The organism is Roseomonas sp. AR75 (genome assembly GCF_005222815.1).
Taxonomy (GTDB): domain Bacteria; phylum Pseudomonadota; class Alphaproteobacteria; order Acetobacterales; family Acetobacteraceae; genus Falsiroseomonas.
Map to the genome: position 1 here is coordinate 1,395,825 of NZ_STGB01000001.1, position 55,722 is coordinate 1,451,546.

General features: G+C 71.6%; 50 protein-coding genes (2 of these 50 running past the window's edge). 35 read left to right on the forward strand and 15 right to left on the reverse strand.

Annotated features, from left to right (window positions below):
- Positions 1-66, reverse strand: partial view of a DUF6772 family protein gene (locus E4T13_RS06615; RefSeq protein WP_137177400.1) — the start only. It extends 771 nt beyond the left edge of the window; 66 of the gene's 837 nt are visible here — the first part of the coding sequence; it begins with the start codon at positions 64-66; its stop codon lies beyond the left edge, outside the window.
- Positions 63-1,205 carry a mandelate racemase/muconate lactonizing enzyme family protein gene (locus tag E4T13_RS06620; protein WP_137177401.1) on the reverse strand — a complete coding sequence of 381 codons (1,143 nt, stop codon included), beginning with the start codon at positions 1,203-1,205 and terminating at the stop codon, positions 63-65. Before E4T13_RS06620 ends, E4T13_RS06615 begins: the two co-directional genes overlap by 4 nt.
- A gap of 84 nt (positions 1,206-1,289) precedes the next feature.
- Here E4T13_RS06620 and E4T13_RS06625 point away from each other — a divergent pair, with 84 nt between their 5' ends.
- Genes E4T13_RS06625 through E4T13_RS06635 form a run of 3 tightly spaced genes read left to right on the forward strand, consistent with a single transcriptional unit; the run spans position 1,290 to position 4,017 of the window.
- Positions 1,290-2,030: a FadR/GntR family transcriptional regulator gene (locus E4T13_RS06625; RefSeq protein ID WP_170984837.1), complete on the forward strand. Its 741-nt coding sequence runs from the start codon at positions 1,290-1,292 to the stop codon at positions 2,028-2,030.
- 17 nt (positions 2,031-2,047) lie between these two features.
- Positions 2,048-3,334, forward strand: coding sequence for an ABC transporter substrate-binding protein (locus E4T13_RS06630; RefSeq protein WP_137177403.1), 1,287 nt, complete (start codon positions 2,048-2,050; stop codon positions 3,332-3,334).
- On the forward strand, positions 3,331-4,017 hold the full coding sequence (locus tag E4T13_RS06635) for a ribonuclease activity regulator RraA (RefSeq protein WP_170984838.1): 687 nt from the start codon (positions 3,331-3,333) through the stop codon (positions 4,015-4,017). The genes E4T13_RS06630 and E4T13_RS06635 overlap by 4 nt, the downstream gene beginning before the upstream one ends.
- Before the next feature lie 61 nt (positions 4,018-4,078).
- Here E4T13_RS06635 and E4T13_RS06640 read toward each other — a convergent pair whose 3' ends face one another.
- Positions 4,079-5,572: a M81 family metallopeptidase gene (locus E4T13_RS06640; protein WP_137177405.1), complete on the reverse strand. Its 1,494-nt coding sequence runs from the start codon at positions 5,570-5,572 to the stop codon at positions 4,079-4,081.
- Positions 5,573-5,678: 106 nt separating this feature from the next.
- Between E4T13_RS06640 and E4T13_RS06645 the strand changes: the two genes are divergently transcribed.
- Both E4T13_RS06645 and E4T13_RS06650 read left to right on the forward strand, forming a co-directional pair.
- Positions 5,679-7,715 (forward strand): hydantoinase/oxoprolinase family protein, encoded by a 2,037-nt coding sequence (locus tag E4T13_RS06645; RefSeq protein ID WP_137177406.1) that lies wholly within the window; start codon positions 5,679-5,681, stop codon positions 7,713-7,715.
- Positions 7,712-9,340, forward strand: a complete 1,629-nt coding sequence (locus tag E4T13_RS06650) for a hydantoinase B/oxoprolinase family protein (protein ID WP_240791007.1) — start codon at positions 7,712-7,714, stop codon at positions 9,338-9,340. The genes E4T13_RS06645 and E4T13_RS06650 overlap by 4 nt, the downstream gene beginning before the upstream one ends.
- Positions 9,341-9,355: 15 nt before the next feature.
- On the opposite strand, the gene E4T13_RS06655 is transcribed toward E4T13_RS06650, so the two are convergent.
- Both E4T13_RS06655 and E4T13_RS06660 read right to left on the reverse strand, forming a co-directional pair.
- Positions 9,356-10,294: a TAXI family TRAP transporter solute-binding subunit gene (locus tag E4T13_RS06655; protein WP_137177407.1), complete on the reverse strand. Its 939-nt coding sequence runs from the start codon at positions 10,292-10,294 to the stop codon at positions 9,356-9,358.
- Positions 10,291-11,100: a DUF4239 domain-containing protein gene (locus tag E4T13_RS06660; protein WP_137177408.1), complete on the reverse strand. Its 810-nt coding sequence runs from the start codon at positions 11,098-11,100 to the stop codon at positions 10,291-10,293. Before E4T13_RS06660 ends, E4T13_RS06655 begins: the two co-directional genes overlap by 4 nt.
- A 114-nt stretch (positions 11,101-11,214) precedes the next feature.
- On the opposite strand from E4T13_RS06660, the gene E4T13_RS06665 reads away from it, so the two are divergent.
- Positions 11,215-11,943: an AIM24 family protein gene (locus tag E4T13_RS06665; RefSeq protein WP_170984839.1), complete on the forward strand. Its 729-nt coding sequence runs from the start codon at positions 11,215-11,217 to the stop codon at positions 11,941-11,943.
- A gap of 21 nt (positions 11,944-11,964) precedes the next feature.
- Here E4T13_RS06665 and E4T13_RS06670 read toward each other — a convergent pair whose 3' ends face one another.
- Positions 11,965-12,654, reverse strand: a complete 690-nt coding sequence (locus E4T13_RS06670; RefSeq protein WP_137177410.1) for a glutathione S-transferase N-terminal domain-containing protein — start codon at positions 12,652-12,654, stop codon at positions 11,965-11,967.
- Positions 12,655-12,789: 135 nt separating this feature from the next.
- On the opposite strand from E4T13_RS06670, the gene E4T13_RS06675 reads away from it, so the two are divergent.
- Both E4T13_RS06675 and mscL read left to right on the forward strand, forming a co-directional pair.
- Positions 12,790-14,106, forward strand: coding sequence for a M20 family metallopeptidase (locus E4T13_RS06675; RefSeq protein ID WP_137177411.1), 1,317 nt, complete (start codon positions 12,790-12,792; stop codon positions 14,104-14,106).
- 42 nt (positions 14,107-14,148) lie between these two features.
- Complete coding sequence (mscL, locus tag E4T13_RS06680) at positions 14,149-14,613, forward strand: large conductance mechanosensitive channel protein MscL (RefSeq protein ID WP_137177412.1); 465 nt, start codon at positions 14,149-14,151, stop codon at positions 14,611-14,613.
- Positions 14,614-14,625: 12 nt separating this feature from the next.
- On the opposite strand, the gene E4T13_RS06685 is transcribed toward mscL, so the two are convergent.
- Together E4T13_RS06685 and E4T13_RS06690 are read right to left on the reverse strand one after the other, a co-directional pair.
- Positions 14,626-15,528 (reverse strand): BMP family ABC transporter substrate-binding protein, encoded by a 903-nt coding sequence (locus tag E4T13_RS06685; protein WP_137177413.1) that lies wholly within the window; start codon positions 15,526-15,528, stop codon positions 14,626-14,628.
- A complete protein-coding gene (locus E4T13_RS06690; RefSeq protein ID WP_137177414.1) occupies positions 15,525-16,508 on the reverse strand; it encodes a tripartite tricarboxylate transporter substrate binding protein in 984 nt (327 codons plus the stop codon). Before E4T13_RS06690 ends, E4T13_RS06685 begins: the two co-directional genes overlap by 4 nt.
- Positions 16,509-16,604: 96 nt before the next feature.
- Here E4T13_RS06690 and E4T13_RS06695 point away from each other — a divergent pair, with 96 nt between their 5' ends.
- From E4T13_RS06695 to E4T13_RS06710, 4 genes are read left to right on the forward strand one after another with little or no spacing between them, the layout of a single operon-like run.
- Positions 16,605-16,964, forward strand: coding sequence for a hydroxyisourate hydrolase (locus tag E4T13_RS06695; RefSeq protein ID WP_137177415.1), 360 nt, complete (start codon positions 16,605-16,607; stop codon positions 16,962-16,964).
- A complete protein-coding gene (locus tag E4T13_RS06700) occupies positions 16,964-17,890 on the forward strand; it encodes a polysaccharide deacetylase family protein (RefSeq protein ID WP_206030085.1) in 927 nt (308 codons plus the stop codon). Before E4T13_RS06695 ends, E4T13_RS06700 begins: the two co-directional genes overlap by 1 nt.
- Positions 17,891-18,619, forward strand: coding sequence for an aspartate/glutamate racemase family protein (locus tag E4T13_RS06705; protein ID WP_137177416.1), 729 nt, complete (start codon positions 17,891-17,893; stop codon positions 18,617-18,619).
- 48 nt (positions 18,620-18,667) lie between these two features.
- Positions 18,668-19,642 (forward strand): tripartite tricarboxylate transporter substrate binding protein, encoded by a 975-nt coding sequence (locus E4T13_RS06710; RefSeq protein ID WP_137177417.1) that lies wholly within the window; start codon positions 18,668-18,670, stop codon positions 19,640-19,642.
- Here E4T13_RS06710 and E4T13_RS06715 read toward each other — a convergent pair whose 3' ends face one another.
- Positions 19,643-20,926, reverse strand: a complete 1,284-nt coding sequence (locus tag E4T13_RS06715; protein ID WP_137177418.1) for an ArgE/DapE family deacylase — start codon at positions 20,924-20,926, stop codon at positions 19,643-19,645. It lies immediately after the preceding gene.
- 159 nt (positions 20,927-21,085) lie between these two features.
- Between E4T13_RS06715 and E4T13_RS06720 the strand changes: the two genes are divergently transcribed.
- From E4T13_RS06720 to E4T13_RS06740, 5 genes are all read left to right on the forward strand, one after another.
- Positions 21,086-25,471 carry a cadherin-like domain-containing protein gene (locus tag E4T13_RS06720; protein WP_137177419.1) on the forward strand — a complete coding sequence of 1,462 codons (4,386 nt, stop codon included), beginning with the start codon at positions 21,086-21,088 and terminating at the stop codon, positions 25,469-25,471.
- Between the two features lie 61 nt (positions 25,472-25,532).
- On the forward strand, positions 25,533-26,825 hold the full coding sequence (locus tag E4T13_RS06725; RefSeq protein ID WP_137177420.1) for an MATE family efflux transporter: 1,293 nt from the start codon (positions 25,533-25,535) through the stop codon (positions 26,823-26,825).
- Positions 26,826-26,869: 44 nt separating this feature from the next.
- The gene (locus E4T13_RS06730) at positions 26,870-28,003 is read left to right on the forward strand and encodes an acyl-CoA dehydrogenase family protein (protein ID WP_137177421.1); all 1,134 of its coding nucleotides are present in this window, start codon (positions 26,870-26,872) and stop codon (positions 28,001-28,003) included.
- A gap of 139 nt (positions 28,004-28,142) precedes the next feature.
- The gene (locus E4T13_RS06735) at positions 28,143-28,907 is read left to right on the forward strand and encodes a 3-ketoacyl-ACP reductase (RefSeq protein WP_137177422.1); all 765 of its coding nucleotides are present in this window, start codon (positions 28,143-28,145) and stop codon (positions 28,905-28,907) included.
- The gene (locus E4T13_RS06740) at positions 28,907-29,371 is read left to right on the forward strand and encodes a MaoC/PaaZ C-terminal domain-containing protein (protein ID WP_137177423.1); all 465 of its coding nucleotides are present in this window, start codon (positions 28,907-28,909) and stop codon (positions 29,369-29,371) included. The genes E4T13_RS06735 and E4T13_RS06740 overlap by 1 nt, the downstream gene beginning before the upstream one ends.
- A 69-nt stretch (positions 29,372-29,440) precedes the next feature.
- On the opposite strand, the gene E4T13_RS06745 is transcribed toward E4T13_RS06740, so the two are convergent.
- Positions 29,441-30,502: a Gfo/Idh/MocA family protein gene (locus E4T13_RS06745; RefSeq protein ID WP_137177424.1), complete on the reverse strand. Its 1,062-nt coding sequence runs from the start codon at positions 30,500-30,502 to the stop codon at positions 29,441-29,443.
- Positions 30,499-31,224: an enoyl-CoA hydratase/isomerase family protein gene (locus E4T13_RS06750; protein WP_137177425.1), complete on the reverse strand. Its 726-nt coding sequence runs from the start codon at positions 31,222-31,224 to the stop codon at positions 30,499-30,501. Before E4T13_RS06750 ends, E4T13_RS06745 begins: the two co-directional genes overlap by 4 nt.
- 64 nt (positions 31,225-31,288) lie before the next feature.
- Here E4T13_RS06750 and E4T13_RS06755 point away from each other — a divergent pair, with 64 nt between their 5' ends.
- The 13 genes from E4T13_RS06755 (at position 31,289) to E4T13_RS06815 (ending at position 46,234) form a co-directional block, all read left to right on the forward strand.
- A complete protein-coding gene (locus tag E4T13_RS06755; RefSeq protein WP_137177426.1) occupies positions 31,289-32,830 on the forward strand; it encodes an acyl CoA:acetate/3-ketoacid CoA transferase in 1,542 nt (513 codons plus the stop codon).
- A complete protein-coding gene (locus E4T13_RS06760; RefSeq protein WP_137177427.1) occupies positions 32,827-33,264 on the forward strand; it encodes a MaoC/PaaZ C-terminal domain-containing protein in 438 nt (145 codons plus the stop codon). The genes E4T13_RS06755 and E4T13_RS06760 overlap by 4 nt, the downstream gene beginning before the upstream one ends.
- An 88-nt stretch (positions 33,265-33,352) precedes the next feature.
- Positions 33,353-34,351, forward strand: coding sequence for a TRAP transporter substrate-binding protein (locus E4T13_RS06765; protein WP_137177428.1), 999 nt, complete (start codon positions 33,353-33,355; stop codon positions 34,349-34,351).
- A gap of 70 nt (positions 34,352-34,421) precedes the next feature.
- A complete protein-coding gene (locus E4T13_RS06770; RefSeq protein ID WP_137177429.1) occupies positions 34,422-34,934 on the forward strand; it encodes a TRAP transporter small permease in 513 nt (170 codons plus the stop codon).
- Complete coding sequence (locus E4T13_RS06775) at positions 34,934-36,253, forward strand: TRAP transporter large permease (protein ID WP_137177430.1); 1,320 nt, start codon at positions 34,934-34,936, stop codon at positions 36,251-36,253. The genes E4T13_RS06770 and E4T13_RS06775 overlap by 1 nt, the downstream gene beginning before the upstream one ends.
- A 39-nt stretch (positions 36,254-36,292) precedes the next feature.
- Positions 36,293-38,062 (forward strand): ABC transporter transmembrane domain-containing protein, encoded by a 1,770-nt coding sequence (locus E4T13_RS06780; protein ID WP_240791008.1) that lies wholly within the window; start codon positions 36,293-36,295, stop codon positions 38,060-38,062.
- The gene (locus E4T13_RS06785) at positions 38,059-39,771 is read left to right on the forward strand and encodes a methyltransferase domain-containing protein (RefSeq protein ID WP_137177431.1); all 1,713 of its coding nucleotides are present in this window, start codon (positions 38,059-38,061) and stop codon (positions 39,769-39,771) included. Before E4T13_RS06780 ends, E4T13_RS06785 begins: the two co-directional genes overlap by 4 nt.
- Before the next feature lie 169 nt (positions 39,772-39,940).
- Positions 39,941-42,169: a DUF3141 domain-containing protein gene (locus E4T13_RS06790; RefSeq protein ID WP_170984840.1), complete on the forward strand. Its 2,229-nt coding sequence runs from the start codon at positions 39,941-39,943 to the stop codon at positions 42,167-42,169.
- 79 nt (positions 42,170-42,248) lie between these two features.
- On the forward strand, positions 42,249-42,458 hold the full coding sequence (locus tag E4T13_RS06795; RefSeq protein WP_137177433.1) for a hypothetical protein: 210 nt from the start codon (positions 42,249-42,251) through the stop codon (positions 42,456-42,458).
- 98 nt (positions 42,459-42,556) lie between these two features.
- Positions 42,557-43,486: a glycine betaine ABC transporter substrate-binding protein gene (locus E4T13_RS06800; protein ID WP_137177434.1), complete on the forward strand. Its 930-nt coding sequence runs from the start codon at positions 42,557-42,559 to the stop codon at positions 43,484-43,486.
- Complete coding sequence (locus E4T13_RS06805) at positions 43,483-44,604, forward strand: ABC transporter permease subunit (RefSeq protein ID WP_137177435.1); 1,122 nt, start codon at positions 43,483-43,485, stop codon at positions 44,602-44,604. Before E4T13_RS06800 ends, E4T13_RS06805 begins: the two co-directional genes overlap by 4 nt.
- On the forward strand, positions 44,601-45,521 hold the full coding sequence (locus tag E4T13_RS06810; RefSeq protein WP_137177436.1) for an ABC transporter ATP-binding protein: 921 nt from the start codon (positions 44,601-44,603) through the stop codon (positions 45,519-45,521). Before E4T13_RS06805 ends, E4T13_RS06810 begins: the two co-directional genes overlap by 4 nt.
- Complete coding sequence (locus E4T13_RS06815) at positions 45,518-46,234, forward strand: ABC transporter permease (protein WP_137177437.1); 717 nt, start codon at positions 45,518-45,520, stop codon at positions 46,232-46,234. Before E4T13_RS06810 ends, E4T13_RS06815 begins: the two co-directional genes overlap by 4 nt.
- A gap of 7 nt (positions 46,235-46,241) precedes the next feature.
- Here the strand turns inward: E4T13_RS06815 and E4T13_RS06820 are convergent, their stop codons facing one another.
- Positions 46,242-47,153 (reverse strand): BMP family ABC transporter substrate-binding protein, encoded by a 912-nt coding sequence (locus tag E4T13_RS06820; protein WP_137177438.1) that lies wholly within the window; start codon positions 47,151-47,153, stop codon positions 46,242-46,244.
- Positions 47,154-47,227: 74 nt separating this feature from the next.
- Between E4T13_RS06820 and E4T13_RS06825 the strand changes: the two genes are divergently transcribed.
- The 5 genes from E4T13_RS06825 to E4T13_RS06845 are packed head-to-tail and all read left to right on the forward strand — an operon-like array spanning position 47,228 to position 53,041.
- Complete coding sequence (locus E4T13_RS06825) at positions 47,228-48,196, forward strand: tripartite tricarboxylate transporter substrate binding protein (protein ID WP_170984841.1); 969 nt, start codon at positions 47,228-47,230, stop codon at positions 48,194-48,196.
- Positions 48,193-49,077: a BMP family protein gene (locus E4T13_RS06830; protein WP_137177440.1), complete on the forward strand. Its 885-nt coding sequence runs from the start codon at positions 48,193-48,195 to the stop codon at positions 49,075-49,077. Before E4T13_RS06825 ends, E4T13_RS06830 begins: the two co-directional genes overlap by 4 nt.
- Positions 49,078-49,081: 4 nt before the next feature.
- Entirely contained in the window at positions 49,082-50,434 is a 1,353-nt protein-coding gene (locus E4T13_RS06835) for an 8-oxoguanine deaminase (protein WP_137177441.1), read from the forward strand.
- 47 nt (positions 50,435-50,481) lie between these two features.
- Positions 50,482-51,417 carry a 3-keto-5-aminohexanoate cleavage protein gene (locus E4T13_RS06840; RefSeq protein ID WP_137177442.1) on the forward strand — a complete coding sequence of 312 codons (936 nt, stop codon included), beginning with the start codon at positions 50,482-50,484 and terminating at the stop codon, positions 51,415-51,417.
- 13 nt (positions 51,418-51,430) lie between these two features.
- Positions 51,431-53,041, forward strand: a complete 1,611-nt coding sequence (locus tag E4T13_RS06845) for an FAD-dependent oxidoreductase (protein ID WP_137177443.1) — start codon at positions 51,431-51,433, stop codon at positions 53,039-53,041.
- Between the two features lies 1 nt (position 53,042).
- Here E4T13_RS06845 and E4T13_RS06850 read toward each other — a convergent pair whose 3' ends face one another.
- The 3 genes in view from E4T13_RS06850 to E4T13_RS06860 are tightly spaced (each overlapping or abutting the next) and all read right to left on the reverse strand, a layout consistent with a single transcriptional unit that may run on beyond the window.
- On the reverse strand, positions 53,043-54,026 hold the full coding sequence (locus E4T13_RS06850) for an ABC transporter ATP-binding protein (RefSeq protein WP_137177444.1): 984 nt from the start codon (positions 54,024-54,026) through the stop codon (positions 53,043-53,045).
- On the reverse strand, positions 54,023-54,994 hold the full coding sequence (locus E4T13_RS06855) for an ABC transporter ATP-binding protein (RefSeq protein WP_137177445.1): 972 nt from the start codon (positions 54,992-54,994) through the stop codon (positions 54,023-54,025). The genes E4T13_RS06850 and E4T13_RS06855 overlap by 4 nt, the downstream gene beginning before the upstream one ends.
- Positions 54,991-55,722, reverse strand: the 3' portion of a protein-coding gene (locus E4T13_RS06860; RefSeq protein ID WP_137177446.1) for an ABC transporter permease. Its footprint extends 141 nt past the window's final position; only the last 732 of its 873 coding nucleotides appear in the window; the start codon falls outside the window, past its right edge; it ends in the stop codon at positions 54,991-54,993. The genes E4T13_RS06855 and E4T13_RS06860 overlap by 4 nt, the downstream gene beginning before the upstream one ends.

The following is a 55,722-nucleotide window of genomic DNA, read 5'->3' on the forward strand; positions in this document are numbered from 1 at the left end:
GCGGTCGAAATCGTCGAAGGCGAGAATGCGCTTCAGCGGCTCGAAGCGCGACAGTTCCGGCGTCATGCGGTGATCCTGAAACGGTCCAGCGCATCCGGCGCGAGCGCGACGCCGAGCCCCGGCGCGTCCGGCACGGCGAGCGTGCCCTCGGCCGAGAGCCCCGCGACATCGCCCTGCACCGGCACGGTCAGCGCCTGCCGCAGCGGGTTGTCGAAGACCATGCATTCGAAGGTGAGGAAGCTCTCCGCGGCCGCTGCCAGGTGCAGCGACGCGGCGGAACAGATGCCGCCGGACCAGCCGACATGCGGCGCGTAGTTCACGCCATTCAGCGCGGCATGCTCCGCGATGCGCCAGGTCTCGGTGATGCCGCCGGAGCGCGCCACATCAGGCTGGATCAGCCCGAGCACATGGTCGCGCACGAGTTCCGCAGAGTCAGCAGCCGTGAAATCGGACTCGCCGGCCGCCAGGCGGATCGGCAGGTGCTGCGCCAGGCGGCGATAGCCGGCATGGTCGTCGGGCGGCAGCGGCTCCTCGAAGAACCAATAGCCCTGGTCGCACATCGCCTTGCCCAGCAGCAACGCATCGTCGGCGTCATAGGCCCAGTTGGTGTCCACGCCGAGCAGCACCTCGTCACCCACCAGCCGCCGCACCTGCTTCACCCGCGCAATGGCGCGCGGCAGCGGGCGGCCGATCTTCACCTTGATCTGGCGAAAACCCTTGGCGCGGGCGGAGGCGACCTCGGCTTCCACGCGGGCGTCGTCGGCCCAGTTGATCGAGCTCGCATAGGCATCCACCGCGCGCCGCCCGACGCCGCCGAGCAGCCGCCAGATCGGCTGCCCCGCCGCCTGCCCCGCCAAATCCCACAACGCGATGTCCACGCCGGCGATGCATTCCACCAACATCCCGCCGAGCCGCCCCGTCAGCGTGTTGCGCATCGCGGACCACAGCGCGCGCCGATCATGCGCGCTGCGGCCGATCAGCTTCGGCACCAGCGCATCCTGCAGGAATGCTGCGTAGCCAAGCGCGCCGCGACGACCCAGCACCTCGCCGATACCGGTCAGGCCGCTTTCCGTGCGGATCTCGACAGCGACGATCTCGAGCGCGGGCCAGTCGCCCTGGCTGGTCACCTGCACGGTCGGCAGGCGCGCACGCAGTGGATGCGCCAGGACCTCGCGGATGATCAGCGGATCGCCCGAAACCGCCATGCACGCCCCCTACCCTCTGTTGGCAACCTATCGGATAGGTGGATGAGTTGCAAGGCGGAGGGGTGGACGCGTAGCATCGCCCGGATGAGCGGCGCCGCGCTTCCTGCCGATCCTTTCGGGCCGCTGGCCGCGGTGCGGCTGGCCGATGGCGTGCTGGCGGCACTCAGCCAGGCGATTCTGGACGGGCGCTTGAAGCCGGGGGAATCGCTGCCCTCGGAAGCGACGCTCGCGGCGCGCTTCGGCGTCTCAAAGCAGGTGGTGCGGGAAGCGGTGCGGCAGCTCGCGGCGCTCGGCGCCGTGCAGATCGGCCAGGGGCGCGCGACGCGCATCGTGGAGATGACGGATGCGCAGCCGCTGGCGCGCTTCTGGCGCTTCGCCGTCGGCAACACGCGCGAAGGTCTGGCGGAGGCGGTGGAGCTGCGCCGCATGCTGGAACCGCAGGTCGCGCGGCTCGCCGCGCAGCGCGCGACGGAGGACGGCATCGCGCGGCTGACCGAGACGCTCGCCCGCATGGAAGCGGCGCTCGGCGACGTGCGCGCCTGGATCCCCGCCGATCTCGACTACCACGACCAGCTTGCGCTGATGAGCGGCAACCGGCTTGTGCGGTTGCAGATGCAGGGCCTGCGCCCGGTGCTGGAGGAAGTGCTGCGCCACTTCAACGCCGGCCAGCGCGACCGCGCGGACTGGCGCCGCACCTATGACCGCCATCGTCGCGTCGCGGAGGCGGTGGCCCGGCGCGACCCCGATGCCGCCTTCGCCGCGATGCTGGATCACTTCACGGCGGCCGATGACCGCCTGGCGCAGCTTTTCGGGCGCCCGACATGACACAGGGAGGAACCACCATGACAACCCGCCGCGGCATCCTCGCCGCTTCGCTCGCATCGCCCTTCATCGTCAGCTCCGCCGCGCGCGCGCAATCCAACGCGCCGCTGCAGGTGCTGTCGCATCGCGTGCACCAGACGGTGGCGACGGGCCGCCAGGGCGGCGACATCACCCAGCCCTTCACGCAAGCGACCGGCGCACCGGTGCAGTGGACCACCTTCGACACCGGCCCTCTTTGGGAACGCGTGCAGCGCGAGGCGACCCTGCCGCAGACCGGCGTGGACGTGGTGTTCCTGCTCAACACGCAGGTCTCGCCGCGCGCAGCCTCCCTGTTCGAACCGCTGGACGCCCGCATGTCCAGCAAGCCGATCGAGGACCCCGCCGATGTCTTCCCGGGCCTCATCGAGGGCTACAAGGTCGGCGGTGCGCTGACCGCCATTCCCTTCCGCCACGCCTCCTCGGGCCTGCACTACAATGCCGAGCTGTTCGGCGAGCGCGGCATGTCCGGCCCGCCGAAGACGATCGAGGAGATGGCGGAGTTCGCCAAGCGCGCCACGCACCGCCGCGGCGACGGCACGCCGGTGACCGGGCTGGTGATGCCCGGCGTCACCTATCCCAACGTCATCGACCTCGCGCGCGCCTGGAACGGCGACTTCATCACGCCGGATTTCCGCTGCACCGCGGACCAGCCGCCGATGCTGAACGCGGTGAAGCTGCTGCGGGAGCTGTTCCAGGCCGGTGCCTTCCCGCGCAACTTCGCCACGATCTCCACCGAGGACGTGAACACCTGGATGCAGCAGGGCCGCGGCGCGATGGCGCTGAACTCGATGGGTCGCAACCGCATCTACAACGACCCGCAGCGCAGCAAATTCCCGGGCAAGGTCCACACCATCGCCGTGCCGATCTCCGAGACGCTGCGCAGCCAGTTCGAGGTGGCGCCGGCCAAGGTGGAGTTCTGGGGCATGGCGATCCCGCGCAACGCCCAGCGCAAGGACCTCTCCTGGCAGTTCATCCAGACAATGGTGACGAAGCCAGCGACGCTCGCCGCGGCACTCAACGGCAACGGGCCGGTGCGCAACTCCACCTACGAGGATAATCGCTTCCGGGAGTTGATCCCCTATGCCGATGAGGAGCGCCGCGTGCTGCGCGTGGCGCGCGTGCCGCTGCCCGCTTTCGACGAAGCGCCGCGCGCCGGCGACATCTTCAAGGAGGAGACGGAAGCCGCGGTGCTCGGCATGAAGACGCCGGAAGCGGCCATGGCATCGGTGGTGCAGCGCGTCACGCCACTGCTGCCGCGCAACTCGTGACGCCCGCCAGCGCCTCGCTCGCCTCGGTGCTGCTGAAGCGCTGGGGCCTGCGGGCGCTGTCGCCGACCGGGATCGCGCCGCTCGATCCCGCGCGCTGCCGCTTCGCCGGGCGCGCGGCGACCATCCGCTACCTGCCGCTGCGCGAGGATCTTGCGCCGCGCTTCCACCCCGTCGATCCCGCCGCGCCGAGCCATGACGCGATCGAGGCGGTGCAGGCCGGTGAGGTCCTGGTGATCGAGGCCGAGGCGCGGGCGGAGGCCGGCATCCTCGGCGAATTGATGGCGCTGCGGCTTCAGATGCAGGGCGCGGCAGCGGTGGTGTGCGATGCGGGCATGCGCGATGTGGCCGCGCTTCGCGCGATGGACCTGCCCGTGTGGTGCCGCGGCCCTGCCCCGGCGTCGTCCTCTGCCACGCTGATGCTGGTGGAGCATGGACGGCCGGTGGCGCTGGGCGGCGTGACGATCATGCAAGGCGACTGGATGGTGGGGGATGAGGACGGCGTCGTGGTATGTCCCGCCGCGCTGTGGGAGGAGGCGCTGCGCGAGGTGGAGGCGCGGGAAGCGCTGGAAGAGTACGTGAAGACGCGGCTTGCACGCGGGGAACCGTTGCGCGGGCTGTATCCGCCGGATGCCGCGGTGCAGGCCGCGTTCGAGACGTGGCGCGCGGAGCGGCAATACCGCTGAGGCAGGATGCATCGCCCCCACCCCTGCCCTCCCCCGCACTGCTTGGGAGGGAGCCGTGGCGTCAGCTGACGACCGGCGCCGGCGGGTCGCCATACGGGTAGAAATCCTCCAGCCGCAGATGCTCGAACGGAAGCGCCTCCAGCCGCGCGGTGCCGAGGAAGGGCTCGTCCGGCTCGACCAGCAGGATGGTCGGCGCGAAGCCGCTGTCGTCGAAGCCGCGGCGGAAATGCGCGCGCGACTTGATGGCGATCACGTCGAAATCCTCGGGCTTCAGCCCAAGGTTCCACAACTCATGCGGCTCGGTGATCTGCACCAGGAAGGGACTGAGGATCAGCACGTTACCCTCCCCGAAGCCGACCTTCACCCAATGGTCGCCGCCACCCATCGCGCGCGGCGTGGTCGGCGTGCCGATGCCGAGCACGGTGCCTACGATGCGCACGGGATCGCCGTCGCTCTCCGCAAGCCGGCCGCCGATCTCCATGTCCACCGGATCGCCCGGCTTCGCGCCTTCCAGCGCCTTCACCGCCGCGGCGTCCGCGATGGTCGCGACCAGCGTGCGCGTCAGTCCGCCATCGATGATCGCCCGCAGCAGCCAGGTCGCGGCGCCGGAGCGGTCGCTGTAGTCGGCCAGCACCACGGGCACGCGCTTCTCCGCCGCCGCCTGCTTCGCCAGCGCCACCCCTTCTTCCATGCGGTGCAGCTTCGTACCGCGGATCAGGTCGGCGCGGCGCCGCCAGGTCCAGTCCGCCATGTCCTGCGCGACCTTGCGCGCCAGCGCGGGATTGCCGTTCGTCGTGACCTGGATGCACATGCCGGCATCGGGCACGTCGCACCAGGGGAAGCCGAAGAAGACGTTCACATAGGTGTCGGGCTCACGCGCCTCCCACACCAGGGCGCGCTGCACCAGGTCCGACCAGGGCGAGGCGCCGGTCCACATCACCACGGTCGGCGCGAGGATCGGCACCTTCACGGTCACCGTCTCCGGCCGGTAGTCGCCACGGATCGCGCGCACCAGCATGCGGGCGGCACGCTCGCCCTGCAGATGCATGTCGTAGTGCGGGAAATACTTCACGCAGAAGGCCATGTCGGCATGGCGCAGGAACTCCGCATCCTCGTTGCCATGAGGGTCGAAGGTCGCGGCAATCGGCGCCTTCGGGCCGAGCACCGCGCGCACGCGCTTCGCCACCTCGGCTTCCGGCCTTGCCACGCCGCGGACGCCGGCTGCGCCGTGCAGCGCGAGGAAGGCGCCGTCGAACGGGCCGAGGCGCTGCAGCTCTGCGATCTGCCGGCCGACGAAGGTCTCGAAGGCGTCGTTGGTGATCCAGCCCGAACCCGTGCCGGTCTTGGGCCAGAGCGGGGATTCGATGCCCACCAGTTCCACGTCCTGCCATTCGCGCGCCACCTGCACGAAGCCGCCCATGTAGCCCTTCGGGTCCGTCGCCAGCAGCGCCTCGCCTGCGGCGGGCGAGCCGGGGTAGCGGAAATCGCCCTCCGTCGTGTCGTTGGGCAGGAAGGTCACCGTCTCGTGGGTGAACTGCAGGACCGCGATGCGCATGGCTTTCCTCTGGCGTGACGCCGCAGCCTAGCCCAGGCGGCGCCCCCCTGGCCAAGCCGGGCCGATGCTGGCAAGTGCGAGGAACGGCACCTGTCAGGATGGTTGTATGAGCGAGGCGCGCCCGGTGCGCATCGCCGTGGATATCGGCGGCACCTTCACGGACCTGCAGATCCTGGATGCGCGGCAGGGCCGCGTCTTCGCGTGGAAGACGCCGACGACGCCGGCCGATCCGTCGGAAGGGCTGCTGACGGGCGTGCGAGAAGCGGCGGAGCGCTTCGGCTTCGCGCTGGCCGATGTCGGCCTGCTGCTGCATGGCACGACCATCGCGACAAACGCCGTGCTCGAGCGCAAGCTGGCGCGTGGTGCGCTGCTGACCACGGCGGGCTTCGAGGACGTGCTGGAGATCACGCGCCACGCGCGGCGCGAGATCTATGCGCTCGCCCCCGATCCCTTCCCCTGCCTGATCCCGCGCGAGCTCCGCTTCGGCGTGCCGGAACGGCTGCGTGCCGATGGCAGCGTGGAACAGGCGCTGGGCGACCTCGCGCCGGTGCTGGACCGCCTACGCGCGGCACAGCCGGAGGCCGTCGCGATCGGCCTGCTGCACGCCTATGCAAACCCGTCGCATGAGCGCGCGCTGCGGGATGCAGTCGCACGCGCCCTGCCCGGCGTGCCCGTCTCCCTCTCCTCCGAGGTCAGCCCGGAAATCCGCGAATACGAACGCCTCTCCACCAGCGTGCTCAACGCGCTGCTGATGCCGGTGGTGAAGCGCTACCTGGACCGGCTGGAAGCGCGCCTCGGCGAGGGCGGCTTCGCGCCACGCATCTTCCTCGTGCAGTCGAATGGCGGCATGTGCAGCCTGCGCCGCGCGGCGGAACAGCCGGCGCGGCTGCTGCTCTCCGGCCCCTCCGGCGGCGCACTGGCGGCCGAGCGCATCGCGCGGCGGCTGGAGCGGCCGAACCTGGTCGCCGTGGACATGGGCGGCACCAGCTTCGACGTCTCCGTGGTGCAGGAGAACCGCATCGGACTGGTGACACAGGGCGAGGTGGACCGGCTGCCGGTGCGCCTGCCGATGGTGGAGATGCGCACCATCGGCGCCGGCGGTGGCTCCATCGCGAGCGTGGATGCCTCCGGCCGGCTGACGGCCGGCCCGCGCAGCGCCGGCGCGCGGCCGGGCCCGGTCTGCTACCGCCGCGGCGGCACGGAGCCGACGGTGACCGATGCGCATGTCGCGCTCGGCCGCATCGACCCGGACTTTTTTCTCGGTGGCGCGATGCAGCTCGATGCCGAGGGAGCACGCACCGCCATCGGCGAGCGCATCGGCGCCCCGCTCGGCCTGACGCAGCCGGACGCCGCCGATGGCATCCTGCGCGTCACCAATGCGCAGCTTGCCGCCGCCGTGCGGCTTTCGCTGTTCGAGAAAGGCCTCGATCCCCGCGACTTCGCGCTGCTGTCCTTCGGCGGGGCGGGCGGGCTGCATGCCGTGGAGGTCGCGGAGGAACTCGGCATGACTGAAGTCGTCTTCCCGCGCGAGCCCGGCACGCTCTCCGCCTATGGCATCCTGTTCTCCGACCTCGCGCAGGACCTCGCGCGGTCGCGTCTGTATCTGGCCAATGACGAGGCGCTGCCGGACATCACGGCCGCGCTCGACGGCCTGCGTGCCGAGGCGCTGCAACGCCTCCAGGAAGATGGCGTGCCGGAAGCGCAGCGCGTGGTGGAGATCGCCGCCGACCTCCGATACCGCGGCCAGGCCTTCGAGCTGCTGGTGCCCTGGCCGGAAGCGCCCGACCTCCCTGCCCTGCTCGCGCGATTCCACGCGCAGCATCGCGCGCGTTTTTCCTACGCTGCGGAAGGCGAGCCCGTGGAGATCGTGACGCTGCGCGCCACCGCGATCGGCCGGCTCGACAAGCCGGAGGAAGCGCCGCCGCCCTGGCCCGACGCCACCGCGCCCACCGGCACGCGGCAGGTATGGAGCGCCGGCGCCGTCGCGGGCTGGCCCGTGTGGCGACGCGAGGCGATGCGCCCCGGCGCGCCGGTGTCGGGCCCCGCCATCATCGAGGAAGCCTTCGCCACCCATGTGCTTCCCGCGGGATGGCAGGCCGAGGCGCATCCCGAAGGCGCCCTGATCGCGCGGAGGACCGCATGATGCTCGGCCCTATCGAGATCGAGGTCATCCGCAACGCGCTGACGGCCGCGGCCGCCGAGATGGACGTCACCATCTGGCGCACCAGCCGCAGCACCATCGTGCGCGAATTGCTGGACTATTCCACCGCCGTCTTCGATGCGGATGGCGACAACCTGGCGCAATCCGCGCGCATCCCGAGCCACCTGAACTCCATGACGCATGCGCTGCGCACGCTGCTGGCGGAGTATGTGAAGCCGGATGCGTGGGAGGAAGGCGACGTCGTCATCTTCAACGACCCCTATTGCGGCGGCCAGCACCTGCCGGACATCCTGGCCTTCCGCCCCGTCTTCCACGAAGGCCGGCGCATCGCCTTCGTCGGCACGCTCTGCCACCACATCGATGTCGGCGGCCTCGCCGCGGGCAGCTATGCCGCGAAGGCGCTGGAGATCTTCCAGGAAGGGCTGCGCATCCCGCCGGTGAAGCTGATCGCGCGCGGCGTGCGCAACGAGGCGGTCTTCGCGATGATCCGGCAGAACGTACGCAAGCCCGACCTGCTGCTCGGCGACCTCGCCTCCCAGCTCGCCAGCCTGGAAGTCGGCGCGGCAGCGATCTCACGGCTGGCACGCCGCTTCGGCGCTGCGGCAGTTGTGGAAGCCGGGCAACGCATCCTGGCGATGAGCGAGGCCGGCATGCGCGCCGCCATCGCCCGCATGCCCGACGGCACCTACGAATTCGAGGATTTCCTCGACGATGACGGCATCGATATGGGCAAGCCGATCCGGCTGCATGTGAGGCTGACCATCGCGGGCGAGGAAGCCGTGGTGGATGTCTCCGGCTGCTCGCCGCAGGTGGCGGGGCCGGTCAACGCGACGCTGGCCAGCACCAACGCCGCCGTGATGTTCGCGCTGATGTGCTGCGCCGATCCTTCGCTGCACATGTCCGCCGGCTGCTACCGCCCGATCCGCGTGATCGCGCCGGAAGGGCTGGTGGTGAATGCCCGCCATCCCGCCCCCGTCGCGCACCGCATCGCGGCGACGCACCGGCTGCTGAACGCGATGATGGGCGCGCTGCACCAGGCGGTGCCGCACATGATCCCGGCCGCCTATTACGGCAACAGCTACGTCACCACCTTCCAGACCGTGGCGGAGAGCGGCGCCCGCGAGGTGCTTGTGGAGATCGAGATCGGCGGCTCCGGCGCGCATCCGTCGAAGGATGGCGTCAACGCCTTCGCCTCCGGCATGCACAACAACGCCAACATCCCCGTCGAGATGATCGAGGCGCAACTGCCGCTGACCGTCCTGCGCTACGCGCTGCGCGAGGGCAGCGGCGGCGCGGGCGCGTACCGCGGCGGGCTCGGCCTGGTGCGCGAATGGCGCGTCGACAGCCCGCGCTGCTTCTTCACCGCCAACATGGACCGCTTCGACCACGCGCCCTATGGGCTCGCCGGCGGCGGGCCCGCGGCGAAGGGCGTGCTGGTCCTGGCGCGCGAGGGCGTGGAGACGCCGATCCCGCCGAAGACCGACAACCTGCCCCTGCGCCAGGGCGACGTGGTGCGGCTGGAGACTTCGGGCGGCGGCGGCTTCGGCGATCCGGCGCGGCGCGGCGGGGATGCGGCCCGGCAGGATCGGCTGCGCCGCTACGTCTGACGACGCGCCGAGAGATCAGCGCGCGCCTTGCTGGGCTGCCGGGTGCAGCGGCGCGATCATGTCGGTGCCCGCGCCCGGGTTCCAGGCCGCGAAGGCGGGCATGATCTCTCGAAGTTCGGCCCGGTTGCTCAGGACCGCGCGAAGAAACGCCGCGACGATCCGTGGGTCCGTCGCGGTGCTCGTCACGAAGTCGGTGCGCATGCCGATGGTCGGCACCGCGGCCGCGGTTCCATAGGCCGCGGCTGCGATGTCGGTGGCGCGGAAATAGGGATGGCGCTCGACGACGCGATCCCGCAACGCGCCGGCGATCGGCACGAGTTGCGTCGAGCAGCCGTCCAGCTGGCGCCGAACCGCGCTCACCGGATGGAACCCGACCGTCAGGGCCGCGTCCAGCCGTCCGCCGCAGAGCGCCGCCGCGATGTCACCCGCCTCGACCAAGCGCACGCGCTCATCGCCCTGCCAGCTGGCGACGCCGGCGATCGCGTCCCAGGTGGCGCGGGTGCCGGAGCCGGCGACCCCCGCATACAACCGCCGCCCGCGCAGATCGGCGACGCCGCCGATGCCGCTGCCAGGCGCCGCGACCAGCGCGACGCGCTCCTCATAAACGGGGAAGACCGAACGCAGCGTGACGAATGGCCGCTGCGCCCATTCGCCAACGCCGTTCAGCGCCTGATGCTGCACATCCGCCTGCACCAGCGCGAAGTCCAGGTCGCCGGTCTGCATCATCTGCAGGTTGTACACCGAGCCATAGGTCGGCTCGGCGGAACAGCGGATGTTCTCGCCGCGCAGTTCGCGGTTCACCACGCGGCAGATCGCCCGCGCGGTCGGATAGTAGCTGCCGCGCATCGGCCCCGTGCCGATGGTCACGACATGCTGTCGCTGCCGCTCCACCGCCTGGGCGGGCAGCGCCCCGAGCGCCAGCACGGACAGGGCGATCGCGAAAAGCCGCCTCATGGCCGCTCGTCCCACCGCATCACGCGCTCATAGGCCAGCGCGAAGGGCACCGAGGATGCGGCCACCTCGCTGCGCAAGGGTCGGTCCTGCACGTAGATCATGAAGATCATCAGTCCGAGGAAGGTGCAGATCAGGCCGGAGATGAACAGGTGCAGCCCGAAGCGCACCTCCAGCAGCAGCAGGAAGATCACGGTGATCCCCGCGCCGATCCACACCGTGACCCACATCACCTCCGGGATCGAGGGATCCACGCCCGCCAGCCGCTGCTGCCGCAGGCTGACCATGGCATTGAAGGTCTCGAGGATGGAGCGGTGCGCGATCTCCTGCGTGACGGTGGCGGGTTCGAAGCCGAGCAGCGTCTCGCGGATTGCCAGCAGGCGGTTCTCGCCGCCCACCGGCACGCGGCCGTCGCGGTAGGCCGGCCATTCACGGTCCACCACGAACAGCGTGTAGTCGCGCACGAGGTGGCGAACCTCGTCGCGCGTCTCCTCCGGATAGGCGAGGGCGGAGCGATAGATCGAGACCAGTTCCGCAGCCTCCCGGCCCGCGAAGCCGCTGATGTCGCGCGCATTGGTGTAGGCCGCGACCGACAGCAGGCCCAGCAGCAGGCCGTAGAACAGCGAGAATCCCGCGCTGGCATAGTTCACGATCTCGTTCAGCCGCGGCTGGTTGCGCAGCCAGAAGCGGAAGAAGGGGCGGATGAAAATCACGCCTACCCAGGCGACGGCCACGAAGAACAGCGAGAATGCGAAGGCCTGCGTCTCGACCGGCATCGTGTCGAGGATCTGGATCAGCCACGGTGGCACGCGGGGAGGCCTCGTTGTGGACGCGCCTCGACCATTCGGCGCGAAGGCGGCATTATTGCGCAGGGCGCCATGCAGCGGTCAATCGGCCGTCTTGGGGGCGTCGCGCGGGGTGCCATGGCCGAATTCCGGATCGTCGAGCGCGAGGGCGTGCATTTCGTCGCGATCAAGCTCGTGGACGATACCGTCCGGGTCGAATCCGGCGCGCTCGCCTTCTATCGCGGCAACATCCGCATGGATGCGCGCCTCCCCACCGTCCGGACCATGGTCAGCGCGACGCTGTCGGAGGAACGGGCGGTGCGGCCCACGCTGACCGGCACCGGGGAGGTCGTGCTCGAAAGCTCCGTCGGCGGCTTCCACATCGTGGAGATGCAAGGCGAGGAATGGATCATCGAGCGCGGCGGCTACTGGGCCTCCGACGACGAGGTGGAGGTGGGTGTCTACCGGGAGCGGGTCATGAACGCCTTCTGGACCGGCGACGGCTTCATCGACTTCCACACGCGGGTGCGCGGCTACGGCAAGCTTGTGCTCACCGCCCGGGGCCCGGCGCATGAGATCCGGCTGGCGGATGGCGAGGTCTATGCGGCGGAGGCGCGCGGCGTGGTCATCGCGCGGACGTCGGAGGTGACCTATCGCGTGCGGCGCCCGGCGCGCGGCATCGTGGGGTCCTGGCTCTCGGGCGAGAGGATGCTCCGGCAATTCACCGGACCTGGGCGCATCGTCGTCGCACCGACGCCCTATTGGGGCGCCTTCATCCTGGAGAAGCTCGGCGCCCGCCCGGAAGCTGCCAATGCGGGCCGTCCTGCCGTGCCTCCGCCGGAAGCCGCTCGCGCAGGCAACGGCTGAGCCGGCAACGTCTGAGCCGGTTCAGGGCCAGGCGGCGCAGGCCTCCCAGCCGATCGTGCGCGCTTCGGCCTCGGCGCCGCCAACCCATTCGGCCACCAGGGGATGCGCCAGCACCGCATCCGCATAGGCCTGCGCCTCGGGCGCCAGCGCGACGGAATAGGTGCGGAAGCGGCTGGCCATCGGGGCCCACATGGCGTCGGCGAAGCAGAATTCCGCGCCGAACAGATAGGGGCCTGCCGCACCCCAGGCCGCACGGGTCTGCCGCCAGCTCTCCTGCACGCGGGCGACCTGCGCTTCCACCCCGGGCCGCCCGAGCAGCTTGGCGTTGGAGGGGATGCCGTTCGCGATGGGCCATCGCTTCACCAGGTTCATCGGCATCGCCCCGCGCAGCTCCGCGAAATGGGCGTGCATCTCGCTCGCCGACATCCGCGCCGCGGTGCGGGCGCGCAGGTCGCCCGGCCAGATGGCGCAGCCCGGCGCCAGCTCCCACAGGTATTCGGCGATGGCGAGCGTGTCCGTCACCAGGAACCCGTCATGGTCCAGCACCGGGATCAGGCCGGTGGGCGAGGCTGCCGCGAGCTTTGCCTTGCTCTCGGGCCGTGACAGATAGAGCGTCTCCGCGACGAAGGGCAGCCCGGACAGGCGGCAGGCAAGCCAGCCCCGCATCGTCCAGGTCGAGGACCACTTCGCCCCGATCACCAAGCGCATCATGCGCGCAAAACCGCTCCCCAACGGCGTTCGCGAGCCGTAACCATGGCCCGTCTGCGCTGCGATGGGCAAGGCCCCGGTTGACGCGGCCGCCGCCGCCCCCGAACCATCCCGCGGAAGTCGGGATCGGGGGTTGCGGTGGCGGATGAGGCAATGGCGCGCGTGCAGCGCGCGGCGGAAGCAGAGGGCGCGGAATCGGTCGCGTTCCTGCGCGCGCTGATCCGCCTGCAGGCACAGGGCGAGGAAGCGGTGCAGGCGCGGCTCGCGGAGGCGTGCGTCGCGGCCGGCTGCCAGGTGGAACGCCGCCGCTACCGCCCGGCCGATATCCGCCTGCGGGACGAATTCGCCGCCGAGGCCGCCATGGCGACCGAGGAGCGGGAGGCGGTGCTGGCCCGCCTGCCCGGCACCGGCGGCGGGCGCAGCGTGATCTTCTTCGCCCACCCGGACGGCGAACCCTTTCAGGCGCAGCATGGCTGGACGCACGACCCCCTGGCCGGGGAGCTGGACCAGGGCCGCATCCATGGCTGGGGCGTGGCGGACGACCTGGCGGGCGTCGCCACCATGGTGGAGGCGGTGCGCGTGTTGAAGGCCGCGGGGTTGCGGCCGAAGGGCGACGTGATCCTGGCCAGCACGCCGTCCAAGCGGCATGCAAGGGGCGTGCATGCACTGCTGCATGGCGGCGTGACGGCCGACGCGGCGGTGTATCTGCACCCCGCCGAATCCGGCATCGGCATGCGGGAGGTGAAGGCGCTGGCTTCCGGCCAGTTGCTGTTCCGCGTGACCGTGCCGGGCCGCCTGCCGGACACGCAGGAGCCCGGCCACGCCGCCTTCGCCCATGTCGCGGTCAATCCTGTGGACAAGGCGATGGTGGTCCTGGCGGCGCTGCGCGCGCTGGATGCGCGGCGCGGCGCACGCGTGCACCATCCGGCGCTGGATGCGGCGATCGGGCGCTCCACCAACCTGCTGGTCGGCGACATCCGCACGCTCGGCGATGGCCGCGCGAGCCGCGTGGCGCCCGCGGTGCAGCTGTCCTGCGCGCTCGCCTTCCCGCCCGGCGAGACGCTGGCCGCGGTGCAGGCAGAGGTCGAGGCCACGCTTGCGGAAGCCGCCAAGGCCGACCCCTTCCTGCGAGAGACGCCGCCGAAGCTGGAATGGCTCTCGGGCGTTACCGGGGCGGAGGTGACGCTGGACCACCCGCTGTGGATCGCCACGGCCGAGGCCGTGACGCGCGGCACCGGTCACGTTCCCGAGATCAACCCGCTGCACACCTCCTCCGACATCCGCAACCCGATGGTGCAGTCGGGGATTCCCTGCGTCGGCCTCGGTCCGCTCTGCGGCGACCTCACCCAGAATGGCGGCCGCGACGAATGGGTGGACGCCGCGGACTACCAGCGGGGGGTCGCGGTGGTCGCCATGCTGATCGCCCACTGGTGCGGAACGACCGCCGCGGATTAGGGTCTAGGGGCGGCGGCAGGCCGCGATCGACACGGGGGCACCATGGAATCACCGATCCCGCTGAAGGAACCCGCCTGGCTGCGCGAGTTCAAGGCGTTCATCATGCGCGGCAACGTGATCGACCTTGCGGTCGGCATCGTGATCGGCGCGGCCTTCACCGCCATTGTCACCAGCCTGGTCGAGGACCTGATCAACTCGATCGTAGGCCTGCTGATCGGCGGCATCGACTTCTCCAACCTGTTCATCGTGCTCAGCGGCGAACGCCGGCCTTCCCTGGAAGCCACGCGCGACGGCGGCGCGGCAGTGCTGGCCATCGGCAGCTTCATCAACGCGATCATCAAGTTCCTGATTGTCGCGATGGCGGTGTTCTGGCTGATCAAGGCCATCTCGAAGCTGCGCACCTCGCTCGACATGCAGGAAGCGTCGAAGGCGCCGCCCGGCCCGACGCCGACCGAGGCGCTGCTCGCCGAGATCCGCGACGAGCTGAAGGCGCGGCCGAAGGTCTGATACCGGCGGGGCTCAGCCGGGTCGCCACTCCGCGCCGTCGTAGTGCTCCGGCACCGCGACGGCGCCGGCGAGGATTTCCGTTCGAAGCGCATCCAGCCGCTCCGCCAGCGCCGGCCCGACGTCCGCAGCGAGCGCGAGCCGCACCGCCTCGGGACGTTCCAGGCCGATGCGGGCGTCGGCGAAGCGCCCGTCCAGGAAGGCTGCGATGGCGCCCTCCATCGCCACGCCGTTGTCCGCCACCGCGGAGGCCAGGAAGACCGGGTCCTCCTGCGTCCAGTCCCGCACATTGCCGATCGCGCGCATGCCACGCGCCTTGCAGGCCGCGATGGCGCCGCTGCGGCCGCCATCGAGCATGGCGAACTGCACCGTGGCGCCCGCTTCGGCCTGCCCGAGCGTCCAGGCCTCGGCCAGCGGAGGGTCGTGCTGGCTGCCGCAGAAGCCGGTGAGCAGCACGGCATCGGGCCGCGCATGGCGAAGCCCGGCGGCGAAGCCGGCGCGGCCGCGCAAGCCGGGCGGCACCTTCTCGCCCGACAGATGCGCGGCGATGGTGCCCGGCATCCACCAGCCCGCCAGCGCGCCCGCGAGGAAGGCCGATTGCTCCTGCAGCACCTCGAAGCAGGCGATGTTGGGGCCGGCGATCCGCCCCTGCGTGACCGCGAAGGCGACGCGCGGAAAGCGCGGCGCCACCTGCGCGACGCCGGCCTCGCCCTGGCCGCCATGCGCGATCACCAGGTCGGCGCGCGCCGCGACCTGCGCCAGCGTGTCCGCGCGCCGCGCCGGCTCCGGCTCCCACACCGTCTCTGCCACCACGCCGCGGGCGGCGGCGCGCGCCAGACCGGCAACGCCGGCCTGGTTGAAGCTGCCCGCGCCGGGCCGGCCGAAGAAGACCGCCGCGACCTTCGGCACCGCGCTCATTGCGCGGTGATGCCGAGCGCCTTCACCGCGCCGCCGACCACGCGCACCTCCTCCGCGACGTAAGCCGCGAAGTCGGGCTGGCTCATCGGCCGTACCGCGATGCCGAGTTCCTCCCAGCGCTGCTTCACCGCGGCCATCGCCAGCGCGGCCTCCACCTCGGCATGCAGCTTCGCGACGATCGGCGCGGGCAGGCCGGTGGGGCCGGACAGGCCGAGCCAGTTCTCCGCGACCAGCCCCGCGAAGCCGGCATCGGCCGTGGTCGGCACTTCCGGCGCCATGGATTGCCGCTGCGGCGAGGTGACGGCGATGGCGCGCAGCCGGCCGGAGCGGATGTTCTCGATGTTCTGCGGCAGCGTGTCGAAGCCGATGGGGATCGCGGCGCCCAGCAGGTCCGCGAGCATCGGCGAGGAACCGCGATAGGGCACGTGCGTCAGCTGCACGCCGGTGCGCGCCATCAACTGCTCGCCGAAGATGTGGTGCACAGACCCGGCGCCCGAGCTGCCATAGGCCGGCGGCGCGGCCTCCGCCTTCGCCCAGGCGATCAGCGCGGCGAGGTCCGTCACGCTCGCCGGCACGCGGCGCGGATTGACCATGATCACCAGCGGCGTCGCGCCGAGATAGGCGATATGCGTGAAGGACCGCACGGGATCGTAGCCGGCATTCGGGTAGATCGGCGGCGAGGTGACGATGGGCGCGGTGTTGGACAGCAGCAGCGTGTAGCCATCCGCCGGCTGCGTGGCGACATGCCCGGCGCCGAGCGTGCCGCCGGCGCCCGGCCGGTTGTCCACCACGACGCGCTGCGGCAGGCGCTGCGACCACAGATCCGACAGCACCCGCGCGACGATGTCGGAAGAACCGCCGGGCGGGAAGGTGACGACGATGCGGACGGTGCGGCTGGGCCAGCCATTCTGCGCAAGCGCCGGCCTGCCTAGGCCAAGGGCGGTTGCTGCCGCAAGAAGGGGCAGATGACGACGGCGCATGCAGAATCTCCTGTCCGATGGCGTACCGCCCGGCAAGGATCGTACCGCTGTCATCTGCCCTGGCCGAGCGCGGCTTGCCGGGGCAGGATGCGCCGCATGAGCAAGGCTGGCGGCATCTCCGTGCATGCGGTGGACGTGGCGCGCGGGCGCGTGGCGGAAGGCCTCGCCCTGCGCATCGACCGGATCGCGCCCGATGGCGCGCGCGTGACCGTCGCGGAAGGCCGCATCGGCCCGGACGGCGCGCTGCATCATCCGGTGACGAAGGGCGAGGGCGTGCAGGAGGGCGAGCACGAGGTGCTGCTGCGCATCGGCGACTTCCACCGCGCGACGGGCAGCGAGGCGCCGGCCTTCCTCGACGTGGTGCCCTTCCGCTTCCGTGTCTTCGACCGCGCGCAGCACTACCACCTGCCGATCAAGTTCACGCCCTACGGCTATTCGCTGTACCGGGGCGCGTGATGCTGCCCAGGGGCGTCATCGAAGGCATGCCGCCGGCCTCGCGCGACCTGGCCGGCTACGGCCCGAACCCGCCACGCATCGCCTGGCCGGACGACGCGCGCCTCGCCCTCTCCTTCGTGGTGAATGTCGAGGAGGGCGCGGAGCTCTCGCTCGCCAGCGGCGACGAACGCAACGAGAGCGTCTACGAGGCGCGCGAGGAGGTCGAGGGCCATCCCGACCCCTGCATGGAAAGCCACTTCGCCTATGGCAGCCGCGCGGGAATCTGGCGGATTCTGTCGCTGTTCGACGCCTTCGGCGCGAAGGCGACGTTTTCCGCCTGCGGCCGCGCGGTGGCGGCGACGCCCGCCCTCGCCGCGGCGCCCGCTGCGCGCGGGCACGAGGTCTCGGCACATGGCTGGCGCTGGGAACGCCATGCCGGCATGGCGGAAGACACCGAACGCGCCGTGATCGCCGCCACCGTGCAGGCCATCGCGGCGGCCTGCGGCGAGCGCCCGGTCGGCTGGCACACCCGCAGCGCATCGTCCGAAAACACGCGGCGGCTGCTGCTGGAGGAAGGCGGCTTCCTCTACGATTCCGACTGCTATGACGACGACATCCCCCGCAGCATCGCGCGCCCCGATGGCGGGCGGCACGTCATCCTGCCCTACGCCTTCGACACCAACGACATGCGCTTCGCCCCCGGCGGCGGCTTCGTCCAGCCCGAGGATTTTTCCCGCTATTGCATCGGCGCGATCGACTGGCTGCTGCGGGAAGGCAGGACGGCGCCGAAGATGCTCTCGATCGGCCTGCATCTCCGCATCATTGGTCGCCCGGCGCGCATGCGCGGCCTCGAGCAGATTCTCGAACACGTCGCACGCACGCCGGGCATCTGGGTGGCGCGCCGGCGCGACATCGCCGCGCATGTGCTCGCGCTGGAGACGCGCTGAATGCGCATCCTCGTCGTCAACAGCAACACGACCGACAGCGTGACGGCGCGCATCGGCGCCGCGGCGCGCGAAGCGGCCTCACCGGGCACCGATATCGAAGCCGTCACCGCGCCCTTCGGCCTGAAGCTGATCGTCAGCCGCGCCGACTGGCTGGTCGCCGGCCCCGCGACGCTCGCGGCCCTGGCCGCGCGCCGCGGCAGCTACGACGCCGCGGTGATCGCCTGCTTCGGCGATCCCGGCCTCGATGCCGCGAAGGAATTGCTGGATGTGCCGGTGCTCGGCATCAGCGAGGCCGCCTTCCACGCCGCCTCCATGCTCGGCCGCCGCTTCGGCGTGGTGAGCTTCACCGCCGCACTGCGCCCGATGTTCGAGGACTGCCTGGCGCATCATGGCCTGGCCGCGCGCTGCGCCGGCTTCCGCATGGGGCCACCCTTCGCCGGCGACCCCGGCACGGTCGCTGAGGACCGCGCCGACCTGATCGCGGAGCTCTGCCGCCAGTCGGTCGAGCAGGATGGCGCGGAGGCAGTGATCCTCGCCGGCGGCCCGCTCGCCGGGCTCGCGCCCCGCCTCGCCCCGCTGGTGCCCGTGCCGCTGGTGGACGGCACCGCCGCCGCGGTGCGCCTGGCGGAGGCGATGGTCGGCCTTGCCCCGCCCGGCGCGCCGCGCACGCGGCGGACGCGCGACCTCACGGGCTTCGCGCCGGAGCTTGCGGCGCTCTACGGCGGCTGACGGCACGTCGCTTGCTTGGCTTTCCCGCCAATCGGGAGAGCCCTTCGCATGAACCGCCGCCATCTTCTGCTCGCCGCCGCCGCCACGCTTGCCGCGCCGCGCCTTGTCCAGGCGCAGGGCGCCTGGCCGAACCGCCCGGTCCGCATCCTCAACCCCTATGCGCCCGGCGGCACCAGCGACCTGATCATCCGCCCGCTGACCGAGCGGCTGGAACGCGCCTTCGGCCGGCCCTTCGTCATCGAGAACAAGCCCGGCGCCGGCGGCTCGCTCGCCACCGGCGAGGCTGCGCGCGCGGCGCCTGACGGCTACACGCTGCTGATCTCCAACACCGGCCCGCTCGCCGTCGCGCCCTCGCTGTTCTCCAACCTGCCCTATGACCCGTCGCGTGCCTTCACCTGGATCACCATGTTCGGCGGCGCGCCGCTGGTCTGCGCGGTGAAGGGCGACAGCCCGATGCGCAGCATCGCCGACTACAAGGACGCCGCCGCCAAGGGCGCGGAGGCGGTCTCCTTCGGCTCCTCGGGCGTTGGCTCGGCGGGGCATCTCACCGGCGTGCTGTGGTCCATGCAGGCCAATGTGAAGCTGCTGCATGTGCCCTTCCGCGGCGCCGCGGATGCGCAGCGCTCGGTGATGTCGGGCGACACGACCTCGCTGTGGGACACGTCCGGCGCCAACGCGGCGGCGATCCGCGCGGGCAGCATCAAGGGCCTCGCCGTCTCCTCGGCCGAGCGCGTCAGCGCGCTGCCGGACGTGCCGACGCTGAAGGAGCAGGGCTTTCCCGAAGCCGTCGCCACCAACTGGTTCCTGCTCGCCGCGCCCGCCGGCCTCGACCCCGCGATCGCCGCGCGGCTCAACACGGAGATCCAGGCCGCGCTGGCCGAGCCCGCGACCAGGGCGCGGCTGGAGAGCATCGGCGTCGTCCCGCTCGGCGACATGGCGCCCGCGCAGATCGGCGGCTTCGTCGCGCAGGAAGCGGCGCGCTGGGGCAACGTCGTCCGCAGCGCCGGCGTGCAGACGAGCTAATCAGACCGGCCGCAGCCCGCACCACGCCGCGATGAATCGCGCGATGGTGCGGGTGCAGAGCTTCAGGTCGGCGATGGAGGTGCGCTCGTCGAAGGCGTGCGCACCCTCGCCCTTCGGGCCGTAGCACAGCGCCGGCATGCCATGGTCGATGCCGTAGTAGCGCGTGTCGTTCACCGCGGTGGAGCGGCGTTCCTGCATCGGCGCGCCATGCACCGCCTGGTGCGCCGCCGCGAGCACGCGCTCGGCTTCCGTTCCCGGTTCCTGCACGAAGCCGTCGGTCTGGAAGCCGGTCCAGATCACCTCGGGCGGGTTGTTGGCCAGGAACAGGTCGGACCGCGCGGCCTCCGCCACCACGCGCTCCACCGCGCGCATCGCGTCCTTCGGGTCGGTGCCGGGCAGATGGCCGATACGACAATCCACCTCGCACCAGGCGGGCGTGGAGGAGGCCCAGTCGCCGCCGCGGATGATCCCCGGATTGAACTTCAGCGGATCGGGGATGTCGCGATACCAGGCATCCTGCTTCGCGGCCTCGTTCAGCGTCCCGACATGCGCCTGCAGCGCCTGGATCAGGTGGAAGGCGGACATGATCGCATTGGTGCCGGATTGCGCGACCGCGACATGCACCGGCACGCCGCGCACGCGCAGGCGGAACCAGATCGTGCCGGTATGCGCGCGGGTGATGGTGTGGCCGGTGGGTTCGGGGATCAGGCAGGCATCGGCGCGATAGCCGCGGAGCAGCGTGGAGAGCGCGCCGTTGCCGGTGCTCTCCTCCTCCGTCACGGTCTGGATGTAGACATCGGCCGCCGGCGCGAAGCCCGCCGCGCGGATCGCATCCATCGCGAAGACCATGCAGGCGACGCCCGCCTTCATGTCATGCGCGCCGCGGCCGTACATCCAGCCGTCGCGGATCACCGCGGCGTAGGGCGGATGCGTCCACATCTCCAACGGCCCTTCCGGCACCACGTCGATATGGCCCTGCAGGATCAGGCTGCGGCCCGTGGGGGCCGGTGCGCGGTGCGCCGCCACCACCTGCACGCTGGCGGCCGGATCGGCCTCCACCATCGGCGCCGCCTTCGGATGCGAGGCCAGCGGCACATCGGCCAGGGTGTAGCGATCCACCGCATAACCGCGCGTCGCCATTTCGCGGGAGAACCAGTCCTGCAGCGGCGCCTCGTTGCCGCGGAGCGAGGGAAATTTCACAAGATCCGCAAGGAAGGCGACCTGCCGTTCGAAGCCCGCCTCCACCGCGGCGGCGATGCGATCAAGCGCGGTGGAATCGGTCATGCTGCGGGCCTTCGCGAAAAGGAAAATTTCACTGAATGAAGGCGCGCGGGTACCGCCCCGGTCAAGGGCGTGTCGGCCGCCTCAAGGGCCTTGCACCCCCGCCACGCTAGCGGTTGATTCTCTCCCGGACGGAATACGCGTGTCGAGGGAAGAGCCAGGATGTCCATCACGCTGTCAGGCCTCGGGTCGCTGCGAACGGTGCTCGAGAACACGGTCAATGCCGGGCCGGTGCCGATCGACACCTCCCTCACCTTTTCCGCGCAATCCGGCGTCGTGCCGATCTTCAGCTTCGCCAGCGCGACGCTGACGGTCTCCGGCCTTCTCGGGCAGGACAGGGTCGGCCTGCAGAACCTCGGCGCCGTCACGGTCGCCGGCGCCGTCGTCAGCTTCAACGGCAGTCCCGTCGGCACGCTGGCGGGCGGCACCGGCGTGAACTTCACCATCGGTTTCGGCACCTTCGGCCCCGTCCTGCTCTCGACCATCGAGCAGGTGGCCGAGGCGCTGGTCTATTCGAACGCCAGCGACAAGCCGACCGAATCGCGCTTCCTGACGCTGACCCTCTCCGCCCCCGGCTTTTCCAACGGCATCGCCGCGCTGGAGGTGAAGGTCACGCCGGAGAACGACGCGCCCGTCATCACCAGTGACAACGGCGGCATCGTGATGGAGGGCATCCCGACATCCAGCGTCGTCTATGTCGCGGAGGCGACCGACCTCGACGGCGACGCGATCACCTGGCGCCTGGGCGGCCCCGACGCGGCGCAGTTCGAGATCGACACCGACGGGCGCGTGCGCTTCGTCGCCTCGCCGGATTTCGAAGCGCCGACCGATGTCCGCGGCGACAACAGCTACAACTTCGACGTCATCGCCTCCGACGGCACGACCAGCGTCTCCCGCGACGTCATGATCGAGGTCATGAACCAGGTCGAGCAGGCCGCGATCCTCGACCTGCCGCCTGAGATCACCTTTGCCGAGCAGGTGGTGAACGCCGAGCCGCAGCAGCTATTGCCCGGCGTCACCTTCCGCCGGGGCGAGGCGCTGGACGGGTTGCAGCTCAGTGTCGCCTACGGGCTGGGTGGCACCTTCTACCTGCTGCTGACCGAGGGAATCCTCCTGGCTGGCAGCGCCGTGTCCTTCGAGGGGATCGAGATCGGCACCCTCGAGCAGGTCGGCGCCAGGCAGGCGATCCTGACCCTCAACGGAGCCGCGACGCCGCAGGCCTTGGAAGCCTTCCTCCGTTCGCTCGCCCTGTCGGTGCCGCGCGACAACCCGCCCGCAACGATCGCCATCGAGCTGGACCTCACAAACTCCGGCGGGCAATCGCAACTCGACGCACCGATCGTGCTGACCGCCACGATCGACCCGCAGAACGACGCGCCCATCCTCCTCGGCGATCCCGCCTTCACCGTGCGGGAGAACGATAGCGACGCGTTCGCAACCTTCGTCGTGGCTGACGTGGACTCCACCAGCTGGAGCTTCACGCTGAGTGGGCCCGACGCCGCGCTGTTCCGGCTCCAGGCCGCGCCCAACGGCGTCGTTTTTCTCGGCAACCGCACGCCGCTCGACTTCGAAGCACCAGCCGATGCCGATGGCGACAACATCTACCAGCTCACCCTCCAGGTCTCCGACGGCGAGTTCACCGACAGCCTGGACGTGACGGTCACCATCGCGAACGAGGTCGAGCGCAGCCTGCTGCTGGAGCTGGACCGGTTCGTCGCACTGAGCGAAAGCCGCGAGCTGCAACGCATCGACACGGCGGTGCGGCTCACCCCGGGCGACCGGCCGGACCTGCTGACGGTGGCGGGGCTGCTGCCGGAGGATTACGTCTCCATCCTGCCGTCCGGCGACGGCGCGGGGCAGATCGGCTTCGACGGCACCACGGTGCGCTACGAAGGCATCGCGATCGGCACGGCGAGCGGCGGCGCGGGCACGCCCTTCGCCGTGCAGTTCAACGCCGCCGCGACGAGCGAGGCCGCGGAGGCGCTGGTCGAGCACCTGGCCTATGCCAACACCTCCGACACGCCCACGGGGACGCGAAAACTGGTGGTGGAACTGGTGGACAGCGCCGGGCAGACGCCGGGCTTGCCGGGCCCGCCGGCCTTCGAGGTGCTCGCCATGCCGGGGCGAGGAGAATCACCGGCTGCTGGCGCGGCGCTCGCAGACCTGGATGGCGACGGCACGCCGGAACTGCTGCTAGGTCGCAGCTCAAGCGCGGGCATAGACACCTACAGGATCCTGCCGGGTCCGTCGCTGCTGCCTCTGACGGGTGACGACGATCCGTTGTCCGACCTCAACGGGCCGCCTGCGCTCCTGCGGCCCCAGCCCGTTCCGGCGCTGGGAGACCTCGACTTCGACGGCGACCTGGACCTGCTGACTGGCTCAGGCGCCCCGGGTGTCGTGGCCTATGCCCAGACGGCCGCCGGCTTCGAGCAATTGACGGGTGCGGCCTATCCATTCGGTGCACTGGGCGCGGGTGTCCCTGCCGGTCTGACCGACCTTGGGTCGCAGGTGCAGATCGCCTTCGGCGACTGGGACGGCGACGGCGACGACGACATCCTCATGGTGGGCAACCAGGAGCACGCGGCCTTCAGGAACACCGGCGTAGGCTGGCTGCGGGTTCCCGCGGACGCGAGCCCCTTCGCCGCCCTGGCCGGCATCGTGGTCGACAGCCTGGGCTTCATGCACCTCGACGGCGACGGCCGTCTGGACCTTGTCGTGCTGCGGGACAACGGCCCGCAGTCGAAAGACTTCCTCGCCTTCCGCAATACCGGCGATGCGTTCGTGTCGATCAGCAGCGATCAGAATCCCTTCGCCGGTGTGATGCTGAGCGTATCAGGCCTGCCGGCCGAGACCCCGGTTCGATTTGCGGTCGGCGACGTGGATGGCGACGGCCGCACGGACCTGATTGCGTTGGGATCCCCGCGAACCTACCTGCTGCGCAACACGCTTCCCCTCGCCGAGATCGAGTTGCGCGTCACGCCCGTGAACGACGCGCCGACCGGCCCGCGCGTGCTGGACCTCGCCCCGCTCGCCGAGGACACGCCGCGCAGCATCACCGCGCAGCAGCTGCTCGCCGGCTGGTCGGACCCGGAAGCCACGCCGCTCGGCGTCTCCGACCTCCAGCTCGTCTTCGGCGGCGGCACGCTGGTTCCGGACGGCAGCGGCGGCTGGCTCTACACGCCAGGCGCCAACGATGCCTCCGGCGCGGTGTTCGGCTACCTGGTGAGCGACGGCGTGAACAGCATCGCCGCCACCGCCCGGCTCGACCTGCTGCCCGCCAACGACGCGCCGACCGGCGGCGTGACCCATCTCTACGACGCTGCCGCGCGGCAGCTCGTCGCGCTCGCGTCGCTTGCCGATGCCGACGGGCTGGGCGCGATCGCCTGGCGCTGGCAGTCCTTCGCCGGCGGCGCCTGGACCGACCTGCCCGGCCAGACGAGCGCGCGCCTCTCGCCCTGGGACCTCGGCGTCGCCGACCTGCGCCTGCGCGCGGTGGCCAGCTACACCGATGGCGGCGGCACGGCGGAGCAGGTGGCGGCGGCCAGCGCCGTGCGCGTCGGCGGCAGCGGCAACACCCGCTTCACCGTGACGGACGCCGCGGAGACGATCCTGGAGGAGCAGGGCGGTGGCAACGACACGGTCGAGACGGCGCTGAAGACCTACACCCTGCCGGCCGAGATCGAGACGCTGATCGGCACCGAGCGCAACGGCCAGAGCCTGACCGGCAACACGCTGGCCAACACCATCATCGGCAACATCGGCAACGACAGCCTGGACGGCGGCGCCGGCAACGACATCCTGAACGGCGGCGCCGGCAACGACGTGCTGACCGGCGGCCCGGGCGTGGACCGGCTGATCGGCGGCGCCAACGACGACACCTATTTCGTCGGCACCGGCGACGTGGTGGTGGAACAGCCCGGCGGCGGCTTCGACACGGTCCATGTCGTGGAGGGCGTGACCCACACCCTGCGCGCGGAGGTGGAGGCGCTGGTGCTGGCCGGCGCCGGCGTGCGCACCGGCAACGGCAATGCCGGCGACAACACCATCCAGGGCAACGCCATCAACAACGTGCTGAGCGGCCTGGACGGCGCCGACACCATCGACGGCGAGGGCGGCAACGACATGCTGCTCGGCGGCAACGGCGCCGACCTGCTGCGCGGCGGCGCGGGCGTGGACGTGCTGATCGGCAATGCCGGCCGCGACACGCTGGTCGGCGGCAGCGAGGCGGACCAGTTCCGCTTCCAGTCCCTGGCCGACAGCACCGTCGCCGCACCCGACCTGGTGCAGGACTTCACCTACACCACGACGGAGCGCGACCGCATCGCGCTGCGCGAGATCGACGCGAACAGCCTCGTGGGCGGCCGTCAGGGCTTCGCCTTCATCGGCGGCAACGAGTTCGCCGGCGTCGCCGGGCAGTTGCGCGTCGAGAGCATCGGCGCCGGCGCCTTCCTCGCGGAGGGCGACGTGGACGGCGACGGCGTGGCGGATTTCGCCATCGAGATCCGCACCGCCGCAACCACGCCGGTCTCGGGCTGGTTCCTGCTGTAGCGGGGCTTGCGGCGCGGCGCGGGTTGGCCATGCTGGCCCGGATGACTGCCCCCGCGCCCTGATGCGCCGACGCTTCCGCGCGATCCTCGCGCTGGCTGCCCCGACCGCGCTGGTGGCGCTGCTGCAGGTGGCGGCGCAGCTGTTCGAGACCTGGCTCGCGGCGCGGCAGGGCACCGCGGCGCTGGCCGGCTGGGCGGTGGTGCTGCCCTTCGCGCTGCTGATGCAGATGATGTCGGCCGGCGCGATGGGGGGCGGGGTCTCGGCGGCCATCGCGCGCGCCCTCGGCGGCAACCGGCGGGACGACGCGGCGGCGCTGGTGCTGCATGCCGCATTGATCGCGCTCGCCGCCGCGCTGCTGTTTGCCATCCCGCTGGCGCTGGCGCCGCGCACGGTGCTGGGCTGGGTCGGGGGCCCCGAGGCGGCGGAAGCCGCGGCGCCCTACGCCATCTGGCTGTTCGGGCTCGGCGCGCTGCCGGCCTGGCTTGCGAATACGCTCGCCTCCGTGCTGCGCGGCGGCGGGCGGCATGCGCTGGCGGCGCGCGTGCTGATGCTGGGCTGGCTGTTCTACCCGCCGCTCGCCTGGCTGCTGGTGGAACCGGCGGGGATGGGCCTGGCGGGCATCGGCGCCGCCTTCGCCGTGGTGTTCTGGATCGCCGCGCTGGCGATGGCGCTCGTCGTGCTGCGGGGTGGCGCCGGCTTCGCGCCGCGGCTGCGCGTCGTGCCCTCCGGCGCGATGTTTCACCGCATCCTCGCCGTGGGGCTGGTGGCCTGCGGGCTGGCGGCCATCGCGAACCTCACCACCATCATGGTCACGGCGCAGTTCGCGCCGCTCGGCCCCGCCGCCGTGGCCGGCTATGGCATCTCCGCTCGCCTCGAGTTCCTGATGATTCCGCTGGTGTTCGGGGTCGGCTCCGCGCTCACCGCCCTGGTCGGGCGCGCCGCCGGCGCGGGTGACTGGGCGGAGGCCCGCGCGCTCGCCTGGACCGGCGGCGGCCTCGCCTTCCTGCTTGCCGGCGCCTGCGGCCTCTTGGTGTGGCTGTTCCCGGCGCATTTCGCGCGCGCCTTCTCGGACGATCCGGCCGTGGTGGCCATCGCTGCCCGCGCGCTCGGCGTGATCGCGCCGGCCTATGCGGCCTTCGGTGCGGGCATGGCGATGTATTTCGCCTGCCAGGGTGCGGGCCGGATGGGCTGGCCCGTCGCCGGCGCCGTCTCCCGCTTCGTGATCGCGGTGTTCGGCGGTGCGCTGCTGGCCGGGCCGCTCGGCCTGGACGGACAGTTCCTGGCGGTGGCGCTCGGCATCACCGCCTATGGCGCGCTGACCGCCTTCTCCGTCCGTCCGAACGTCTGGCGCTGAAGCCGTGCCGGCGCCATGCTGCCGGTCGCGATGGAGGAACGGCCGTGACGGATGACGGCGCGCTGGCGGCGCTGCGCGACACCGCGCGGCGCTTTGCCGAGAACGAGGTGGCGCCCCGCGCCGCCGAGCTGGACGAGACCGAGGCCTTCCCGCGCGACATCTACAAGGCGCTTGCGAAGCTCGGCCTGCTCGGCATCACCGTGCCGGAGGCGATGGGCGGCGCGGAGGCCGGCGTGCTCGCCTATGCCGTGGTGATGGAGGAACTGGCGCGCGGCTATGCCAGCGTCGCGGACCAGGTCGGGCTGGTCGAGCTTCTGGGCACGTTGCTGTCCGAGCACGGCACCGAAGCGCAGCGCGAGGCCTATCTCGCGCCGCTGCTCCGCTACGAACGAAGCTGCGCCTACGCGCTGACCGAGGCCGAGGCCGGCTCCGACCTCGCCAACCTGAAGACGACCGCGCTGCGCGACGGCGAAGGCTGGCGCCTGACCGGCGAGAAGATGTGGATCCACATGGCGCCGCGGGCGGATTTCGCCGCGGTGCTGGCGCGCACCGATCCCGCCGCCGGGCACCGCGGCATGTCCATCTTCCTGGTGGATCTGCGCGGCCCCGGGGTCGAGCGGCTGCGCGCGGAGCACAAGATGGGCCAGCGCGCCTCCCCCGTCGGCGGGCTGCGCTTCGAGGATGTGCGGCTGCCCGCGGGCGCCCTGCTGGGGCCGGAGGGGCGCGGTTTCCACATGATGATGTCGGTGCTGGACAAGGGCCGCATCGGCATCGGCGCGCTGGCGCTGGGCATCCTGCAATCCGCGCTGGAGGAGAGCATTGGCTTCGCGAAGCAGCGCGTGCAGTTCGGCAAGCCGATCGCGGACCAGCAGGCAATCCGCTTCATGATCGCGGACATGGCAAAGGATGCGCATGCCGCGCGGCTGATGGTGCATGACGCCGCGCGCAGGATGGACCGCGGCGAGCGCCCGACGCTGGAAGCCAGCATGGCGAAGTGCTTCGCCTCCGACGCGGCGGTGGCGCGCACCGCGGACGCCGTGCAGATCCATGGCGGCACCGGCTACATCCGCGGCGTGACGGTGGAGCGACTGTATCGCGACGCGAAGATCACGCAGATCTACGAAGGCACCAACCAGATCCAGAGGGTGATCATGGCACGGGAGATTCTTGGGGCATGACAGCTGTCTCTGCTTCCGTCATGCGGCGGCAGCAGGCCGCCGAGGCCGCGAATGCGGCCCGCCGGTCGTCCGGCGAGCCAAGCGCCGGAGGCGCGCCGGCGCCTGAGGGCGACGTGCGGCAGCACGTCGCGCACCCGATATGAGGCCGGTTGCACTGGTCACGGGCGCGCGCCGGGGCATCGGGCGCGCGACCTGCGCGGCACTCGCCGCCAAGGGCTACGACATCCTCGGCTGCGACGTCGCGCAGGACGGCGCTGACGAGACGGCGGCGGCGGTCGCGGAACTCGGCGGGCGCTTCGGCTTCCGGCTTTGCGACGTGGCCGATCTCGATTCCGTCGCGACCATGGTGGAGTGGGCCTGGGCCGAATGGGGTGGGGTCGAGGCGCTGGTGAACAACGCCGGCGTCGGCGCGATGCAGCGCGGCGACATCCTGGACGTCACGCCGCAATCCTGGGACCGCTGCCTCGACATCAACGCGCGCGGCGCCTTCTTCGCCTCGCAGCATGTCGCGCGCCGCATGATCGCGGACGGCGCGCCGCGACGCGGGCATCGTGCGCTGGTCTTCATCTCCTCGGCCAACGCCTTCCTGGCCTCGCCGGACCGGGCCGAATACACCGCGAGCAAGACGGCGGTCTCGATGCTGGCGCGCTGCTTTGCGCTGCGCCTGGCGGAGGACGGCATCCCCGTCTACGACATCCGCCCCGGCGTAATCCGCACGGACATGACCGCAGCCGTTGCCGCGCGCTATTCGCAGCGCATCGCCGAGGGCCTCTCGCCGATCCGCCGCTGGGGCGAGGCGGAGGATGTCGCCAACGCCATCGCCGCGCTGGTGTCCGGCGCGATCCCGTTCTCCACCGGCGACGCCTTCCACGTGGATGGCGGCCTGCACATCCCGCGGCTGTGATGAGGATCGCCCCCGACCTGCTGCGCTACGAGCAGATCGAGCCCGGCCTCGCCTTCGAGACCGGCGGCATCACCGTGACGGAGGGGCACATCACGGGCTTCGCCGGGCTGACGGGCGATTTCTACGACATCCACATGGATGACGACTATGCACGCGCGCTTGGCTATCCCGGCCGCGTCGCGCATGGCTTGTTGGGCCTGGCGCTGACTGACGGGTTGAAGAACCGCGCGAGCGTGCGCTTCGCCGCCATCGTCTCGCTGAACTGGCGCTGGTCCTTCACCGGCCCGATCCTGGTGGGCGACCGCATCGCCGCGCGTATCACGGTGCTGTCCAAGCGCGCGACAAAGAACCCGGCGCGCGGCATCGTCACCCTCGGCTTCGACCTGCTGAACCAGAAGGCCGAGGTGGTGCAGAAGGGCGAGAACGACATGATGGTGCACACCCTCGCCGGCGCGCCGACGTAGAACCCTCTCCACCCAAAGGGGGGAGAGGGCAGGGTGAGGGGGGCGTGCAGAAGACACGCGGCAACGCCGCTACTCCGTCCCGCTCATAGGTTGGGGCGAGGGCTGAGAGGTCTGTCCTGCGATACTCACGAACTCTCCCGAACGCGCGCTCTCCAATACCGCCTCGATCACCCTCTGCACGGCCAGACCGGTTGCGCCGGCGTTGGAAGGCGCCCTGCCCTGCTCGATCGCGTCCAGCACCTCGGTGATCATGGCCCGATGCGGCCCGTGGTCGAAGGCCATCGGATCGGCGCCGCCGCCGCCCGCCATGCCGCGGTCCAGCACCTCCGGCGGCTTGCCCTGCACATGCAGTTCCAGCCGCTCCGCCACCAGCGCGGCGCTGCCGCCGGTGCCCGCGATCTCGATGCGTTCGGGAAAGCCGGGCTCCGCCACCGTGGTCGCATCCAGCACACCGATGGCGCCACTGGCGAAGCGCAGCGCGGCACCCACAATGTCCTCGGTGTCGATCGCGCGCAGCGGCGAGGTGCGGGCGAAACCGGCAAGCTGCGCCACCGGACCGGCCAGGTGGAGCAGCAGATCCAGCGTGTGGATCGCCTGGGTCAGCAGCACGCCGCCGCCATCGCGCGCCTTCGTCCCCCGGCCCGCTTGCGCGAAATAGGCCGCGTCACGCCACCAGCGGATGGATGCGGAGCAGGACAGCAGCGCGCCGAGTTCGCCACCCGCGATCGCCTGCCTCAGACGCAGCGCGCCTGGCCGGAAGCGGTGCTGGAACACCACGCCGAGCGTCACCCCCGCCCGCGCCGCGACCTCGACCAGCGCCTCGGCCCGCGCCGCCGTGATCTCCAGCGGCTTCTCCACGATCAGGTGCTTTCCGGCGGCTGCCGCGGCCTCCGCCACCGGCAGGTGCGCGCCGGGCGGGGTCAGCACCAGCAGCACGTCGCTCTCCGCGATCAGCGCATCCAGCGTGCCGAACACCGGCGCATCCCATTTCGCCGCAAAAGCCTCGCGCCGCGAAACGGAAGGCGCGTAGCCGCCCGCAAGCCGCACACGGCCCGCTGTTTCCAGGTCGCGGATCGCGAGCATGTGCGGCTGCACCGCCATGCCCAGGCCGACGATCCCGATGCGCATCATCGCCCGCCCTCCCGCAGCGCCGCCAGGCACAGCACGTTCATCTCGTTCTCATAGGCAAGGCCCGCCGAGAGCGGCGCTTCCAGCGACTGCCGCACCGCCGCCTTCACCGCCTGCACCGCCACGGGCGAGAGCGCGGCGAGCTTGCGGCACAGCGCCATCGCCGTCTCCTCCAGCGCGGAATCCTCGACCACCTCCTCCATCAGGCGCAGGCGCAGCGCCTCCTCCGCACCGATCTGCTCGCCGGTCAGCAGCAGCCGCATGGCCGCGCCGAGCCCCGCGACGCGCGGCAGCATCTGGCTGGCGCCGCCGCCACCCACCCAGCCGCGCGTGACTTCCGGGAAGCCGATGCGCGCGCTGCGGCCGGCAATGCGGATGTCGGCAGCCAGCGCCAGCTCGAACCCGCCGCCTAGCGCCCATCCCTTCAGTGCGGCGACCACAGGCTTTCGGATGGACCGCACTGCGCCGGGATAGTCGGGCCGGTGCCGGAAATCCCAGGCGGTCGCGAACGCCTCAATGGCCTTGAGGTCCATGCCCGCGCAGAAGGCGCGCTCCCCGGCGCCGCGCAGCAGCACCGCGCGCACGGCGTCGTCGGCGTTGATCGCCTGCGCATGCGCCGCCAGTTGTTCCGCCATCGCGTTGGTGATGGCGTTGTGCTTGCCCGGGCGGTCGAGCGTCAGCACCGCCACGCCCTCCGCCGTCTCCAGCGTCACCGCTCCGTCCATCCCGTTTCCTCCGCGCGTCCCTCCGGATAGAGTAGCGCCAAGCGGCGAAGGGGAAACGGGCAGCATGCGCAGGGTGACGGCGGCACAGGTCGCCTCCCTCGTTCGGGATGGCGATACGCTGCTGATCGGTGGGTCCGGCGGCGGGCATGCAGTGCCGGATGCGCTGCTCGCGGCGCTCGGCGCGCGCTTCCGGGAAAGCGGCGCGCCGCGCGGCATCACGGCGCTGCATCCCGTGGGCGTGGGCGATGGCGGCAACCGCGGCCTCGGCCACCTGGCGCAGAAGGGCCTGCTGAAGCGCAACATCGCCGGCAGCTACGTGAACAGCCCGCCCGTCGGCCAGATGGCCCTGCGCGACGAGATCGAGGCCTGGTCCCTGCCCCAGGGCGCGCTCTCCCAGCTCATGCGGGAGATGGCGGCGGGCCGCCCCGGCCTGCTGACCAAGACGGGGCTGCACACCTTCGTCGATCCCCGCCTGCAGGGCGGCCGCCAATCGCCCTCCGCGCGCGAGGAGCTGGTGGAGCTCGTGCAGTTCCGCGGCGAGGATTTTCTCTTCTACAAGCCGTACACGGTGGATATCGCCTTCCTGCGCGGCACGACGGCCGACGAGGACGGCAACGTCTCGATGGAGCACGAGGCCGTCACGCTGGAGATGCTGTCGGAAGCGCAGGCGACGAAGCGCTGCGGCGGCATCGTGGCGGTGCAGGTGAAGCGCATCGCGCGCCGCGGCTCGATCCACCCGAAGATGGTCAAGATCCCCGGCATCCTGGTGGACCTCGTCGTCGTCGTGCCCGACCAGGAACAGACCTTCGAGACGCCCTATTCCCCCGCCTATTCCGGCGAGATGCGCGTTCCGCTGGAGGACATCCCGGTGCTGCCGCTCGACGCGCGCAAGATTGTCGCGCGGCGCGGTGCGCTCGAGTTGTTCCCGCGCGCGGTGTGCAACCTCGGCTCCGGCATCTTCACCGGCCTCGCCAATGTCGCCGCCGAGGAAGGCTGCCTCGACGCCGTCTGCCTGACCAACGAACAGGGCAATATCGGCGGTGCGCCGGCATCGGGCGGGGAAGCCGGCGCGGCGATGAACCCGGACGCGCAGGTGGATCAGCCCTACCAGTTCGATTTCTACGATGGCGGCGGGCTCGATCTCGCCTTCCTCTCCTTCGCGGAATTCGACGCGGACGGCAACGTGAATGTCAGCCGCTTCGGCAACCGGCTGATCGGACCCGGCGGCTTCATCAACATCAGCCAGAACGCTCGGCGCGTGATCTATGGCGGCACGCTGACCGCGGGCGGCAAGCCGAAGGCGGTGGCGAAGGTTGAGCAGATCACCTTCTCCGGCCGCTATGCGCGTGAACGCGGCCAGCCCGTGCTGTATGTCACCGAATCCGCCGTCTTCCGCCTGGGCGAGAACGGCCCGGAACTGGCGGAAATCGCACCCGACCTGACGGTGGAACAGGTGACGGCGCGCATGGCCTTTCGGCCCGCCATCGCGGCCGACCTCAAGCCGATGGACAGGCGCCTGTTTCTCGACGGGCGCATGGGGCTGGCGGAGCACATCGCGGCGCAGCCCGCCAAGGCCGCCTCCGCGCGGCTGGCGGCGCTCGCATGAAGCTCGGCATCGCGCCCGGCGAGATCGCCACCTTCGAGAAGACCATCACCGAGCGCGACCTGCTGCTGACCGCCGAGATCACCGGCGACCACGACCCACTGCATGTGAACGAGGCCTATGCGGCGCGCACCGCCTATGGTCGTCGCATCGCGCATGGCTGCCTGGTGCTGGGCCTGCTCTCCTCCACCGCCAGCGCGATCTCCCACCGTGCGATCGCCAATGGCGCGGAGGGCGTGCCGGTCTCGCTCGGTTATGACCGCGTGCGGTTCCTGAAGCCGGTCTTCATCGGTGACCGCCTCATCGCGACCTATCGCGTGGAGCACACCGACGGGGCCGCTGGCCGCGCAGAGAGCGCCTGCATGGTGACGAACCAGGATGGCGAGATCTGCCTGGTCGCGCGGCACATCCTGAAATGGGTGCCGGCGCCCGCGTAACTGGGTGGTTCCCATCCCGCCGCTGCCGGGTTAGCTTGCCGGCCGCAGGCCGGGGGAAAACCGGTTTTCACGCAAGGGGAGACAGTCCATGCAACGTCGCGCATTCCTTGGCGCCGTCGGCGCCGCTGGCGGCCTTCTGGCCGCGCCCACAGTGCTCCGTGCCCAGGCGCCCATCACGCTGAACGGCGCCAGCCAGTTCAACCCGGAGCACGTCTTCAACCGCACGATGACGAAGTTCCAGGAACTGGTCGTGCAGTACTACGGCCGCCCCGTTAACTTCGTCATGCACAACAACAGCTCGCTGGGGCTGGAGAAGCAGTATTTCGAGTACATGTCGGCCGGCCGCGCGGTGGATTTCGCCATCGTCAGCCCCGCGCACATGTCCACCTTCAGCCGCGCCGCGCCCTATATCGACGCGCCCTTCCTGTTCCGCGACCTGGCGCACTGGAACAAGGTGCTGGATGCCGACCTGTTCAAGCCGGTGGCGGACGAGGTCGCACGCCGCGCCCGCGTCGAGCTGATCGGCTATGCCGGCGGCGGCGTGCGCAACATCTTCGCCAACAAGTCCGTCACCAACATGGCGGAGCTTCGCGGCCTGCGCGTGCGCGTGCAGGGTGCGCCGATCTGGAGCCGCACCTTCCAGGCGGCCGGCATGGCGCCGCAGGTCATCGCCTACAACGAGGTCTACAACGCCATCCAGAACAACGTGATCGAGGCCGGCGAGAACGAGGCCGCCGGTGTCGAGCAGATGCGCTTCTACGAGGTCGGGCCGAACCTGATCATGACCCAGCACGCCATCACCATCCGCCCGCTCTGCTTCTCGTCCCAGACGCTGGGCCGCCTGCCGCGCGAACTGCAGGAGGCGATCCGTCGCGCCGGCAAGGAGGCCGGCACCTTCGGCCGCCAGACCGAAAGCGGCGAGGACGGCCAGAAGGTGGATGCGCTGGCCGCGGCCGGCCGCCTGAAGAAGGTGGTGTTCACGCAGCGCGCGGAGATGAATGCCGCGGTGCAGCCGGTGATGGCCGCCTACGCGAAGGAGATCGACGCGGAAGGCATCCACAACCAGATCAACGCGCTGACCTCCTGATCCTGGCCGGCGGGGCGGCAAGGCGCCGCCCCGCCCTCTTCCTCCCGCACACGCCCGAAGGATCCATCGCATGCCCCCCGGCGCGCGCGGGCTGTTCCGCCGCATCCTGTTCTTCTACGCGAAGCTGCTCGACCTGCTGCTGGTGCTGACGGTCGCCCTCATCATCCTGCCGGTCACCCTGCAGATCTTCGCCCGCTTCACCGACTGGCTGCCACGCTACATCTGGACCGAGGAGCTCGCGCGCTTCCTGCTGGTCTGGATGATCATGATCGGCTCCATCGTCGGCGTGCGGGAAGGCACGCATTTCACCGTGGACCTGTTCGACAACCTGCGCGGCCGCACCAAGGCCGCGATGGATATCCTCGCGGGCCTGTTCGTGCTGCTCATGGCGATCGTCTTCATCGTCTATGGCTGGGAATTCACCGACACCGCGTGGTTCCGCATCAGCGAACTGGCGGAACTTCCGCTGTGGAGCATCCACATCGCCTGGCCGATTGCCGGCGTATCCTGGCTGCTGTTCCAGGGCGAGCGCATGTGGGACGACCTGCAGGTCCTGCGGCATGGCGAGAGGAAGCTTCCCTGATGGGCGGCAACGTCATCGATCCCGGCACCGCCGCCTGGATGCTGTTCGGCGGCTTCTTCGCCATGCTGGCCCTGCGCGTGCCGGTGGCGGTCGCGCTCGGCATCGCCTGCCTGCCGCCGCTGTTCCTGGAGGACCGGCTGTGGCCGATGATCCTCGTGCAGGAAACCTTCAACGCCTACAACAGCTTCATCCTGCTCGCCGTGCCCTTCTTCCTGCTGGCGGCGAACCTGATGACCATCGGCGGCATCACCGACAGGCTGATCCGACTCTCGCGCGCCATGGTCGGCCACCTGCCGGGCAGCCTGGCGCAGATCAACGTGGTGCTCTCGATCTTCTTCGCCGGCATTTCCGGCAGCTCCACTGCCGACGCTGCCAGCCAGGGCAAGATGTTCATCGAGGCGCAGACGCGCGAGGGCTACGACGTCTCCTTCTCGGTGGCGATCACCGCCGTCTCCGCGGTGCTGGCAGCGATCATCCCGCCTTCGATCATGATGATCGTCTGGGGCGGCGTGCTGACGGTCTCGATCGGCGGCCTGTTCCTCGCGGGCGTGGTTCCGGGGCTGCTGCTCGGCCTGGTCCAGATGGGCACCGTGCACGCCTATGCGAAGGCGCGCGGCTATCCGACGTACGGCAAGGCAAGCTGGGGCGAGTTCGGCAAGGCGCTGTTCGTCTCCCTGCCGGCGCTGATGACGCCCTTCATCATCATCGGCGGCAAGATCTTCGGCTGGTTCACGCCGACGGAGGCCGCCTGCATTGCCGTGCTGTATGCGATGCTGCTGTCCGTCATCGTCTACCGCGAGATGGACGGCCGTGGCCTTTGGCGCGCGTTCAGCGACACCGGGCGCTTCGCCGCCATCACGCTGTTCGCCGTCGGCACCGCCAGCGCCTTCGGCTGGATGCTGGCCTTCTACAAGATCCCGGATGCCCTGCTGGCCGGCGTCGGCGCGTGGGAGATGGGGCCGATCGCCACCGGCTTCTTCATCGCCGGCGTCTTCCTGGTCGTCGGCTGCTTCCTGGATGCGATTCCCGCCATCATCATCGTCGGCACCATTCTCCAGCCGGTCGCCGCCGAAGCCGGGCTGCATCCGATCCACTTCGCGATGATCGGCATCGTCAGCCTCGCCTTCGGCCTGGTGACGCCGCCCTATGGCCTCTGCCTGCTGATCTCCTGCGCGGTCGCGAATGTGCGCGTGATCGACGTGCTGAAGGACACCTGCATCATGCTGCTGCCCATGCTCGGCGTGCTGGCGCTGGTGATCCTCTGGCCGGACGTCTCGCTGTTCCTGCCGCGGCTGCTGGAGCCCGACTTCCTGAAGTAGCCCGTTGCGGCTGGCCGCGGGCGCGGCCACCTTGGCGGCGTGAACGCCCTGCCCCCTTCGCGCGCGCCGGTCCTGGCGCTGCGCCTGCTGCTGCCGCATCTCCGCCCCTATCTCGGCCGCGCGCTCGGCGCCGGCGCGGCGCTGCTCGTCGCGGCGCTGCTGACGCTCGGCCTCGGCCAGGGGCTGAAGACCTTGATCGACACCGGCCTCGGACCCGGCAGCGCGGCAGGGCTGAACGCCGCGGCCGGGCTGATGGCGGCGATCGTGGCCGCGCTCGGCCTGGCGACCGCCATCCGCTACTACCTCGTCTCCTGGCTCGGCGAGCGGGTCGCCGCCGATATACGCCGCCGAGTCTACGATCACGTCGTCGGCCTCAGCCCCGCCTTCTTCGAGACGGCGCGCACCGGCGACATCCTCTCCCGCATGACTGCCGATGTCGCGCTGCTGCAATCGCTGGTCGGCTCGGCGATCTCCATGGGCCTGCGCAACGCGGTCACCGGCACCGGCGCGCTGGTGATGATGGCGGCCACCTCGCTCAAGCTCGCCGGCATCGTGGCGCTGGTGCTGCCCCTGGTGGTCGTGCCGCTGGTGCTGTTCGGCCGGCGCGAGCGCCGCCTGTCCCGCGTCGCGCAGGAACGCATCGCCGATCTCGCCGCGCGGGCGGAGGAGACGCTGAACGGCCTGCGCACCGTGCAGGCTTTCGCGCAGGAGGATGCCGAGCGCGCGCGCTTCGCTTCCGGCACGGAGGCCTCGGTCGGCGCCGCGCTGCGCCGCATCGCCTCGCGGTCCACGCTCATCCTGGCGGTGATCCTGCTCGGCTTCGGCGCCATCACCTTCGCGCTCTGGGTCGGTGGGCAGGATGTGGTCGCGGGGCGGATGAGCGGCGGCGACCTCGCCGCCTTTGTCTTCTACGCCGTGCTCGCGGCCAGCGCCGGTGCCACGGTCAGCGAGCTCTGGGGCGAGATCCAGCGCGCCGGCGCCGCGGCGGACCGGCTGATGGAGCTGCTCGCCGTGCCGCCCGCCATCGCCGCGCCGCCCGATCCCTCGCGCCTGCCGCAGCCGCCGCAGGGCCGCGTCGCGCTGGATCGCGTGCGCTTCGCCTATCCCACGCGCCCGGACCAGCGCGCGCTCGACGACGTGTCCTTCGCGGTCGAGCCGGGCGAGACGGTGGCGCTGGTCGGGCCTTCCGGCGCGGGCAAGACCTCGGTCTTCCAATTGCTGCTGCGCTTCTACGATCCGCAATCGGGACGCGTGCTGGTGGATGGCGTGGACGTGGCCCGCCTCGATCCCGCAGCGCTGCGCGCCCGCATCGGCCTGGTGCCGCAGGAGCCGCTGATCTTCAGCGCGACTGCCGCCGACAACATCCGCTACGGCCGCCCCGGCGCGACGGACGCCGAGGTCCGCCGCGCCGCCGAGGCCGCCGCCGCGGCCGAGTTCATCGCCGCCCTGCCGCAGGGCTTCGAGACGCATCTCGGCGCGCGTGGCGTCACCCTCTCGGGCGGCCAGCGCCAGCGCATCGCCATCGCCCGCGCCATCCTGAAGGACGCGCCGATCCTGCTGCTGGACGAGGCGACGAGCGCGCTGGATGCGGAGAGCGAGCAGGCCGTGCAGCAGGCGCTCGAACGCCTCTCGCGCGGCCGCACCACGCTGGTGGTGGCGCATCGCCTCGCCACGGTGCGCAGCGCCGACCGCATCCTGGTGATGGAGGCAGGCCGCATCGTCGCGTCCGGCACGCATGAGGCGCTGGTCCGCGACGGCGGCCTCTACGCCCGCCTCGCCGCGCTGCAATTCGCCGAAGGGATGGCGTGACGGCGCGCGACACGGTCGGCGCCTATAGCCGTGGCTTCCGTGAGTTCACGGAGGCCTACGAAGCCTTCGGCTTCGCCGAGATCCATGCCGGCGCCCTGCCCTTCCTGCCCGCATCGCCGGGCCTGGTGCTGGATGTCGGCGCCGGCAGCGGCCGCGACGCCGCCTGGTTCGCCGATCGCGGCTTCGATGTCGTGGCCGTCGAGCCCGCGCCGAAGCTGCGCGAGGAGGCTGCGCGCCTGCATCGGTCGCCGCTGATCCGCTGGCTGGACGACCGGCTGCCCGCGCTCGCCGCGGTGCACCGCCTCGGCCTCGCCTTCGATCTCGTCTGGGTCAGCGCAGTCTGGCAGCACATGCCGCCGGAGGAGCGGCCGCGCGCCATGCGCAGGCTCGCCACGCTGCTGAAGCCCGGCGGGCGCGTGGTGATGACCTTGCGCCACGGCCCCGCGCCGCAGGACCGCCCGATGTGGCCGGTGGACGCGCACGAGGTGGAGCGCCTCGGCCTCGACCACGGCCTCGCCCTGCGCGTCGCGACGGAGCGCATCGAGGATCGGCAGGGCCGCGGCGATGTGCGCTGGCAGACGGTGGTGCTCGATCTGCCCGACGATGGCGGCGGCGCGCTGCCGCTGCTGCGCGGCGTGATCCTGCGGCAGGAACGCTCGGCCACCTACAAGCTTGCGTTGCTGCGCTGCCTCGCCCGCATCGCCGATGCCTCGCCGAACGTCGCGCGGGAGGCGGAGGGGCATGTGGACCTGCCGCTCGGCCTCGTCGCGCTCTACTGGCTGCGCATGTTCAAGCCGCTGGTCGAGCGCGACCTGCCGCAGATGCCCATCGGCATCCGCATGGCCTTCGTGAAGGATGCCTTTCGTGCGCTGCGCCCCTTGGCGCCCTTCGACCTGCGGCCCGGCGCGCGGTTCGGCGCCGACATCGCCTCGCCGCTCCGCCGCGCGATCGCCGATGCCGCGCGGGTGATCGCAGACATGCCCGCGCGCCACCTCACCTTCGCCGACGACAGGCCCGTGTTTCCCGCGGAATTCGGCCGCATGCCGCGCGAGGCTGGCGCGCTCGCGCTGAACGCCGAACTGTTCTGGACCTACGGCCGCATCAGGGTCCCTTCGGATGTCTGGGGCGCGCTGCGCCGGATGGCCGCCTGGATCGAGCCGATGCTGCTGGCCGAATGGGTGCGCCAGACCCGCGACTACGCCGAGCGCGCCGGCCGCGTGCTGTCCAGCGATGCCGTGCTGGATGCGCTGCGCTGGCTGGAACCGTCGCGCGACACGGCCTTGGTGCGCGGGCTTCTCGCCGATCGTCTCGCGCGCGGCGAAGGCGTCGATTGCGTCTGGACCGGGCAGCGGCTGCGGCCGGGCGCGCTCGACGTGGATCACTGCCTGCCCTGGTCCGCCTGGGCCTGCAACGACCTCTGGAACCTGCTGCCTGCCTCGCGCCGCGCCAATCTCGGCAAGGCAGGCCAGATCATCGCGGCGCCGACGCTTGCCGCCGCGAAGCCGCGCATCCTCGATTGGTGGCGGCGCGGCTACCAGGAAGCCGGGGATCCGATCCGCGCCCGCTTCGCAGAGGAGGCGCGCAGCACCCTGCCGGTGGCCCCGGAAGGCACGCCGGATCTCGAGGACCTTTTCGCCGCGCTCGATTTCCGTCGCCTGCGACTCCGCCAGGAAACCCAACTCCCGGAATGGCGGCCGGGGGGCTTGTGACACCCCGCCTACGCCTCCGCCTAAAAGGTGGGCAGATTGCAACCTGCATGTTAAGGGTTTCGGCCCTATATTGCATTGCAGCATCCCCCCTTAGCCGCAGGATTGCCCCAAGGTGAATGCCGTGCCCCCCACCCCCGGCCGGGAAATGCTGGCCCGGGGCGCCGAGACAATGAGCCGCGCAATGGACCAGGCGCGCAGCCTGGCCGAACTCGCCACCCGTCAGGCGGAGCTTCTCGCCCCGAAGCCGCCCAAGCCCCCCGCCGCGTTCGGCCTGTTCGGCCGCAACCCCCTGACCGTGATGCAGGAGGCGATGGAATACGCGGTGGACGCCACCCAGCGCTCCATCCTGTTCTGGGACACGATGCGCCGGGCCGGCAACGACTTCGTCGAACATGAGAAGGCCGGCTGCCCGCCCGTCCTGGTCTTCGACTGGGACATGGTGCTGGATGGCCGCACCCTGCCGCGGCGCTGCAACTATGCCCTGGTGCGGATCAAGCCGCCGGCGAACTATCCGGCGACCGACGCGGCGATGCGCCCCTTCGTCATCATCGACCCGCGCGCGGGCCACGGCGCCGGCATCGGCGGCTTCAAGTCGGACAGCCAGGTGGGCGTCGCCCTGCGCCGCGGACACCCGGTCTATTTCGTGATCTTCTTCCGCGACCCCGAGCCCGGCCAGACCATCCTGGACATCACCGCCGCCGAGCGCGCCTTCCTGCGCACGGTGCACGACCAGCACCCGAAGGCGCCGAAGCCCGTGGTGATCGGCAACTGCCAGGGCGGCTGGGCGGTGATGATGCTCGGCGCCTCCGACCCCGAGCTGATGGGGCCGCTGGTGCTGAACGGCGCGCCGCTGTCCTACTGGGCGGGCGAGCGCGGCAAGAACCCGATGCGCTACATGGGCGGCCTTGCCGGCGGCTCCTGGCCCGCGGCCATGCTGGCCGATCTCGGCAATGGCCGGTTCGACGGCGCCAACCTGGTGCTGAACTTCGAGGCGCTGTCGCCCGGCAACACCTGGTTCAAGAAATACTGGAACCTCTACGAGAAGGCCGACAGCGAGCCCGACCGCTTCCTGGAATTCGAGCGCTGGTGGGGCGGCTACTTCCTGATGAACCGCGACGAGATCCGCTGGATCGTCGAGAACCTCTTCATCGGCGACCGCTTCGCCCGCGGCGAGATCAGCGCCGGCCCCGGCGCGCGGGCCAACGCCACCTTCAACATGCGCGCGATCAAGTCGCCCATCGTGGTCTTCGCCTCGGTCGGCGACAACATCACGCCGCCGGGACAGGCGTTGCGCTGGATCGCCGATGTCTATCGCGACGAGAAGGAGATCAAGGCGCTCGGCCAGACCATCGTCTACCTCGTGCATGACGACATCGGCCATCTCGGCATCTTCGTCAGCGGCCAGGTGGCGAACAAGGAGCACACCGAGATCGCCAACACGCTCGAGATGATCGAGGCGGTGGCGCCCGGCCTCTATGAGATGCGCATCACCGACACCGCCGGCAGCGGCGCCAACACCGGCTACCAGGTGGAACTGGTGGAGCGCACCATCGCCGACATCCGCGCCGTCTCCGGCGAAGCGGAGAACGAGGCCTTCCCGGCGGTCGCGAAGATCGCCGCCGCGAACCAGACACTCTACGACCTGTTCGCCGGCCCCGCGATCCGCCAGATGGCAACCGAGCAGACGGCGGAGCTGCGCCGGCAGATGCACCCGCTGCGCCTGCGCCGCACGCTGGTCTCCGACCTGAACCCCTTCATGGCGGCCTTCGCCGGCGCGGCGGAGCGCGTGCGCGACCAGCGGGCGCCGGCCGCCGCAGACAACCCCTTCCTGAAGGTCGAGCGCGCGATGGCCGACCGCGTGGAAGGCGCGATGGATGCCTGGCGCGACTGGCGCGACGCCTGGACCGAGGTCGCCTTCCATGCCGTATACGGCTCGCTCGCCGCGCTCGGCGTGTCCGAGGCGACGGCGGAGGAGGAAGCCGCAGAGACCGCCGATGCGCTGGCCGATGCGCCGGAGGTGCGTGCCGCCCTCGCCCGGATCGCGGAGGGCACCTATGCCGAGGCCGTGGTGCGGATGATGATCCTTCTGGCCCGCGCCCGCGGCGGCGTGCGCCGATCCCGCCTGGCCCGCAGCCAGGCCGTGCTGACCGGCGAGCCGCCCTTCGCGGAACTCACCGCCGCCGCGCGCCAGGCGCTGATCCGCGAGCAGACGCTGGTGGTGGAGATGGCACCGGAGGAGGCGCTGCAGACCCTGCCGAAGCTGCTGCCGGACAAGGCCGAGCGGCGCCGCGCGCTGGAGACGGTCGAAGGCGTGGCCGGCCCGGAGGATGAACTGGGCGAGCCGGCCCAGGCCATGCTGGCGCGGCTGCGCCAGGTGCTCGGCCTGAAGCGCGGCTGATTCACGGTCGGGCAAGAACCGGGGTCGCAAGCTGGGCGCATGCGAACACCGCATGCGCACGGCACAGGAGGACACCGCGATGAGCCCGACCCTGCTTGCACCCGCCGGCCCGATCGCGGCCGCGGAACTGGCCGCGGCCCTGCTCACCTCCGATGAGGGCAGCGAACTGCAGCTTGTCTCGCGCGACGGGCGTCGGCTGCGGCTTGCCGCCGATGCCGGCACCGCCAGGGCGCTCGCCTTGACGCTCTGGCGCGCGCTGGACGAAAGGGACCGCCACACGAACGGTTGACCGCGGGCAGCGCGACCCAACCTCGTTGCATCGGAAGGCGGGTGGCACCATCCCCTCGCCGCGGCGTTACGCCGCTGCCGCGCGAGAAGGGACCGCCCATGCCAAGCAAGACGTTCACCATGACGCGGCGCGCCGCCCTGCTTGCCGGCGGCGCGCTCGTCGCGGGCCGCGCCCAGGCACAGGACCGGCCCGTCATCGTCTCCTCGAAGATCGACACGGAGGGGGCGCTGCTCGGCAACCTCATCCTGCTCGCGCTCGGGCAGGCGGGCGTGCCGACCACGGCGCGGCTGGCGCTCGGCCCGACGCGCATCGTGCGGACCGCGCTGGTCGCCGGCGAGATCGACCTCTATCCCGAATACACCGGCAATGCCGCCTTCTTCTTCGACCGCGCTGACGATCCGGTCTGGCGTGATGCCGCGCGCGGCGCCGCGCTCGCCGCCGAGCTCGACAAGGAGAAGAACAACCTGGTCTGGCTGCCGCCCGCCCCGGCGAACAACACCTGGGCCATCGCCGTGCGCAAGGACCTGGCGGAGCGCGAGAAGCTCGCCACCATGACCGATTTCTTCGCCGCCGCCGGCCGCGGCGTGCTGCGGCTTGCCGCCTCGGCCGAGTTTGTCGAAAGCGCGGCGGCGCTGCCAGCCTTCGAACGGGTCTACGGCGCCAGCTTCCCGCGCGACCGCATCGTGGTGCTGCCGGGCGGCGATACCGCGGTGATGATCCGCGCCGCCGCGCAGCAGATCTCCGGCGTGAACAGCGCGATGGTCTATGGCACGGACGGCGCCATCGCCGCGCTCGGCCTCGTGGTGATGCGCGACGACAAGAACGCGCAGCCCGTCTACCAGCCCGCGCCGGTGGTGCGCGCCGCCGTGCTGGAACGGTATCCGGCGATCCGCACGGCGCTCGCCCCGGTCTTTGCCTCGCTCGACCTCACCACCCTGCAGGCGCTGAACGCCAGGATCGCCGTCGAGGGCCAGGCGGCGCCGGCGGTTGCGCGCGCGCATCTGGCGCAGATCGGCGTGCTGCGTTGAAGGCTGCGCCCGCGCTGGCTGCCTGCGTGGCGGCCGCGGCGCTGCTGCTGCCGCTGCCCTGGCTAAGCGTCGCGCCGAACCGGCTGCTGCCGGGCGAGCCTCTCAGTGCCCTCGCGGCTCTGGGCTGGCTGGTGGCACCGCCCTGCCTGCTGCTGGGCCTCCCCGCGCTGGATCGCGTGCCGCCGACGGTTGCCGCGGCGCTCGCGCTCGCGGCGGCGCTGCTGCTGCTGGTGCTTACCGGCGGCGCGGCGGCGGAGCGGCTGCAGGGGCTGCCTCCTGCCGCGCGGGCGGGGCTCGGCATCGGCCTGTGGCTCGCGCTCGTCGCCGCGCTGGTGCTGGCCGCGATCCGCATGCAGCCCCTGGCGCTCGCCACGCGCGCGCTGCTCGTCGCCGCAGCGCTCGCGGCCCTCCTGGCCGCCGCGTCCTCCGGCGCCTTCGATGCGCTGTCGCTGGCGGTGGAGTACCGCAACCGCGCAGACGCCGTTCAGGCGGCGCTGCTGCGCCATGTCGCCCTCGCCACAGCCGCGCTTCTCCTGGCGCTGCTGGTCGCTGCGCCGCTGGCCTGGGCCGGCTTCCGCCACCCGCGGCTGGCCGGCCCGGTCGGCGCGGTCTTCGCGGGCGTGCAGGTGGTGCCGGGCCTGGCGCTGTTCGCGCTGCTGATCCCGCTACTCGCGGCGCTGCTGCATGCCGTGCCCGCGCTGCGCGACCTCGGCCTCGCCGCCATCGGCCCGGCGCCGGCGGTGATCGCGACGGCCGCCTATCTCACCCTGCCGCTGTGGCGCGGCCTCTCCGCCGGCCTCGCTGCCGCCGATCCCGCCGCCGTCGCCGCCGCGCATGCCATCGGAATGGGCGAGGCGCGCATCACGCGCGAGGTGCGGCTGCCGCTGGCGCTGCCGGTCTTCGCCGCCGGGCTGCGCGTGGCGCTGGTGCAGGCGATCGGCCTCGTCACGCTCGGCGGTCTGGTCGGCGCCGGCGGCCTCGGCGCGCTGGTGTTCGAGGGCCTGGCGCAATTCGCCACCGACCTGATGCTGCTGGGCGCCATTCCCATCGTGCTGCTCGCGCTGCTGGCCGACGGGCTGGTGCGCAGCGCCGAGACGCGGCTGGCGGTGGCGGCATGATCGCCTTCGAGGACGTCGTCGTGCGCTTCGGCGCCACCACCGCGCTGGACGGCGTCAGCCTTCAGGTGGGCGCGGGCGAGCTCTGCGCCCTGGTCGGCCCCTCCGGCTCCGGCAAGACGACGCTGATGCGCCTGGTCAACCGCCTGGTCACGCCGCATGCCGGCCGCGTGCTGGTGCGCGGCGAGGACATCGCGCGCACCGACGCGCCGGCGCTGCGGCGCTCCATCGGCTATGCGATGCAATCCGTGGGACTCTTCCCCCATCGCACGGTCGCGCAGAACATCGGCACCGTGCCCCGCCTGCTCGGCTGGGACCGCACGCGCATCGCGCGCCGCGTGACGGAACTGCTCGGCCTGCTGCGGCTGGATGCGGCGCTGGCGGATCGGCTGCCGGGCGCACTCTCCGGCGGGCAGGCGCAGCGCGTCGGCATCGCGCGCGCGCTGGCCGCCGATCCCGACATCCTGCTGATGGACGAGCCCTTCGGCGCCGTGGACCCGATCACCCGCCGCGAGCTGCGCGCCGAGCTCCGCCGCATCCACGCCGAGACGCGCAAGACGATCCTGCTCGTCACGCACGACCCCGAGGAAGCGCTGGAACTCGGCACGCATGTCGTCGTGCTGCGCGATGGCCGCATCGTCGCCGACGGCCCGCCGGCGGAGATCATCGGGCCGGGCTCCGACGCCTTCGCGCGCGACCTGCTCGGCGGTGGGCAGCCCGCGCTGCGGCGCCTGTCGCTGCTGCCGGCGACCGAGGCGCTGGACGCCACGCCGCCGCCGCCCGGCGCGCCCGAACTGCCGGAGGAAGCGAGCCTTGCCGATGCGCTGTCGCTGATGGCGGAGACCGGGCAGGATCGCGTCGCGCTGGCCGGCCAGGATGGCAGCGTGGCCGTCGCCACGGTGCTGCGGCCCGGCGCATGAGAGGCCTGCCGCCATTGCTGCTGGCGGCAGCGCTGGCGCTGCTCGCCGCCCCCTTCGGCGCGCGCCTGCTGGCGCAGGCGCTCGGCGCGGATGCCGAGCCCTTCCCGGCGGATCGCCTTGCCGGCCTGGCGCTGACCCATGCGGGGCTGGCGCTCGCCGGCGTGCTGCCCGCGGCACTGCTCGGCATGGGGCTCGGCATCGCGGTCACGCGGCGCGCCGGGCGCGGGCTGCGGCCCGCCGCGGATGCCTTCGCCGCGGCGGCGCAGGCGGTGCCGCCGGTGGTGGTGGTGGCGCTGGCCGTGCCCGCCTTCGGCTTCGGCTTGTGGCCCACCGCCTTCGCGCTGCTGCTCTACGGGCTGATGCCGGTGCTGCGCGCCACCGTGGCGGGGCTGGAATCGGTGCCGCCGGACATCCGCGCCGCCGCCGTCGCCATCGGCCTGCCGCCTTCTCGCGTGCTGTCCGAGGTGGAGTGGCCGCTCGCCTGGCCGGTGGTGCTGGACGGGCTGCGCATCGCGCTGGTGCTGGGCGTCGCCACCGCCGCAGTCGGCGCGCTGGCCGGCGCGACCACGCTGGGCACGCCGATCGTGCTCGGCCTGCAGAACCAGAACCAGGTGCTGGTGGTGCAGGGCGCGGCGGCGACGGCTGCGCTCGCCTTCGCGGCGGAAGGGCTGCTGCTGATGGCGACCGGCCGCCGCGCCGGCGACGCGGCCTGACCGCGCGCTACCCGAGTTCCTCCACCGCCACGGCCTCCGGCACCTCAATGCGGCCAGCGCGCAGGTCCAGCGCGATGCGGCCGGTCGCCTCGCGCACCGCCGCCGGCACGTCGTTCCGGCAGGAGAGGCGCACCACGGCGGGCATCTCCAGCCCGAACACCACCTCCTCCCCCGCCGGCCGTGCGCCCGTGGCGTAGTCAGCGATGGCGGCCGCGGCGACCGGCCCGGTATCGGCCACGGCCGCCAGGCGAAAGCAGGCGGGATGCGCGGCGACCCAATCCGCGCCGTCGCCCGCCAGCGCGATGCCGAGCCGCCCGGCTGCCGCCATCACCGCAGCCTGCGCGGCGTTCAGCATGGCGAAGACCAGGTCGGCGCCTGCCGCGGCGAGACGCTCCATCGCCGCCGTCGCCAGTGCCGCATCGTCCTGGTCGCCGGTGAAGATGGAGACCAGGCGCTTGCCCGGCGCGACATGCGCGACCCCCGCGGCGAAGGCGGCGCGCGCCAGGAGCCCGGGGCGCGGACGGATGCCGGAGACATGGCCGACCACGGCCGCCCTGCTGGTCAGCCCGGCCGCGGCGCCTGCCAGGAAGGCAGACTGCTCCTGCGCCGCGCGATAGGCGTAGAGATTCGCACCCGCGTCATGCCCCTGCACCACGGCGAAGCGCAACGCCGGGAAGTGCGGCGCCACCGCGGACGCGGCGGCCTCGCATTGCCCGCCCTGCGCCAGCACGAGCCCGGCGCCGGCCTGCGCGGCATCCCGCATCGCCGCCTGCATCGCAGGCAGCGCCACACGATCGGTGACGCGGAAGGCAAGGCCGTGCGCCGCGCAGGCATCGCGCGCGCCGTCATGGCCGGCCTGCATGAAGCTGCGGTCGCCGGCATGGCCGGGAAACAGCGCGGCGACGGGGGCGCGTGTCATGCAGGCAGGCTGCGGCGGCCGTTGCAATGGTGCAAGACTTGCTTCGCACGCCGGCAGAAGCGAAGGAGGCAGGGATGATCCGAACCATCACGCGGCGCGCGGCGCTGGCCGCGGCGGCGCTGTCGCTGGCCAGGCCGGCGCTGGCGCAGGGCGGCAGGCCGATCCGCCTCATCGTGCCCTTCACGCCCGGCGGGTCCTCGGACCTCGTCGCGCGGCTGCTGGCGCCGCGCCTGTCGGAGAAGCTCGGACAGGGCGTGGTGGTGGAGAACCGCGCCGGCGCCGCGGCCACCATCGGCACCGACCAGGTCGCCAAGGCCGAGCCCGACGGTCTGACGCTGCTGATCTCGACCGCCGCCGGCAACGGGCTGGCACCGGCGGTCTATCCGCGCCTGCCCTATGACCCGGTGGCGGACTTCACCCATATCGGCTTCATCGGCGCGCTGCCCGCGACGCTGCTGGTGAAGCCCGCGCTCGGCACGCCGGATTTCGCGCGCTTCGTCGCGCATGCGCGCGGCGTGGCGCAGCCCATCCCCTATGGCACCGGCGGCCATGGCACGCTGAACCACGTCACGGGGGAGCTGATCGCGCTGCGCACCGGCGCGAAGCTGCAGCACGTGCCCTATCGCGGCTCGGCGCAGGCGATGGCCGACCTGCTCGGCGGCACGCTGCAGGCGGTGGTGGACGCGCTGCCGCAGAACCTCCCGGCGATCCGCGACGGCAGGCTCGTCGCGCTCGGCGTCACCACGCGCACGCGCGCCGCCGTGGCGCCGGATATCCCGACCTTCGTCGAACAGGGTTTTCCGGACATCGTCGCGGAGAACTGGAACGGCCTGTCCGGCCCGCGCGGATTGGCGCCCGCGACGGTGCAGCGGATCGACGCGGCGCTGCGCGCCGTGCTGGCCGAGCCCGCCATTGCCACGCAGCTCACCGCCTGGGGCATGGTGCCGGGGCCGGAGACGCCCGCCGCCTTCACCGCCTTCGTCGCCGCGGAGGTCGCGCGCTGGCGCCCCGTGGTGCAGGCCGCGGGCGCTGTGCAGGGATGAGGGTGCTGGCCGCCGTCTGCGTCGGCGCGACGGATGATGGCGGCTTCAACGAGGCCGGCCGGCGCGGCGCGGAGGATGCAGCGGCGCAGCACGGGCTGACGCTGCGCCTGGTGGATGGCGTCGCGCCGGATGCCGCCGCGATCGAGCAGGCGGCGCGCACCCTGGCGCCGCAGGCCGACCTGTTGCTGCTGCACAGCGGCGACAGCGACGGCCCGGGCCTGCGCGTTGCCGCCGACTTCCCCTCGCTGCGCGTGCTGGTGAGCGGTGGCGATGTCGCCGCGCCCAACCTCGATTCCTGGGGCGCCGACCAGCCGCAATCGGCCTTCCTGGCCGGCGTCGCCGCGGCGCTGCTGACGCGCAGCGGCGTCGTCGGGCATGTCTCGGGCATCCCGATCCCGCCGGGGCTGCGCGGCCGCGACGCCTTCGCGGCAGGGCTGCGCCGCGCCAACCCCTCGGCGCGGCTGCACAGCACCTTCTGCGGCGACCAGAACGACCCCGCGCGCGCGGAGCAGGCGACGGAGCAGGCCATCGCCGCGGGCGCCGACCTCGTCTTCACCATGCTCAATGCCGGCCGTGCCGGCGCCATCGCCGCCTGCCGCCGCCGCGGCGTGCCGCAGATCGGCAATGTGCGCGACTGGGTCGCGGCGATGCCGGATGTCTTCGTGGGCTCAGCCGTCGCGGATGTCGGCCATGCGGTGCGGCATTGGGTCGCGGCCATGCTGCAGGACCCGGCGCCGGGCCGGATCCGCCGCTTCGGGCTGGAGGCTGCGGCCGTGGTGCGGCTGGCGCTGGCGCCCGGGCTGCCCGATGCTGTCGGCGCGGCGGTGCGCGCCGCCGAAGCCGCGTTGCGATGCGGCGACATCCGCCTGCCCGGGAGCTGATCGCATGTCCGCTGGCCTGCTGCTGCGCAACGCCGAGGTCGTCCTCACCATGGACGATGCGCGGCGCGAGCTGCGCGGCGGCTGGGTGCATGTGCTGGGCGATGCCATCGCCGCGCTTGGCGACGCGGCCACGCCACCGCCGAAGGCGGCGAAGGTGATCGACCTCGCCGGCCATGTGCTGATGCCGGGCCTCGTCAACACGCATCACCACATGTTCCAGAGCCTGACGCGCGCCCTGCCCGCCGCGCAGGACGCCGAGCTGTTCGACTGGCTTTCCGCGCTCTATCCGGTGTGGTCGCGCCTCACGCCCGATGCGCTGCGCATCGCGGCGACCACGGCGATGGCGGAGCTGGTGCTGTCCGGCTGCACCACGGCCTCCGACCACCACTACATCTTCCCCAATGGCTGCCGCCTGGACGACACGATCGAGGCGGCCGCAGCTATCGGCCTGCGCTTCCACGCGACGCGCGGCGCAATGAGCCTCGGCCAGTCGCAGGGCGGCCTCCCCCCCGATGCCGTCGTGGAAGACGAACAAGAAATCCTGCGCGACATGGAGCGGGTGGTGGGGCGGTTCCACGATCCTGCGCCGCGTTCGATGCTGCGCATCGGCATCGCGCCCTGCTCGCCCTTCTCGGTCACGAAGGAGCTGATGCGCGACGCCGCCGCCTTCGCCCGCGCGCGCGGCCTGCGCCTGCACACGCATCTGGCCGAGAACGACAAGGACATCGACTTCACGCGCGAGCGCTTCCGCTGCACGCCCGCGGAATACGCCGAGGAGCTCGGCTGGGTCGGGCCGGATGTGTGGCACGCGCACTGCGTGAAGCTCGATGCGCCCGGCATCGCGCTGTTCGCGCGCACGGGCACGGGCGTGGCGCATTGCCCCTGTTCCAACATGCGCCTCGCCTCCGGCATCGCGCCGATCCCTGCGATGCGCGCGGCCGGCGTGAAGGTGGGCCTCGGCGTGGACGGCTCGGCCTCCAACGACGCGGGGCATCTGCTCGGCGAAGCGCGGCAGGCGATGCTGCTGGCGCGCGTCGGCCACGGCCCCGCGGCCATGACGGCGCGGCAGGCGCTGGAGATCGCAACCCTCGGCGGCGCAAGCGTGCTCGGCCGCGACGACATCGGCGCGCTGGCGCCGGGGATGGCGGCGGACCTCGTCGCCTTCGACCTCGGCACGCTGGACCATGCCGGCGCGCATCACGACCCCGTCGCCGCGCTGGTGTTCTGCACGCCGACGCGCGCGGCGCTTTCCGTCATCAACGGCCGGATCGTGCTGCGCGAAGGCCGCCTGGTGACGCTGGACGAACGCGCCCACGCCGCCGCGCACCGCGACGCCGCCAGGCGGCTTGCCGAGTAGGCCCGGCCCGGCCACCCTGGGTGCAGGAACTCGGGAGGGGCCGCGTCATGGCCGGCAAGCTGGACCGCAAGGTCGTCATCACCTGCGCCGTGACGGGCGCGATCCACACCCCCTCCATGTCGCCGCACCTGCCCGTGACGGCGCAGGAGATCGCGGATGCCGCGATCGGCGCGGCGGAAGCCGGCGCCGCCATCATCCACCTGCATGCGCGCGACCCGCAGGATGGCCGCCCCGACCAGACGCCCGAGGCCTTCGCTCCCTTCCTGCGCGTCATCAAGCAGCGCAGCGACTGCGTGGTGAACCTGACAACCGGTGGCGCCCCCACCATGACCATCCAGCAGCGCGTCGCCCCTGCCGCCACCTTCAAGCCGGAGGTCGCATCGCTGAACATGGGCTCGATGAATTTCGGCCTGTTCGGCATGCTCAACCGCTTCAAGACGTTCAAGCACCAGTGGGAGGCCGACTACCTCGCCAACAAGGACATCGTCTTCCGCAACAGTTTCGCCGACATCGAGTACATCCTGACCACCTGCGCCGAGAACGACACCCGCTTCGAGTTCGAGTGCTACGACACGGCGCATCTCTACAACCTGAAGTATTTCCTCGATCAGGGCCTGGTGAAGCCGCCGCTGTTCATCCAGACCGTGTTCGGCATCCAGGGCGGCATCGGCAGCCACCCCGAGGACGTGCTGCACATGAAGCGCACCGCGGACCGCCTGTTCGGCGACGCCTACAGATGGTCCGTGCTCGGCGCCGGCGCCTCGCAGCTTCGCGTGGCGGCAACGGCCGCGGCGATGGGCGGCAACGTCCGCGTGGGGCTGGAAGACAGCCTCTGGGCCGGGCCCGGCAGGCTCGCGGAGAGCAATGCGGAGCAGGTGCGGCTCGCGCGCCAGATCATCGAAGGCCTCGGCCTGCAGGTCGCGACGCCGGAGGAGGCGCGCGAGATCCTGAGCCTGAAGGGCGGCGACAAGGTCGCGTTCTGAACCGCGCCGCATCATGCGGCACGAGACGGACGCGCTGATCCTCGGCTCCGGTGCGGCGGGGCTGACCGCCGCGCTGACCGCCGCCGCTTCGGGGCTGCGCGTGACGGTGCTGGAAAAGACCGATCGGCTCGGCGGCACCAGCGCCATGTCGGGCGCCGGCACCTGGATCCCCGCCAACCACCACGCCGAGGCCGCTGGCATCGCGGACAGCGCGGAGGAAGCGCTCGCCTATATCCGCGCCGCCGCGCCGGAAGGTTGGGGCGAGCGCGAGGACCCGCTGTGGCAGCGCCTGGTCGAAGCCGGCCCGCAGATGCTGCGCTTGGTCGAGCGCAAATCGCCGCTGCGTTTCTCGCTGACGCCAGAAGGCGACCCGCTGCGCGACCTGCCCGGCGCCAAGAAGCGCGGGCGCATGCTCTCGCCCCTGCCGCTCAGCCGCTGGCGCGCGGGGCGCTTCGCGCTGCGCATCCGCAAATCCACCATCCCCGAACTCTTCACCTATCACGAGGCGGTGGAGACCGATCTCTACCACCATCCCTTTCGCACCGCGGCGCAGCTTTGGCTCCGCCTGCTGTGGCGTGTGCTTACCAACACGCGCGGCAAGGGGACGGCGCTGATCACCGGCTTGCTGCGTGGCTGCCTCGATGCCGGCGTGCGCATCGAGACGGAGGCGCATGCGCTGGAACTGACGCAGGAGGAAAGCGGCGAGGTCACCGGCGCGCTGGTGGAACAGCGCGGCGCGCTGCATCGCGTGACGGCACGACGGGGCGTGGTGATCGCGACCGGCGGCTTCGAATGGGATTCCGATCGTCTGGCGGCGCACTTCCCCGGGCCCGTGGATTACCTCGGCAGCCCGCCATCGAACACCGGCGACGGGCACCGCATGGCGGAAGCGGCCGGCGCGATGCTGGACCGGATGGACCAGGCGACGCTGACGCCCTCCATCCCCACGCGCCTCTGGGGCCGCATCCTCGCGCGCCCCGTGCCGTTCCACACCGAGCCGAACGCGATCCTCGTCAACCGCCACGGCCTGCGCTTCGTCAACGAGCTGCGCTTCAACATCGGCGAGTCGATGGATGCGCGCGACGCGGCCGGCGCGCCGGTGCACCTGCCCTGCTGGGTGATCAGCGATGCGCGGCTGCTGGATCGGCTGCCGCCCGCGCGCTGGGCGGCGCGGGCCGATCCCGCCTGGCTGCGCCAGGCTGGCAGCATCGCGGAACTCGCCGCGCTGATCGGCCTCGATCCCGCGGCGCTGGAAGAGAGCGTCGCGCGCTACAACGCAGCCTGCGCGGCCGGGCGCGACACGGAATTCGGCCGGCCCTCCGCCGCCGATGCCGCCGCCTCCGGCGACAAGCGCCGCCGCGGCGGGCTGGAGGCGATCACGCAGGCGCCCTTCCTGGCCATGCCCTTCAACCGCTCCATCCTCGGCACCAAGGGCGGGCCGCGCACCAATGAGAATGCGGAGGTTCTGCGCCCCGATGGCAGCGTGATCCCCGGCCTCTTCGCCGCCGGCGCATCCAGCGCGAACCCGATCGGCACGCGCGGCGTCGGCACCGGCACAACGATCGGCCCCTACATGACCTGGGGCTATGTTGCGGGGCAGTCGCTCGCGCGGCGGAACACCTGATCTATGCGTGGTGGCACGCGACGAGCGTGCCGTCCTCCCGCGGGGCCAGCGGCGGGCGCTCGCGCCGGCAGACATCGGTCGCCTTCGGACAGCGCGGATGGAAGGCGCAGCCGGGCGGCGGCGAGAGCGGCGAGGGCAGCTCGCCGCTGATCGGCTGGAAGCTAAGCCCCTCATTGCCGCCCAGCATCAGCTTCGGCACGGAATCCAGCAGCCCCTGCGTGTAGGGATGCCGCGGCGCGGCATAGACCTTCGCCGCATCGCCCATCTCCACGATGCGGCCGAGATACATCACCGCGACGCGGTCGCTGACATGCCGCACGACGGAGAGGTCGTGCGAGATGAACAGGCAGGTGAGCCCCAGCTGCTGCCGCAGATCCAGGAACAGGTTCAGGATCTGCGCCTGGATCGAGACATCCAGCGACGCCACCGGCTCGTCGCAGACCAGCACCTCCGGCTGCATCGCCAGCGCCCGCGCGATCGCCACGCGCTGCCGCTGGCCGCCGGAGAACTGGTGCGGGAAACGCGTCGCGAAGCCGGGATCGAGGCCCACGCGGGTCAACCATTCCGCCACCATCGCCGGCGCGCGGGTGCGCGTGACCAAGCCATGCGCGATCGGCCCCTCCGCGATGGTGTCGCCGATGCGGATGCGCGGGTTCAGCGAGGCGTAGGGGTCCTGGAACACGGTCTGGATGCGCGTGGTGACCTTGTGCCTGCCCTGCATCGGCGGCGCGCCCGAGAGCAGCACAGCGCCCTCGCTGGGCGGCAGGATGCCCGCCAGCATGCGACCGAGCGTGGACTTGCCGCAGCCGGATTCGCCGACGAGGCCCAGCGTCTCGCCCTGCTCCACATGCAGCGACACGTCGGTGACGGCCTGCACCGCGCGGCGATCCACCTTCGCGCCCAACGCCGCGGCGATGCGGTCGCCCAGCGTGATGCGCGGGGCGAAGCGCCGCGTGACGTGTTCGGCGGTGAGGATCGCGTTCATGCCGCCACCATCGCCAACGGGTGGTGGCACAACGCCATGCGTCCCGGCTCCGTCACTACCGGCGGATCGGTGCGGCAGATGTCCGTGGCGCGCGAGCAGCGCGGCGCAAAGGGGCAGCCCGGCGGCAACGACAGCAGCGAAGGCGTGCTGCCCGGGATCTGGTTCAGCTTCTCGCCCGGCCGCGCCATGGCCGGCAGGCTGTCCAGCAGGCCGCGCGTATAGGGATGCAGCGGCGCGCGCAGCACGGCAGCGACCGGCCCGCTCTCCACGATGCGCCCGGCGTACATCACCAGTACCCGGTCGGCGAGCGAGGAGACGGTGGCGAGGTCGTGGCTGATCCAGATCAGCGCCGTGCCCGACTGCTTCGCAAGCTGCTTCATCTCCGCCAGGATCTGCGCCTGGATCGAGACATCCAGCGCCGTGGTCGGCTCATCCGCGATGATCAGCTCCGGCCCGTGCAGCAGCGCGGTCGCGATCGCCACGCGCTGGCGCATGCCGCCGGAGAATTCGTGCGGATAGGCGTTCAGCCGCGCCGCCGCGTCGGGGATGCCGACGCGCGTCAGCGTGCGCGCCGCCAGGTCGCGCGCCGCGCGTTCGCTGCCGCCGCCATGCGCCTGCACCGCCAGCGCCATCTGCGTGCCGATGGTCAGCACCGGGTTCAGCGTGGCAGCGGGGTCCTGGAAGACCATGGCGATGCGCTTGCCGCGCAGTGCCCGCATCCGCTCCGGCGCCAGCCCCACCAGTTCCTGCCCGTCGAAGCGGATGGAGCCGGAGGCGATGCGGCCGGGCGGGTCCACCAGGCCGATCAGCGAGAAGCCGGTGACGGACTTTCCCGATCCGGATTCGCCGACAAGGCCAAGGATCTCGCCGCGACCCAGCGCGAAGGACACGCCCTCCACCGCCTTCACCACGCCGGCGCGGGTGAAGAAATGCGTGCGGAGATCGGCGACCTCGAGCAGCGCGCTCATCGACGCAATCTCGGATTGAACTGGTCGCGCAGCTGATCGCCCACCACGTTGATCGCCACGATCAGCACGATCAGCGCGATGCCGGGATACACCGAGATCCAGGTCCGGCCGCTCATCATGTATTGGAAGCCGTTGGCGATCAGCATGCCGAGCGAAGGCTCCGTCGGCGGCAGCCCGAGGCCGAGGAACGACAGCGTCGCTTCCAGCGCAATGGCGTTCGCCACCTGCACCGTGCCCACCACGATCAGCGGCGGCAGGCAGTTCGGCAGGATGTGGCGGAACACCACGCGGCGACCGGGCAGCGGCGTGGCGCGCGCCGCCTCCACATAGTCCTTCTGCCGCTCCGCCGTGGCGGCGCCATAGGCGGTGCGCGCGAAATAGGCGTATTGCGCCGCGACCAGCGCGATGATCAGCGGCACCTTCCCCTGCCCCAGCACCGCCACCAGCACCAGCGCCAGCAGGATCGCAGGAAAGGAGAGCTGCAGGTCCACCACGCGCATGATCGCGGTTTCCACCTTGCCGCCCGAATGCGCGGCCAGGATGCCGAGCAGCGCGCCGATGCTCATCGCCACCGCGCCGGCAGCTATCCCCATCTGCAGCGAGATGCGCAGCCCGTAGACGATTGCGGAGAACAGGTCCCTGCCCTGCGCATCCGTTCCCAGCCAATGCTCGTAGCCGCCGGAGCCGACGAAGCCCGGTGGCCGCCTGGCATCCATTAGGTCGAGATT

What these genes read in the sequence shown, in the direction of transcription:
- E4T13_RS06620 (WP_137177401.1), bottom strand. Translation starts at nt 1,205, where the DNA reads ATGGCGGTTTCGGGCGATCCGCTGATCATCCGCGAGGTCCTGGCGCAT.
- E4T13_RS06625 (WP_170984837.1), top strand. Translation starts at nt 1,290, where the DNA reads ATGAGCGGCGCCGCGCTTCCTGCCGATCCTTTCGGGCCGCTGGCCGCG.
- E4T13_RS06630 (WP_137177403.1), top strand. Translation starts at nt 2,048, where the DNA reads ATGACAACCCGCCGCGGCATCCTCGCCGCTTCGCTCGCATCGCCCTTC.
- E4T13_RS06640 (WP_137177405.1), bottom strand. Translation starts at nt 5,572, where the DNA reads ATGCGCATCGCGGTCCTGCAGTTCACCCACGAGACGGTGACCTTCCTG.
- E4T13_RS06645 (WP_137177406.1), top strand. Translation starts at nt 5,679, where the DNA reads ATGAGCGAGGCGCGCCCGGTGCGCATCGCCGTGGATATCGGCGGCACC.
- E4T13_RS06650 (WP_240791007.1), top strand. Translation starts at nt 7,712, where the DNA reads ATGATGCTCGGCCCTATCGAGATCGAGGTCATCCGCAACGCGCTGACG.
- E4T13_RS06655 (WP_137177407.1), bottom strand. Translation starts at nt 10,294, where the DNA reads ATGAGGCGGCTTTTCGCGATCGCCCTGTCCGTGCTGGCGCTCGGGGCG.
- E4T13_RS06665 (WP_170984839.1), top strand. Translation starts at nt 11,215, where the DNA reads ATGGCCGAATTCCGGATCGTCGAGCGCGAGGGCGTGCATTTCGTCGCG.
- E4T13_RS06670 (WP_137177410.1), bottom strand. Translation starts at nt 12,654, where the DNA reads ATGATGCGCTTGGTGATCGGGGCGAAGTGGTCCTCGACCTGGACGATG.
- mscL (WP_137177412.1), top strand. Translation starts at nt 14,149, where the DNA reads ATGGAATCACCGATCCCGCTGAAGGAACCCGCCTGGCTGCGCGAGTTC.
- E4T13_RS06685 (WP_137177413.1), bottom strand. Translation starts at nt 15,528, where the DNA reads ATGAGCGCGGTGCCGAAGGTCGCGGCGGTCTTCTTCGGCCGGCCCGGC.
- E4T13_RS06690 (WP_137177414.1), bottom strand. Translation starts at nt 16,508, where the DNA reads ATGCGCCGTCGTCATCTGCCCCTTCTTGCGGCAGCAACCGCCCTTGGC.
- E4T13_RS06695 (WP_137177415.1), top strand. Translation starts at nt 16,605, where the DNA reads ATGAGCAAGGCTGGCGGCATCTCCGTGCATGCGGTGGACGTGGCGCGC.
- E4T13_RS06700 (WP_206030085.1), top strand. Translation starts at nt 16,964, where the DNA reads ATGCTGCCCAGGGGCGTCATCGAAGGCATGCCGCCGGCCTCGCGCGAC.
- E4T13_RS06705 (WP_137177416.1), top strand. Translation starts at nt 17,891, where the DNA reads ATGCGCATCCTCGTCGTCAACAGCAACACGACCGACAGCGTGACGGCG.
- E4T13_RS06710 (WP_137177417.1), top strand. Translation starts at nt 18,668, where the DNA reads ATGAACCGCCGCCATCTTCTGCTCGCCGCCGCCGCCACGCTTGCCGCG.
- E4T13_RS06715 (WP_137177418.1), bottom strand. Translation starts at nt 20,926, where the DNA reads ATGACCGATTCCACCGCGCTTGATCGCATCGCCGCCGCGGTGGAGGCG.
- E4T13_RS06720 (WP_137177419.1), top strand. Translation starts at nt 21,086, where the DNA reads ATGTCCATCACGCTGTCAGGCCTCGGGTCGCTGCGAACGGTGCTCGAG.
- E4T13_RS06725 (WP_137177420.1), top strand. Translation starts at nt 25,533, where the DNA reads ATGCGCCGACGCTTCCGCGCGATCCTCGCGCTGGCTGCCCCGACCGCG.
- E4T13_RS06735 (WP_137177422.1), top strand. Translation starts at nt 28,143, where the DNA reads ATGAGGCCGGTTGCACTGGTCACGGGCGCGCGCCGGGGCATCGGGCGC.
- E4T13_RS06740 (WP_137177423.1), top strand. Translation starts at nt 28,907, where the DNA reads ATGAGGATCGCCCCCGACCTGCTGCGCTACGAGCAGATCGAGCCCGGC.
- E4T13_RS06745 (WP_137177424.1), bottom strand. Translation starts at nt 30,502, where the DNA reads ATGATGCGCATCGGGATCGTCGGCCTGGGCATGGCGGTGCAGCCGCAC.
- E4T13_RS06750 (WP_137177425.1), bottom strand. Translation starts at nt 31,224, where the DNA reads ATGGACGGAGCGGTGACGCTGGAGACGGCGGAGGGCGTGGCGGTGCTG.
- E4T13_RS06755 (WP_137177426.1), top strand. Translation starts at nt 31,289, where the DNA reads ATGCGCAGGGTGACGGCGGCACAGGTCGCCTCCCTCGTTCGGGATGGC.
- E4T13_RS06760 (WP_137177427.1), top strand. Translation starts at nt 32,827, where the DNA reads ATGAAGCTCGGCATCGCGCCCGGCGAGATCGCCACCTTCGAGAAGACC.
- E4T13_RS06765 (WP_137177428.1), top strand. Translation starts at nt 33,353, where the DNA reads ATGCAACGTCGCGCATTCCTTGGCGCCGTCGGCGCCGCTGGCGGCCTT.
- E4T13_RS06770 (WP_137177429.1), top strand. Translation starts at nt 34,422, where the DNA reads ATGCCCCCCGGCGCGCGCGGGCTGTTCCGCCGCATCCTGTTCTTCTAC.
- E4T13_RS06775 (WP_137177430.1), top strand. Translation starts at nt 34,934, where the DNA reads ATGGGCGGCAACGTCATCGATCCCGGCACCGCCGCCTGGATGCTGTTC.
- E4T13_RS06790 (WP_170984840.1), top strand. Translation starts at nt 39,941, where the DNA reads ATGAGCCGCGCAATGGACCAGGCGCGCAGCCTGGCCGAACTCGCCACC.
- E4T13_RS06795 (WP_137177433.1), top strand. Translation starts at nt 42,249, where the DNA reads ATGAGCCCGACCCTGCTTGCACCCGCCGGCCCGATCGCGGCCGCGGAA.
- E4T13_RS06800 (WP_137177434.1), top strand. Translation starts at nt 42,557, where the DNA reads ATGCCAAGCAAGACGTTCACCATGACGCGGCGCGCCGCCCTGCTTGCC.
- E4T13_RS06810 (WP_137177436.1), top strand. Translation starts at nt 44,601, where the DNA reads ATGATCGCCTTCGAGGACGTCGTCGTGCGCTTCGGCGCCACCACCGCG.
- E4T13_RS06815 (WP_137177437.1), top strand. Translation starts at nt 45,518, where the DNA reads ATGAGAGGCCTGCCGCCATTGCTGCTGGCGGCAGCGCTGGCGCTGCTC.
- E4T13_RS06820 (WP_137177438.1), bottom strand. Translation starts at nt 47,153, where the DNA reads ATGACACGCGCCCCCGTCGCCGCGCTGTTTCCCGGCCATGCCGGCGAC.
- E4T13_RS06825 (WP_170984841.1), top strand. Translation starts at nt 47,228, where the DNA reads ATGATCCGAACCATCACGCGGCGCGCGGCGCTGGCCGCGGCGGCGCTG.
- E4T13_RS06830 (WP_137177440.1), top strand. Translation starts at nt 48,193, where the DNA reads ATGAGGGTGCTGGCCGCCGTCTGCGTCGGCGCGACGGATGATGGCGGC.
- E4T13_RS06835 (WP_137177441.1), top strand. Translation starts at nt 49,082, where the DNA reads ATGTCCGCTGGCCTGCTGCTGCGCAACGCCGAGGTCGTCCTCACCATG.
- E4T13_RS06840 (WP_137177442.1), top strand. Translation starts at nt 50,482, where the DNA reads ATGGCCGGCAAGCTGGACCGCAAGGTCGTCATCACCTGCGCCGTGACG.
- E4T13_RS06845 (WP_137177443.1), top strand. Translation starts at nt 51,431, where the DNA reads ATGCGGCACGAGACGGACGCGCTGATCCTCGGCTCCGGTGCGGCGGGG.
- E4T13_RS06850 (WP_137177444.1), bottom strand. Translation starts at nt 54,026, where the DNA reads ATGAACGCGATCCTCACCGCCGAACACGTCACGCGGCGCTTCGCCCCG.
- E4T13_RS06855 (WP_137177445.1), bottom strand. Translation starts at nt 54,994, where the DNA reads ATGAGCGCGCTGCTCGAGGTCGCCGATCTCCGCACGCATTTCTTCACC.